The sequence below is a fragment of the Streptomyces sp. NPDC090032 genome (genome assembly GCF_044748025.1).
Classification (GTDB): domain Bacteria; phylum Actinomycetota; class Actinomycetes; order Streptomycetales; family Streptomycetaceae; genus Streptomyces.
This window is the reverse complement of record NZ_JBIVFF010000014.1, coordinates 57,672-113,642: the sequence shown is the minus strand read 5'-3', so window position 1 is coordinate 113,642 and position 55,971 is coordinate 57,672. Positions and strand designations below refer to the sequence as shown.

Genomic DNA, 55,971 nt, shown 5'->3' with positions numbered 1-55,971 from the left:
GAGAAGCACGGTGCCGACATCGAAAAGGCCAAAAAGGAACACAAGAAGAGCGACAAGAAGACCAAGGACGACATCGACAGCTGCAAGGACGTGCGCACATACCTCCTGGACGCGGACGGAACGGTGCGCCGGCTTGAGGCAGACGGCGATCTGAAGGCTCTGGACAGCACCGACAAGACGCGCCTGGACGGCATCCTCGACAACGGCAAGGCGTACCGGCCCTCCACACGAGGGGATCGCGAAGAGTTCAGCGTCGCGGACTCGTACAAGCAGAAGGTGAAGTCGACCAAGGTCGATCCCTACACCGATGAGCTGGGCCAGGCCACGCAGTTGGCCCGGTACGCCCGTAACGACTACAGCGGGAACAACTATGCCGCCGGGCGGTACATCGACCCCGACGAGCGGGGAGAGAGCATTCTGGTCGGCTATTCCCAGAAGAGCCTGCACTCAGAGCGGTCGATCGGCTATCCCCTCTTGCACAACGGCAAACAGGACGGTTTGAAGGAAGTCTTTACGGAACGGGAGCCATGCCAGAAACGGCCCCGTTGTGACGCATGGCTGGACAAGTACTTCAAGAACGCGAATACCGTCCATCACACCAACACATACGATCAAGACGTCGGTCGACACAAACGTGACATCGAGCACCAAAAGTACATGGAGGAGCTGCAGGCTCACCATGGCCGATAGCATCGATCATCAGTTGCCCTCCCAGAATGCAAAGGTCCCAGCATGAACTTCGTCGTGTCCCCGGACGAGGTACGCACTGCGTTCGGGCTGACGGGTGTCGTCTACTTCCCCCGTTACAGCGCCCCGCACAACCAGCTGAACGACCGCGCCGCGCTGTTGCTGAGCAGCATCGGCCTTCCGGACACCGAGTGGTTCATGTCCAAGGCCAGCCTGCGCGCCGACGACTCCATCAACCTCAGCGAGTGGTACGCGGACAAAGGCACGGTGCCCAAGGAGTGCAACGACTGGCTGATTCTCGGCATGTTCGCCGACACCACTCTCGCTCTCGCTCCGAACACAGGCACGGTCTACGCCCTAGGCGACGGTGAGACGGAACTCGTCTACAGGGTGATTCACCGTGACGTCGAGTCGCTCGTCTATGCCCTGACCAAGTTCCAGATCCTCCAGCAGGAGCTGGAAGACGGTGACGACGAAGACACGGAAGAACGCGTTGACGCGCTCCGTGCCGAGATCACCGAGTTCGACCCTCTGCCCTTCGAGGACGAGGACTCGCAGTGGCACCTGACCTTCGAAGAAGTCATCGACGGCATCTGGTAGGGCGAGCAGCCGGTCGGTGAGCTGGGAGATCACCCACATTTCGAAGATTTCGATGGTGTCGGCCTGGTGTCAGGGGCGAGCGCTATGGTGCTTGGCCGTGGATGCTACTGATCTTGACTACCGAGCCCGGACGCGATCCGGCTGCATCCCGCCGGAGCTGGTCTCGCGGCTGCTCGAACGAGGCCATGCCGATGTGGTGGAGCTGCAGGCCGGACGCGGGGAGTGGTTCTGCGCACTGGCGTGGGCGCGGGTGCTGGGTGAGCAGGGTAGAGAGGCCGACGCGTTGGAGGCACTGGCCCCGTACGTGGCGACGGGCTGGTGGACGGCTGTCGTTGCCGCGGCCGAGTTGCTGGAAGGCTGGGGCCACATCGACGAGGCAATCGAGGTCAGCCAGACCCGCATGGAAGCAGGGCACCCAATGGCTTTGGAGGCCTACACGCGGCTGCTCGCCCGGCACGGCCGCGCCGAGGAGCCGTTCGCTCTGCTCGTGCCGCACGTCGACGACTGGCTGCTCGCCACCGCCCTGGTCGACATTGCCCCCGTTGCCGGCCGCGAAGAGGAGGCCGCCGCGCTGCTCGCCGGCCGGATCCGGGCCGACCACTGCTGCGACGGCCCGTGGTGCTGCCGCGGCCTCGATTCCGACATGGCGCTCGGCCTGCTCGCGACGCTCCGCGAGCGCCAGGGCAACATTGATGAGGCCATCGCTCTGCTCCGCCGCCGACAGATCACCTCAATAAACAGCCGAGACCAACTCGCCGACATGTTGGCCCGACACGATCGAATCGAGGAACTGCACGCCTACGCCGCGCTGGACGGGCATGAGGAGGCCGCACAGCAGCTGGCGGAGCTGCTGGAGGAGGAGGGCGACGTGGACGGCGCGATCGCCGTATACGGGCAGGCCGACGGCCCCGCAACCCGGGACCCGAACTCGGCTTACGAGCTCGCGCAGCTCCTGGCCCGACACGGACGGGGCGGAGAGGCGATCGCCGTAATGCGCGCCCAGGCCGACGCGCACCATAGCGACGACTGGCTTCTCCAAGCCTTGTCCGAGCTGTGCCTCGACCAGGGCCGCCCCGCCGATGGCCTGGCCCACCTCGATGCCCTCGACGCCCAGCGCGGGAGTGAGGACGAGTGGGAGCTGTTCTGGATGCGGTTGCCTCTGATCGCCGCCTGCAGTGGGGTCGACGAGGCGGTTGAACGGGCCCGAGCCCACCCCGAAGGCACCACCTGGTACGCGGCGGAGCACATTGCGCACCTCCTCGCCGGTGCCAGGCGCACCGAGGAAGCCGTTACCGTCCTCCAGCAGCACGACCACAGGAACAGCCATGACCTCGCCGGCTACCTCGTCGACCTGGGCCGCGTTGAGGAGGCCCTGGCCATCATCCTGCAAACCAGCCCTCCGCCACCGCTCGTGCCGACGACACACCTGCGGTCCGACGAGCCACCATTCTGAAGCCCCGACCGAGTGCGGGCGATGACGGTCCGTCACTCGATTGTTGATGGGCCGGCCTTGCGGTTGACGGCAGCCAGCACCGTGCGCCACCGTCCCGGGTGGACATACGGGCTTCGACGTAGGCGGTCCAGTCAGCGGCCGCTCGGCGCCGCCAGTGCTCGGCGGTGACTGCGTGGAGTCCGAGCAGGGGTGCGAGGACGGCTGGCCGCAGGTCCTCGGCGAGCTGGACCAGTGCGGTGGCGCGGGCTGGCCGGATGGGGATGTGGTGGGCGGCCAGGCGCCTGGCGAGGGCAGCGGCGGACACGTGCTGGCCGGGGCGGATCATCAAGCTCGCGCAGCAACGCCAGCAGATGCGCTTCGCTCTCGGTCATACGCTCATCTTGCCGAGCCAGCCACAGGTGGAGCGGTTCGGGGTACCACCACTCTCCCCGTCCCCGACATCACCCATTCAAGTTCAGTATCAGCGCAGGGCGGAGCATTTCCTCGCCCTGCGCAGGGTTGCCACCGCCCTGATCTGCGACCGACGACTGGATGGAGCGGCCGATTCACACGGCGCCGAGAAGGCTCGGATCAACTCCATCGAACTGTCGGCATGCGTTCCGGGCGGCGCCAAGCAATTCTCTCATCGGAATGGCACGACGGCTGGTCGCCGAAATGTCCTGGCGCGCCTCGGCAGACCACAATGGCGGGAACATCGACAGGCCCTGACTGCTGTTCAGCGCCCGGACTTCCTCCTTCCAGCCGGGCCAGCGCAGATCGGCGTAGAACGCATCGAGTGCCCCGGACACTAGCCAGGCCAACCACGTCGAGTGACTGACACCCAGAGGCTCCCAGCGAAGGGAATCCGGAGCGAAGTAGACAACCTCGCCAGGGGCGCCGGGACGGTCGGCGTTGGCGGGAGCGGCGCCGTTGAGAGTGAAGACGCCGCCCAGCACGTCGTGTGCCACCGTCAAACCGGTCTCCGGTCGCCATAGTGAGTCGAACGTTTCGGGGAACTGATTCACGCGAGACAGGCCCGGCACCCCGTGCGCAGCCCCACTCATAGGGCTGCCGAAGACTCGCAGCCATCCGTCGTCCACCAGTAGACCGCCGCAGTGCAACACCACCGCACCGAGGTACGAGCTGGCCGTGACCTGCAGCTGAAGAATCGACGCTCTACCCAGATCGCTATCGGGCGGAAGCACCTCGACAGACACCGGACTTGCATCGAGTGTCTCCCTGAGTTCCGGCCAAGCCGGATCCTCGACATCGATCAGCTGACTCAACTCACGCATGCCCGCATCGTCGCACCCGCACCGTACGTCCCAACGAGCAGGGCGCTTCGATGAACCACCCGCCTATCGAGATGACCGAGCAGGCCGGTCTGTGAAGGATCAAAGTGACTCCACGCAGCGCGTGGCGTAGGCAGACAAGGTCTGCCTACGCCACGCGCCTCGAACCGAACGTGTGCGTCACTTCACCTTGACGCACGCCAGGGTGGACGAACCCTTGAACTGCGTGCACAGTCGCGAGCGCGCCGGGATCTTCGGACCGTTGTGACCGATGGCACCCCAGTTCACTCCTCGCCAGGTGTCCCCGCTCCAGCGGGCGCTCGGCTTGCGCCAGCCCGCCCCCACGCGCATCCGCCCGCCAGGCGAGGTGTACACCCACCGCGCAGCTACCGCTGCCTTGTTGCGCGTGTTCTTACCGGCAAAGACCGATTCCACTACCCGCGCAGAGCCGCTCTTGTGGTACCTCAGCACCACGTCATACACGCCCCCACCGGCATGCCCCACCACCCGGATACTCGCCGGCTTCGCTGCCACTGGCGCGGACACAACCGTGTCTGCCGACGCCGTTCCCGACACCAGCACCGCCGCCACCACGCCCGTCATGCTTGTCATACTCAATTTCATTCGCATGCTCGCGATAACCGATGGACCGATCATGCGGGCACGGGCGAGTCGCCCTTGATCACTCCGTCGAGCGATATATGACTCCGGCAGTTTCACTGTGTCACTCGTCCCGGTTCCCGCCCCCACCACGCAAGCTGTCACCCGTCCGGGGCCACCGCCCCGTGCCAGCCTCCGCACGCTCACGCACCGTCGCCTTCGAATGCGAACCAGGGTCTGGCTTCTATCGGCCTGCCAGCGGGTCATCGCGGGGTGTCAGGAGCAGTGGCGGCGGTGTGTGCCAGAGCGTGGTGGGTGAGGGAGCGTTGCCACCGGGCTTCCAGAGCTGCAAGAAGGCGGGCGTCGACGCTGTTTGCTACGTGGGCGTAGACGTCGGCGATGCCTTTGAGGGTGTGTCCCAGACGGCGGGCCTGGGCTACTTCGGGGATGTTGTCCTCGATGAGCCAGGTCTTGTGGGTGTGGCGGAGGTTGTGGAAGGTGAGGCCGGGTTTGAGCGCGGGCCAGGAGGTGCCGTCGGGCAGGGTGGTGCCGCGGGAGGCAGGTGCCCAGATCCGGCGGGCAAAGGTGGAGCGGCGCAGGAGTTTGCCCTTGGTGCTGGTGAAGACGTGGTCGTGGTTGTGGCGGGCAAGGTCTTGCTGGAGGAGGGCGTTGAGGAAGGGCGGAAGGGTGACGGTGCGTACGGAAGCAGCGGTTTTGGGCGGGCCGTAGCCGTGTCGGCCGTCGACTTCGAGGAGGTTGCCGGTGTCGGGGTGGATAGTCAGGGTTGCGGTCTGGGGATTGTGTGCGGGGCGGGTCAGGGCGGCGAGTTCACCCCAGCGCATGCCGGTGTAAGCAGCGGTGATCACGAGAAGGCCCTGCGTGGCGTCGGCGAGGTGGGTGATGCGCCGGGCCAGGGTGATGACCTCGTGTCCGTCGGCCCACAGTTGGTCCTCACCGTGGCGTTCGCGGCCCCGGCGGCGGGGGACGCGTACGGGGTTATCGGGGATGAGGCGTTCGGTGACGGCCGCGGCCATGACCAGGGCGAGGAGCTTGCCGATTGAGGTGGTGGTGGCGCGGGCGTAGCGCGGTTGGAGGGACTTGAGCCACACGGTGACATCGCTGGGCGCGATGAGGTGCAGGGGCATGGCCCCCCAGCGAGGAAGGATGTGGTTCTTGAGGAGACTGCGGTAGTGGGAGGCGGTGTTGGGGCCGATGTCGGTAGTGAGCCACCAGCGGTGCACCCAGTCCGTGAGCAGGGTCTCCCGTACCCCAGAGTATGCGGGAGCAGGCAGCACGGTCGCGGTGAGCTGCGGTGCGGAGGAGACGGACACGACTGGCGCGATTGGCGGTCGAGTCAGAGCCGACGGTGAATGTTCCCGTCGGCCGGGGCGCGTGGCCCGCCCGATCTCCGGGCGGGGCGGCAGGGCGCGTGGCACGAGGGTGACGGCCGCGGCGCTCGGTTCGCTTCCTTGCTCCGGGGTGGGTCGGTTGTCGCCGCTCGTATCGGCTGCGGTGCCGACAGTGTGGGCGGGCAGGCGCTGTGGCGGCCAGGGGGGTGGCACGTACACGCCCTGGGTGTGCTGCGTCGGCTGGAGCACGTACAAAGTAGCGGGAGGGGCCGGCGAAGCGGCGAACTCGACGGGGTGGACCCCCAAGGCCCTTGGAACGGCAGTCTCGACAACTGTCGTCGTGGGAGGGGTAGGTGTGGTGCGGGAGTCGGGGACAAGAGTGGCGGCGTGCTCGGCGGCTTCGTCGCGTGTGGGGAACACTCCGGCGGTTCCGGCACGGCCGTCCGGTGTCCAGTAGCGCACTCGGTAGCGGTTGCCTCGGCGTTCGACCCAGGCCATTAGCTTCTCCTGACTTTTTGCTCATCCCTCAGCGGTGCTTCGCCGCACGAGAGTTGAGGTGGGTGGGGGTGCCGGGGAGCGTCTGCACGTGCACTACGTGAGGACGCTTTCGGCGTTGAGCATCGGGTTATGTGCGCCCACTGGGCGCCGGACCATCAACGCTCCACCGGCAACCGAAGGGGAAGCGGATCACATGTGCGGGCCGTCACCCGCGCCGGGCGTCGGCGGGCCCGCGCTGCCCCGCCGCGACGAGACGCTGCAAGTCACCGGCGCTGAAGCGCAGATGACGGCCGATCCGGGTGTGCGGGATGGCACCCGCCGCGGCCTTCTTGCGCAGCCACGACGGCGGCACCTGAAGTACCTCGGCCGCCTGCTCTGCGGTGAACAGCCGCGCCACCTCCGCGCGATTGGTGCCCACTGCGGCGTTGGCCGGAGTTGACTGGGCGGTGTGCACGAGGTGGGAGCTCCGTGAGTCTCGCGTGGACCTCGTCCTCGCGCTGCGCGCGGCGCGGGGCGCAGTGCTGGTGGATGGCGTGGCTCGGCTCGACGAGGTAGGGGTCTCGCCCAGGGGTAGTGCGAGTAGAGAGGTGATGTCCGCAACTGCACGATCGGTGTTGGCTGGTTCTTCGGCAGGCTCGGAAGTCATGTCGCGCTCCTGGAGTTACGGGCGATGCTCTGCACGCTGACGCGTGTCGACGAGCACGGCGACACGCGTCTGCTTGATGTGGCGGAGGGCTCAGCGCGTTCTGGATAATCGCGCGGCGCCGGGGAAGCGGGGACGAGTTGGCCGGTCCGTCGCGTCGCGGTGCGGACCGGCGATGCTGGTCGGGGCGCCGTGTGTCGGTAGGGATGTCCGGGATCGTCGACGGCGGTTCGTAGTCGCAGTGACGCGGACGCCGCATGGGCCGTCGGCCCTGAGCGTCATCTCGGCCGAGCCGACTAGGCGCTCATTGTGGTCCGGCGTCTTCGGGGTGCAGTGGGCGCGCTGTTGTTCTTCTGCGGCCCAGTCAACGTGTCGCTGCCCAGGGGGCGGGCGGGGTGGGCCTCCGTGAGGAAGGAGTAGTTGATGGCGTGGGGTGGCCTGATGGGGAACGACGCTATTTCCCAGGGCGCGGGAGGGTGCGGTGTCGCTCCGCTCCCCAGGGACGCCGAGATCTACGCCTCCTATTGCGGAGCAGAGGCTGCCGATGCGCAGGCCGGTTCCGTGACGGTCGGCGGCGCAGGGGCCATCGGCCGGGTCACCGTCCTGTCCGCGTGGGAGTCGGACGGTATCTGCAGCGCGCCGATTGGGTGGAATCTGCTGCGGGACGTCCGGCCGATGTTTGCCGAGCGGGGGCGGGGTGTGTGGGGCGTCGTACGACGAGGGTGTCTTCGTGCTGGATGACTGCGACCGGCAGGCCACGGCGGCGGGCGTCGCGGACGTTCTTCATCTGGAAGAAGGAGGGCCGGGCGACGAGTTGGCCGTCGCGGATGCCGGCCAGGAGGGCGACGCAGCGTTCTACGGGGATGAGTCCGGCGCTCTCGGCCGCTGCCAGGACTGCGGAGGGTAGGTCGATGAGTTCGCCGCGTTCGCGCCAGGGGCGGGTGGTGATCACGGCGTGACCGCCGGGGCGCAGAAGGTGGCGGCACTGGGTGAGGATCTCGGTGAAGGCCTCAAGGAGGGTTTCGAGGCCGACGTGGGCGAGGTTCGCGGGGTCGTGGCTGTAGCGGTAGTCCTTCTTGACCACGCCGCGTTCGCCGCTCTCTCTGGTGGAGCGGACCTGGCCGTGGACGCTCGCCCCGTACGGGGGTGAGGTGAGCACGAGGTCGACCAGGCCGTGGAACGCGCCCGGGATCAGCGTGGCGAGCTCGCGGGCGTCGCCTCGGTAGACGGAACCGGCGCCCGGCGCGCCCTGGAGGTCTGCGTGGCGCAGGTTTTGGTCGGCGAGGTCGGCCCACTGCGGTTCGTATTCGGTGCCCAGGGCGTGGCGGCCGAGGTGGACGGCTTCGACGAGGGTGGTGCCGATACCGCACATCGGGTCGAGGACGAGGCCGCCGGGCCGGGTGTAGGTGGTGATGGCATGGGTGGCGATTGCAGGGAGCATCTTGGCCGGGTGGGCCGCGGAGCCGGGTACATAGCGGCCCTTGCGCTGGGCTGGGGCGGAGGTGGGGGCGGTGTTCCACACCGAGAGCGGGTACGGGTTCATGGCCGACTCCCCTGCGCACGCAGGACGAGCAGGTCGCTGTGGATGAGCCCGGGCAGGGCATTGTCGGGTGGGGCGGGGACGATGCGGTCGCCGACCGGGTGCCCGTGGACGATCACGATGTGCTGGAGGTAGCGAAATCCGGCGGTGCGGGCGCCCGCGACGAGATGGCCGAGCGGGTCCGTCAGCCCCTCGGCGTCACGGCGCTGGCGAGTGGCCAGCAGCAGGAGACCGTCTCCGCGCAGCAGGCGGTGGGTGCGGTGGAAGAAGCCAGGCCAGGCGTCATCGATGGCGCCCTGTTCCTCGCTGCCGTAGTGACTGTGCACACCGGCTGTGGGGAGTGTGTCGGGGTGGAGTTCCGCGAGGATCACCGGCGTGATGCGCGATGAGTTGAACGGGAGGCCGGGGGTTGTGTCCTGGGTGCACGGAATGCGGGCGTCCATACCCGTATCGGTGTCGCCGATGGCCAGGCGCAGGAGCGGGGCGGGCGTGCGACCCGGGCGGTGGGTGAACTCCGTGCGGATCTTTTCAATGGCCCATTGAGGCAGGACCTCCGTAGCGATGGGCAGGATCTCGGTGTCATGGGGGCCGGGCAGCCAGACCGTGGCCGGCAGCGGGGACGGGTTCGTCGTCGTACGGATCTGGGTCATGAGTGGGCGCGCTGAGCGGGCCGGGCGCCGAAACGTGCTGACACTCCCTTAAGGAGGATTTCGAGGCCCTATCGTGCCAACCACCGCCTCGATCTTGTCCAGCCGATCACACGCGTGGTGTTCACCGCTCTGTCCAAGCACTCGAACGCGACGTCCGGGCCTGCCTTGCCGACTGGAACGACCACCCCAAACCCTTCGTCTGGACGAAGACGGCCGACGAGATCCTCGACAGATTCGCCGCCTACTGCCACCGAATCTCTGACTCAGGTCACTAGGTGTATTGCCCTGGACCGTCCCCCTCGGCGCCCGCGAACCAGTCGCGGCCCTGGGCCCATTTGGTCGCCCAGCCCGTGAAACCGGGGACACCGGGCATCAGGGCGTTGGCCGACTGAGTACCGAAGGGCATCGCACCCTCGCTGGCGATCTGCCAGACGTGACCACGCTGTGGGCCGGTGACGATCAGGTGCCAGTACATGCCGCAGCCATCGGTGCCCAGCAGCAGCGAGCCGTGGTCGAACACGGAGTCCGTCCGGGCCTCGAACTCCTGCTGGGGCAGCGCCTCCTCGTCGCCCTCCGCCTCCCACAGCCATGCCTCCGTGAGGGGAAAGGGCTCGGCAAGCAGGCGTTCGGGGCGATCTGAGCCCCAGTCCGGAGGCGTTTGCGCCAGGGGCAGCAGACCGTAGTAGGGCGGTCCGGCGCGCAGTCCGTCACAGATCTCCGCCACGAACGTGCGGTACGGCTCCGGAAGCACGATGCCGTGCTCCGCCTCGAAGGACCGCACCTCCTCCCAGCCTGCTGGCGCCGCTGCCTCGGGACGGGACGCGAAGATCTCGCGGAGGGCGGCCAGCTCGACCGGGTCGCATCTTTCTGTGTTCATGCCAGCCATCATGCAAGATCCGAAAGAGACGCCCTAGGCGAGCCCGCCGCACAAGCAGGGCGACGAACCACACCAGCCACAGATTCAGTGTGTGACGGCCCTGGGGCTCAAGACGGCGGTTGAAGCGAAAGGCATCCGCTGAGGCGGACGCCTACTCGAGACCGCGGCCTGACCAAAACGCTCCAGGCGGTCAGACATCAGCGCCGCGTGCAGCGTGTTGAATGCCTCACGAAGTTCCAGCGTGGCGATCGGATCGACCTCCATCTGCAAGTGACACACGTCGTCGTCGCCATTGGGGGTCAGGCGCACGAAAAGGGCGAAACCGTCTCCGCCTGGCTCTGCGTGCAACGTCAGCGGATTGTTGCGACCGGGAGTCACCGCCGCCGAAAAGCGTCCACCCGACGGCGCGCGCAGGTGAGAGAGCATCCGCCCCACGAAGTCCACAGCCTCCGCAGCACTGAGATCCGCGGTGAAGTCAGCTGTCAGCCAGGAGCACCAATCTGCGGTGATCTGCCAGCTGTCTCCACCGGTCCGAGCCAGTTCCAGCCACACATCAGCGTTGCCGAGGCGTATCCGCGGCTGTTCCATCGTCGCCCTCCGACATCCCCGGCCTGGGCTCAAGTTCTTATGGGGCGGATGTCCGTCGTCGACAGTCGTCGCACGTCGTCCCCCTCCCAGCAACCCGGCGAACCTTCCCGGTCAGAGCACCAGAAGCGCACAGGACCAACGCAGTCGAACTTGCAGCACCAGTGCCAGGGAGAGGACAACCTTCGCCTGAACCTTGGCGCGGGGTGTGTGGCTGTATGACGGGCTGACTTATCCCTACTCGCGAGTGAATCGGCCCGTCGTGGCATCGACTCGGCAGGCGGCATCCCGCTACGAAGGACCTCACCCGTTCTTGACCTTCGAGGAGCTTCGTGCGCACCTTCGCCCGCACTACCGCCCTGCTCAGCGCCATCGCCGCGCTCACTATCCCCACCGCCACAACAGCCCAGGCCGCATCCGGACCCTTCGGCAGCCCCGGCAACGTCATTACCACCCCGCTCCGGTACGCGTTGAAGGCCCTGCCCATCGCGGCCGAGGACCGCACCGGCTATCAGCGCACCAGCTTCAAGCACTGGATCGACGCAGACAAGGACGGCTGCAACACCCGCGCCGAAGTCCTCAAGGCCGAAGCGTTCATGACCCCCGAGCAGGGCCCCAAGTGCAAGCTCACCGGCGGACGCTGGTACTCCGAGTACGACGACCAGTACATCGACGGAGCCAGCGGCCTCGACGTAGACCACCGCGTGCCACTCGCTGAAGCCTGGGACTCCGGAGCCTCCGACTGGACCGCGGCCGAACGCCAGGCCTACGCCAACGACCTCGGCGACGAACGCGCACTGATCGCCGTGTCCGCTAAATCGAACCGCAGCAAAGCCGACCAAGACCCGGCTACCTGGATGCCGCCCGCCGAAAGCGACCACTGCGACTACGTGCGGGACTGGATCGTCGTGAAGGTCCGCTGGCAGCTCGCCATCGACCCAGCCGAACAGACCGCACTCTCCGAAGACCTGACCCACTGCCCCAACGCCCCAGTGAAGGTCACCCTCGCCCGATAACGGCAACGCATCGCCCCCGCATTTGGGAGGGAACCACGGGTAGAGCCTGTTTTTCATCCGGAGCCCGGCGACGCCTGAGGTTTGTCAGTGGGGCCCGATAGCTTCGCCCCATGACGACACGTTCCAAGCCGTTGACGGCGCTGTCGACCGACCCCACTGGGAGAAAACTGGGTCTCAGCCTGCCGCCGGGCTCACTGGTGACCGAGACCAACGAGGGTCCTTGGCGTGAGCCATTGCTCTGGGTGGCCGACGGGACCGCAGCGCCCGGTACGTGGGCCCAGTACCTGCCAGCCCGGGATGCCGCCGGACTACAGCCGGTGCTCCTCCAAGACGAGCCCCGCATCGAGGAGTGGTGGGACGGCGAGCTGGATCCCGGCATGATGTCGGACCCCGGCGATCACCGGGCCGAGGAAGTTCTCAAGACGTTCTGGGAGTCAGAGGTATCGGATACGTTTGAAGAAGACGAGGGCGAGACCATCGCCCCGTTCACCGGTAGCTGGCCTGGGCTTGCATCGGCAGAGAGGACAGTGGCAGATCCGGACACGACTGCTGCGGACACTGCCGATGCTCTGATCAAGCACTCGCTCGACAGCCCTCGGCTGGCGCTGGTCCCAGTGGGCCGGGCTGCGGACCTCCCCGCAGCAATCGGCTGGTCAGGTCCGGTCAACTATGAGAGGGATGTCGCCCGTCGGTGTGCCGTTCTTCGTTCCTGGGAAGACCGCTTCGGCGTCCAGGTGGTCGCTCTGTCCTACGCGCGGCTGGACCTGTCCGTGGCCGCACCGCCGCAGACACTCGATGAAGCGCTCGCGGTCGCTGCGGAACACTTCGCGTTCTGCCCCGACAACATCTGGCAGGGATACGAGACCATCCGTCTCTACGCGGAGGAGGCACTGGTGGGTAACACTCACTGGACCTTCTGGTGGGACTGAGGAAGTGCCCGGCGCTTGAGGGCGAGGCGCCTTGCCATGATGTGGCCAGTTCAGGTGCGCTTCGCCGTGCTGCGGGAGGCGTTCGTAGTCGCGGGCGTCTCGACAGGACTTCATAGGCCAGCCGGCGGTCCGCTCGACATTCCAGCGGCGAGCAGGATGACGAAGGCTCTGGCACCGCGGAGGCTTGGGGAGCGGTCTCGGAGCATCACCTGGTCGCCCGGTAGGCCAGCAAGACTGATTGCCGCGCCGCGGGACAGCGCGCACAAATCTCCGTCGTGATCTCTCAACGCCGCCACCACAATCGTCCGGGCTTCGCCACGCGCACTGAGGATCACCACCTTGAACCATGTCATACGTGAGTACCGCCCCGCGGACGAGATTTCCTGGCTGCGCTGCCGAGTGCTCTCGTTCTTGAGCACCCCGTACTTCGACGACGTCTTGACGACCAAACCCCAGGTACGCGCCCCAGGCTTCTCACCGGTCGTAGCCACCGAGCTGGGAGCCATCGCAGGGATCGTTGATGTCGGCGTCGACGACGAACTGGCGACCATCGACACCTAGTCGGAGCGCAATGAGGTCGGGGTCTGAGGAACATCCATCTGGTTCCGCTGATACGACAGCACATCCGTTCCCTCGTTGCCACACTCTCCTGGTGTCCACTGGGGGCGGTGCCCGACGAGAGATTGCCGGTGCGTCCCCACTCGATCACCAGCTCGGCGACATGCCACAGCTTGATGCTCGTATGCATGGAGACCTCCCGCAGGACGTCAAAGGACTCACCCGGGCTCATGTGACCTGTGGCCAGCGCGTCACCGAGCGGCGGCGTACATCGTTCCCGCGCCGAGCATGCCCAGGAACTCAACCGGAAGGAACCCCGGTCCTGATCAGGGCTGCCGGCGAAAATCGGATCCTGGAGGCCTTTCTCGAAACGCTTGCCCGAGCGAGTCCCGTTAGTCGGCCGGACGGCGTGAGGTGGGTCTACCTGTCTGCGGCGTCGAGACTTGCGCGCATGGTGGCCTGGAGGTCCTTGCGGGCTTGGTGAAACTGTTCGAGTCCTTCGAGATACTCCGACGACGACAGGGAGAGTCCTGGGTGTGTGTCGAGCAAGTCGCGCCATTGTCGAAGGAGCCTGTACGCCTGGTCGGATTTCTCTCGAACGGCCGGTGGGGCTTGCAGGGCGACTCTGTATCGCTGCGTCAGCACGGAGGCATCGCGAAAAGCATCCAGGGCCGCCTGGTATCGCGCAGCCGTGTCGTTCTCCCTGAGGATGATCACGCGCAGGACGGACGAGCTGTCGTTCAACGCGGCAAGGTATGTGCTGTAGAGATCCCGCAGGGTGTCGTGCATGCGGTTTGCACGCTCGCGGCGGGATCGTGTGTGGTCAGCGATTAACGTCGAGCCGATCCCCAGCGCAGCGCCAACGACTGTGCCGAGCAGAGTCCCCCAGTTCATGACGGGCACCGTAGTCCGACCAGCTGGCCAAGGAAACGGGGTGCCAGTAAGAAGCGTGCGGGCGGGAGGCCTTGCGCGGTTAACTGCCCGCTCCTCCAGAGTCGATGCGGCTCGCCAACCGGCGGGCGCACCGACCGACCCGGAGGCCTTCCGATGCCGTCCTCGCCTACCCCGCTGCCCACCGACCGGACGGCTCTCGCCGTCGCCGCGGTCGGCTCCGCCCTCGCCGTGGTTGTCGCCGTGCACGCGCTCGCCCTCGTCCCCGCCCTGGGCGTCTGACTCGCCGTGCGGGCTGCGCTGTAGGGCTCTGAGGAACATCCGTGTCAGATCGTGCGCTAAGAGATCGTCTCGATTGGTGATCAACCAACGCTCCGTCACGCTGGAACGGGCTGTCAGTGGACAATCCGCGTGCACCGGTTGATCAGGGTAGGGAACACTGTGCTGATGAGCTCTGCAGCCTCCCAGACAGCGCAGGAACGGGCCCTTCGGCATGTTGCGGAACTGGCGTCGGGCCCTCCGATGGACCCGGCATTGCGGGTGACCCTCAACTTCCACCCGGACCGTCTGCTGCACGGCAAGCCGATCCTGGACGCTATGGCCGAGGGCGCCGTCTACCACTCGCAGTTCGTCACTGGGACCAGCAACGGCGGCCTGACCGCGCATCCGGGCGGCGACCGGTGGCGTTGGGAGAGCCGGATCTTCGACGGTGCGTACGACGAAGCGACCGCTCATGAGCGGCCTGTCTACGGGGCGTTGAACTTCCGCCGCAAGCCGTTCGGCGGGGCGCCGCGGTTCGGCTCGGCCCACTTCCGGCTGACGGCCCAGACGCTGACGCGGAGCACGTTCTGTTACCCAGACAGTTTCCTCGAACCGTCGGATTTCGGTGTCGCGGCCCGCATGGGGCTTATCGAGCTTGCCTGCGCCGATCGTCAGGACGAGCTTGACGACTACATCGAGGCGCAGGTGCACGCGTCGGTCCAGCTGCAATGCGATGTGGAGGCGCTGGTGTTGGACCCCTGCTACCGAGGCACGACGGTCGAGGTAGCGGCTCTGCGTCTTGGCTGCCCGGTGGAGTGGCACCCCGGCTTCCGACTCGGGGTTGAAGAACTACGACGTTACCCCGACTACCGCGGCCAGGAATACGTCGACTTGGGCACGCAGATCGCGGTCGACGGCATGCTCGATCCTCGGATCATCGGAGACTCCGCACGCGCGGGCCTCTATGACCTCCAGGCGGTCAAGAAGGTGTGGCACTACCTGGCGCGATTCGGGGCCCCCTGGAAGGCCATGGACAGATCGGTGGTTCCGGCGCCGATGGAAGGGGCTGTACTCGATGGCCTTCGTTGAGGGGCTGGTGCCAGAGGGGCTGTGGAATTTGTTCCGGGCTGTGAGACCGCAGATCCCCACGAGGCCGCAAGGCGGAGGCCGACGACGGGTCGACGATCGTGCGGTCCTCGCCGCGATCGTCTTCGTCGCCACGTCGGGGTGCACCTGGCGGCAGCTGCCGCCAGTCTTCGGCGCGCCTCATGGCAGACAGTCCACCGCCGGTTCTCCGAATGGACCGCGGCGCGGGTGTGGGCGAAACTCCACCGCCTGGTGCTGGACGAGCTCGGCGCCCGCGGGGAGCTGGACTGGTCGAGGTGCGCGATCGACTCCGTGAACATGCGAGCCCTCAAAGGGGGGATCTGACAGGACCGAATCCTGTCGATCGCGGCAAGAAAGGCTCGAAGATCCACTTGATCACAGAACGGACGGGTCTGCCCCTCTCCATCGGCATCTCCGCCGCCAACACCCACGACAGCCAGGCTCTCGAACCTCTCGTCCGAGGCATACCGCCCATCCGCTCCCGCCGTGGACCGCGTCGCCGCCGTCCGGCCAAACTGCACGGAGACAAGGGCTACGACTACGACCACCTGCGCAAATGGCTCCGTTCTCGGAACATCACGCCGCGCATCGCACGCAGGGGCATCGAATCCTCCCAGCGTCTCGGCCGTCACCGCTGGACCGTGGAGCGGACGGTGGCCTGGTTGTCCGGCTGCCGTCGTCTGCACCGCCGCTACGAACGCAAAGCCGAGCACTTCCTCGCCTTCGCCGGCATCGCCGCCACCCTCATCTGCTACCGAAGATTGACCAACTGAGACGATCTCTAAGGGCGCCGGGCCGGTTGGCCTTTTGACCTGGGGTGATTGAACGTCGGAGCCTTCGCGGGTCGTTGTTGCCGATCTCCGGAGAGCTGTTGTGGCAGTCGAGATCCTGACGGATGAGCAAGCGGCCCGGTACGGGTCGCTTTCACGAGGCGCCTTCGCGGGCAGAGTTGGAGCGGTACTTCTTCCTGGACGACGCTGATCGGGAGGCGGTGCAGGCCAAGCACAGGTCGCACAACCGGCTCGGGTTCGCGGTCCAGCTCACGAGCGCGCGGTTCCTGGGCCGGTTCATGCCGGACCCGCGGCAGCTACCGGCGGAGGTGGCCGACTACCTGGCCGAGCAGGTGGAGATCGCGGACGCCTCGGGCCTGAAGCTGTACGGCAAGCGGGACGGCACTGCGCCTCCCTATACGTCGCGATCCAGTCGCGGGCACTGCGGATGATGTGAAGCTGCCGCTCGGTGAGAGTCACGGTCGCGCTTCCGCACGAGCGAGCTCTGGGAGTGGCGTCCTGCCGTACTCGTCAGGGCATGCGGCGCAGGAGCCAGAGCAGCTGCCTGATCTCCTCGTTCCAGGCCCCAACGAGAGCCTTGGAACCCCCGTTTCTGATCGCGCCATCGCGCGCTTGGATGGCGATGTTCAGCGCAGCTTGAGGCGTGAAGTCCCCCCTCAGTGCGTTAGCCCAATCCCAGGCCAGATCCATGAGTTGGCCGCGGATCGCTTCGTAGGCACCAGTGCCGCCGGACGCTGCCTGCAGTGGCAGGGTCATCGGTTGGAGTGCCAACAGGTCAGCGAAGGTCTGGATCGGCTTGTCATAGACAGGGGCCGTGTCTGTGGCTGGGTCACGCCAGATCGGCACAGCTCGCGGGTGAATGTCGGTGATCGGCACGTGTACTGACGGTGGCCCCGCGGCTGAGTCGTCGAAGATGCGCTTCCACCAAGGAACGCTGGCTGCCTGTTGTCGCTGATGTTTTGCCCAGGGAATCAGGAGAAAGAGGAGTCGCGGCTGCTCAGGGGCGAGACGAGCGTTCATTGCCGCGCTAAGGAGCGCGGAAGTCTCCTCATAGGTGAACGCATCGTAATCGCCGCTCTGCGAGTCATCCAGGCGGCCAAAAACCCAGTATGGCTCCCAGAGTGTGGGAGACGCAGGGATCGGCATACCGTCGTTGCGCTGCCGGTACTCTGCTTCCGCCCACTTGAAAGCTCGTACCTCCGGACGACCAGCACCGATGTCCACTGCAGGAGCGTAACTCGATCTACTTGACCAGCCACGGCGACACCCTCTGCCGTGACGAACTGCCCCTTCGAGACGTGGTGGTAGGCGTGCCGCCGCCCCCGTACCTGACGCTGGTCTCGGCGAGCAGGTTGTCGAGGTAGGTGCCCATGTGGGTGCCGCTGGCCTCGGTGAGTCGAGAGGGCCACACGACCGCCGTGTCCGACAACCGATCGGTTGTTGGACACGACTCCTTGCGGGGGCAACTGTCAGTTTCCGTAGTCGCGTGCACGGATGAGCTGGGGATTCGGCGTCGTGTGCACGGGAGTATGAACTCGCCGGACGTGCCGAAATCGCCTGCGCTACGGTCGAGTTGTCCGTAGTCGTGTGCGCGACGGGGGGCTTCCGGATGGCAGAGGGCCCGGTGGCCGAGCGTGGGGTGCTGACCGCGTCGACCCAGACGTGGGAGACCGCGGTGCGGCAGGCCGAGGTGATCGGTCCGCTCGCCGCGAAGGGCACGATAGGGCTGGCCGAGGCGGACGAGGCTGCCGCGAAGCTGCGGATCTCCCGGCGCCAGGTGTACGTACTGCTAAGGCGGTGGCGCGCGGGTGAGGGCGTGGTGTCGGACCTGCTCCCGGGCCGTTCCAGCGGGGGCCGGGGCGGCGGGCGTCTGTCCGGTGACGTCGAGACGGTCGTCCAGGAGGTGCTGCGCAGGCGGTACTTGACGCGGCAGCGCCGCTCGGTGGCGGCCGTCTGCAAGGAGATCATGAGGCAGTGCCGGGCTCGTGGACTGCGGTCCCCGTCGCGGGGGACGGTGGTCCGCCGGATTGCCGCGCTGGACCCGGTGGCATCGGTCGCGGCGCGCGAGGGAAGCGAGGCGGCGCGTCCTCTCCGGTCGGCTGGGGGTGTGCCGCCCGCGGTCACCGGGCTATTGGAGCAGGTCCAGATCGATCACACGCCGGTGGATGTGATCGTGGTCGACGAGCGGCACCGGCTGCCGATCGGCCGGCCGTACCTGACGGCGGCGATCGACGTGGCCAGCCGGTGCGTAGTGGGCCTGGTGGTGACGTTGGAGGCGCCGTCGGCGACCTCGGTCGGGCTGTGCCTGGCGCATGCGGCGACAGACAAACGGCCGGGGCTGGAGCGCCTCGGCATGGAGGCGGTGTGGCCGATGAGCGGCAAGCCGCACGCGCTGTACGTGGACAACGCCGCGGAGTTCAAGAGCGAGGCCCTGCGCCGCGGCTGTGACCAGCACGGCATCGCCCTGCGCTACCGGCCGCGTGGCCTGCCCCACTTCGGCGGGATCATCGAGCGGCTGATCGGCACCATGATGCATCTGGTGCATGAACTGCCTGGCACCACGTTCTCCAACACTTCTGAGCGCGGCGCCTACGACAGCGACGGCAAGGCCGCGCTGGCCCTGCGCGAGTTGCAGAAGTGGCTGGCGTTGGCGGTGGCCTGCTATCACGGTGAGGTCCACGAGCGGCTCGGCCGCACTCCGGCCGGGGTGTGGGCCGACAAGGTCACCGAGGCGCCGCGGCCGGTGACCGTGACGAACGAGACGGCGTTCCTGGTCGACTTCCTGCCTGTGATCCGCAGGACCTTGTCGCGGTCGGGGTTCGTGATCGACCACGTGCAGTACTTCAGCGACGCGCTCAAGCCGTGGATCGCCCGCCGCGAGCGGCTGGGCCGGTTCGTACTGCGCCGCGACCCGCGCGACATCAGCCGGATCTGGGTCCTGGACCCGGACGGCACCGCGTATGTCGAGGTGCCCTACCGAACACTGTCACGGCCGCCGATCAGCACGTGGGAGCAGAAGGCCGCCGTGGCACGGCTGCGCGAGCTGGGCCGCGCCGAGGTCGACGAGAACGCGCTGTTCGCCATGGTGACGCAGATGCGCGAGATCACCGACGCCGCCGCGGCCACCACCCGCAAGGCCCGCCGCGACCGGCAGCGCCGGGACGTCGCGGCAGCGTCCCGGCCCCGCTCGGTGGCGCCGGCCAAGCCGCCCGCCCCGGTCGCGGGGCAGGACGACAAGCCAGATGCCGCTCCGTTCAAGGAGATCGAGCAGTGGTGAATGAGGACCAGGACGACACGGTTGACCTGGCGCACTTGCGCCCAGCCGCGCAGCAGATCGCGCGGCTGCCAAACGCGGAGCGCCTGCGCTACGTGCGAGCGGACCGGTGGATCGGCTACCCGCGCGCCACCGAGGCCCTGGAGCGCCTGGAGACGCTGCTGGCCTGGCCGGCCAAGCAGCGCATGCCGAACCTGCTGCTGATCGGACCGACCAACAACGGCAAGTCGATGATCGTGGAGAAGTTCCGCCGTTCCCACCCGCCGATCTCGCATCCGGACCGCGAACAGATCCCGGTCCTGGCAGTGCAGATGCCCTCCGAGCCGACGGTCATCCGCTTCTACACCGCGCTGCTGGCCGCACTCGGCGCACCGCTGCGCTCGCGCTACCGGCTGGCCGACCTGGAGCAGACGGTGCTGCGGCTGCTGCGGTCGGCCGAGGTACGGATGCTGGTGATCGATGAGCTCCACAACGTCCTCGGCGGCAGCGGCGACAAGCGCCGGGAGTTCTTGAACCTGCTGCGCTATCTCGGCAACGAGCTGCGCATCCCGCTGGTCGGCGTCGGCACCCGGGACGCCTACCTGGCCATCCGCGCGGACGACCAGCTGGAGAACCGGTTCGCTCCGCTCACCCTGCCGCGCTGGGAGGCGGACGAGGACGCCTGCTCGCTGCTGGCGAGCTTCGCCGCCTCGTTCCCGCTGCGCAGGCCCTCGCCGATCGCGAGTGCCGAGATGGCCGGCTACCTACTCACCCGCAGCGAGGGCACCATCGGCGAACTCGCCCACCTGCTCACCGACGCCGCCGTTGTGGCGATCGAGTCCGGCGAGGAGGCCATCAACCAGCGCACGCTGCTGCTGGCGCCGTACGCCGGGCCGAGCGAACGGCGCCGCCTGTTCGAGCGCGAGCTGACGTGAGCGGGCCGCGGCGCTGGCCGCTGCACCCGCCACCCGGCCCGCTGGAAGCACTCTCCTCATGGCTGGGGCGGCTCGCCGAGCTGTACGAGATGCCGGTGCACGAACTGCTGCGGCACAACCTCGGCCTCGTCGGTCTGACCCTGTCGGCCGATCTCGACATCGACCCGCCGATGACGATGCTCGCCGCGCTCGCGGAGAAGACCGGCGTGGACCTCGCCCGGCTGCGGTCGATGACACTGGCCGGCTGGGTGCCCTGGCTCTTCGACACTGTGCCCGTCGGCGCCCAGGACGCGCAGAAGGTCTTCGACACCTACGTCCGCGACAACTCCGTCCTGTTCGCGCGCAAAGCCGCAACACATCACGTACTGCGCTTCAAGCCGGAATGGGCAGGCCCGTGGCTTCTTCCCCGCCCCGCCCTGCGCGCCTGCCCGGACTGCATCGCCGACCCGGACCGCGGCCTGTCGCTCATGTGGCGGCTGGCGCTGATGACCAGTTGCGTCGAGCACGACTGCCGGCTCCTGGAGGTCTCCGAGGTCCGGGCCGCGCTGGTCCTGGGCCGGGACATCCCCAGGGAGCCGCTGCCCGCGCCCCGCGCCTCCCTGGACCGGCACACCCATCAGGCCCTCACCACCGGCCGGGTCACCCTGCCCGGCCGGAGCGTGCATGCCGGGGTGTGGTTCCGCCTCCTGCGCTCCCTCCTGGACGAGGTCAGCCTCGCCGCGAGCAGCCAAGGCACCTTCGGTAAGGCGGTGTTGCAGCAGATATGGCAAACGACCGGGCACCCGGAACGCGCCGGGCTGAACGTCTGGCGCCCCTTCGAACAGCTGCGAGAAGACCTTCGGGAGGCGATGTGGGACGCCGCCGCCACGGCGTTCCACCTGGCCGCCGACGGGTTGATCACCGCCCGCGGTCGCTTGGGGTCTGCACTACAGTTCCAGTTCCCCTACATCTACGACGGCGACGAGCCCTCCCCGTTCCAACGCGCCTGGCAGGACGCCATGGCCGCGTGGGAGGAGGCGTTCACCCAGGCCCGCACCGACCCGGACACCGCGCGGCAGATTCTCGGCATGCTCACCGGCAGCTGTCGCACCCTGGACGACTTTGAGAAGGAACGCGCCTGCCTGCGGGAGGAGGGCATCCCCGCCGAGTTCCTGCCCGATGCCCGCGAACTGGGCCGCCTCGATCTGATCTGACGGTGTTCCACTTCCATGGAAGTGGAACGGGTCGCCCGACGGGCTGTCAGGAGACGTGCATCCTGGGAGGATCGCCACCCGGTCCGTTCCGGAAGTCGTGCCAGAAAAGGCGTTCCGGAACTCCCTTACGGAGCCGACTTCCGGTACGGTCCGGCCATGCGAACCGACAACCACCACCCCGCGGGCGGGCTCGAACTCGCCTACGCGAGGGTCTCCACCACCAAACAGAGCCTGGAACGCCAACTCGACGCACTGAACGCCGCGGGCATCCCCGAGAGCCGGACCTACGTGGACAAGAAGAGCGGCGCCACCGTGGAGCGTCCCGGTTTGGCTGACCTGCTCGCCTACGCCCGCCCCGGGGACACCGTCGTCGTGTACACCCTCGACCGGCTCGGCCGAAACCTGCGCGAAGTCCTCAACCTCGTCCACGACCTCGGGGAGAAGAACATCGGCGTGCGCTCCCTGGCCGACCCGCTGCCGATCAACACCACCGACGAAGGCATGGGCCGCATCGCCTTCCTCCTGCTGGCCCTCTTCGCCGAAATGGAACGCACCTTCACCGCCGAACGCGCCGCCCACGCCCGCGCCGTCGCCGAAGCCGCCGGCCGGCGCATCGGCCGCCCCGTCGCCCACACCGACGACAAAATTGAATACGCCAAGCTCCTCAAGGAACAGGGCAGCAGCCTCGGCCAGATCGCGGCCAAGACCGGCATCCCCAAGACATCGCTGCACCGCTACTTCAGAGAAGCGACTCCCAGGGCGCCTGGATCCGAGGTCAGTCCCTGAGGGTGACCTTCCTCGCGCCGTTGAATGGGGCGAGGGAGGTCACTGTTCGCGGTGTGCGCAGCCCGTCGTTTCCCGTGAAGAGCTGCCGTGCCGCGGCGAAGGACACCTCACCGGCCGTCACTCGGGCTGCTTCGTCGTACAACTCGCGGATGTCGTCCGTCATTTCATTGTCGCTGCTGGCCCCGACTCCCCAGACGTCCCACAGGAGCGTTTCGACCTTGTTGAGCGCCGCGAGGTCCAGACGGATGCTGCCAGCCACGAACCACTCCCCGACCAGCGGCCCGTCTGGCAGCGGCAGTCCGTAGGACTTCGGGTCGGCCCCGCCGGTGCGGATGTGCTGCCAGGCATCGCCGGCGACCTGGAAGCGGTCGCGCGGGACGTCCACAGGATCAAAGCCCACCTGGTGCCTCTCCACAACCAGCGGGTCCGCCAGCTCCGCATCGGCGAGCAGCCAGCCGCGGACGGGGTCCCAGTACTCGGTGACCACGTGATCGAAGTGAAAGCCGTCCGTACCGAAGTAGTCGGCGAAGCCGGAGCGGATCCGGGCGGGTATACCGGCGTGCCGCAAGAACGAGCAGTGCAGCAGCGCGATGTCGCGGCAGATGCCCACGAAGCGGTCGCCCGGCGCACGGCGCTGGGAGAGCGGTGCGTCATTGCGGACGATGACGATCCGCAGGATGTCGTCCATGTAGCGCGTCTCGGCGTCGTTGTGCAGCCGGTCTTGCGGGATGGTGCACTCGAAGATGTCGCCCTCCAGCCGGTGGACGATCAGATCCCGGGCGATCCGGGCGAGTTCGCGCGGATCGCCCGGCAGGGCCGCGTACAGCGACGCGAGGTCCCCGGGGTCGGAGAACGTGCTCTGGGCGGCGTAGAAGGCGGCAGCATCCGAGGCGAGGCGGGAGATGGGCATGGCCGCCACCGTGTCAAATTTCCCCTGGAAATGTCCATGGATGAATGCCCGGCATGCAGGCCGCTTCGGACATCAGCGCAGACGACTCCGGAAGCTGACAGCAACTCGGGCCGGAGAATCGACTCCCCGTGTTCAAAAAGGGTGTTCATCAAGTCAGGGTGTTCAAGAACTCACTGAGGCCCTTTTCTGTACGCTGCCGTGCATGACGACTACCGCGGAGTGGGCAGACGCCGACAGCCAGATGGAAACCTTCCCGGCCAACGTGTCCGGCGCTCGAGTCGGGTACGGGCGTGTGTCCACGAAAGGCCAGTTGCTCGATCGGCAGATCGCGACGCTGACGGCAGCCGGCTGCGTACGGGTCTTCACCGACAAGAAGTCCGGCAAGAACGCGGAGCGCGAGGAACTGTGGAAGTGCCTGGACTACCTCCGGCCCGGCGACACCCTGGTGGTGCCCTCCCTCGACCGGTTGGGCCGCTCGATCCAAGACCTGATCTCGATCGTCTCCGGCCTGCGGAAGCGCGGGATCGGCTTCCAGTCGCTGCACGAATCCCTCGACACCACCACGCCCGGCGGCCGCCTGGTGTTCCATGTCTTCGCGGCGCTCGCGGAGTTCATCCGTGAACTGATCGTGCAGGGCACCCACGAGGGCCTGTCGGCCGCGCGGGCCCGTGGTGAACGGATCGGCCGGCCGCCCGCCATGACGGAGGAACAGGTGCGCCACGCTCGCGGCTTGCTGACCGATCCGGAGAACACCATCACGTCGATTGCCAAGCTCCTGGGCATCTCGCGGACGACGCTCTATAAGTACGTGCCGGAGTTGGCCGCCGGCCGGGACTCCCTCGTCCCGAACGCTCGCCCGTCCGTGCTGCCGACGCCAAAGTGACGGCGGTACTCGGTGATTGGCCGACCCTGGAGCCGCTGTAGGGCACCGCGGCGGTGAACACCTGGAACACCCGCCGGGCGGCAGTGCTGTCCTAGCTTGTCTGGTGCACCGAGCGCGGCTACGACGGACCGGCGGTGCCGGTCTAGGTGAAGCGGCTGACCACCTCTGCGAGGCCAGGGCGAGCCTGCTGATGCTGATGGCCAAGTCCCGAGGGATGAACCTCTCAGCCGAGCTCGGCGATCCGCTGGGTCCCTTGATTCCTCTGCGACACGATGAACCCACGCATTCGCGATAGAGCAGAACACTCTGTCACTACGGGGAGGAAACCCAAGATGCCTGAAGAGGACCACACCGCCGAACCGAGATTTCTCGACAACATCTTTGGCGGCAGCGCCTGGAGTGGCAGCTCCGGCGCCTCCACCGGCGCCTCCACCGGCATGGACACCTCTGTTTGGGCTCAGCTTTTCGGCAAATCCCCCGGCCCGGCGGTCACAAGGGTCCTGGACGACACTGACGCGTCGGAGCAGGGGCTTCGCGCCGTCGTGTTCACGCAGGCCGAGTTCAAGGGCGAGAGTCAGAGCCTGGCACCGGGCAGATACGACATCGCTGACTTGACCTTGCCCAACGACTCCATCAGCTCGATCATCGTCTCCAAGGGGCTGAAGGTCACCCTCTTCGAGCACGGGGGCTTCACCGGAAAATCGGCCCTTATCAACTCGGACACCGGGAGCGTAGGGGCGGACCTGCGCAGCAAGGTGTCTTGCGTGATCGTAGAGAAGGTCTGAGGCAGCTCCATGGTGGCCCTCGTGAGGGCCACCCCTTTCGGCCTTCAGCATGCAGCGCTACCACCGGCCCCTGATGTCCAGGCAGTAGGAGAACGGTCACTGCTACCGGCATAACTGTGACGCCGAAGGGACTCTATCGGGCCCTCGGCACGGGGCCTGAGGATGCGTCAGGCGGAGAGGTCGGGCGAATCGGCGATCGTGCGGCCGCCGGCTCCAAGAATCCGCCGCGGGCTCGGGGACGTCACCGGGTGGACGCCGAGCACTCCGCGGTCCCGCAGCTCGTCAAGGTCGGGGAGACGGATTCCGGGGAGTGCGTCGAGGAGGTCGGCCTGGGCGGCGCGGATGCTGTGCGCGTCCTGGGGCCCGGTGCCAAGGGTGCGGCGGACTGTCACGTGATCATCGTACGGGCGGCAACTGCCGCTCTACGCAGCATGCAGCTCGGATACGTGAGCTTATCCGGGATCCAGACGGCGTTCGCCGGGCCTCAGCCCCGCCGGCCGTGGTGGCCTGGCGTCTCCAGGGGCTCCGTGTTGTGGGGAGGGCGCCGGGGACGGCAACTGTCGGCCGTGCTTGATCGTCCCTTGGTGTATGACCACACCATCCCCGGAGCCGCCGCTTCCCTGGCCTCGCTGCGGTCACGGAGCTGCCCCAGACGATCCTGTGGGCTGTCGCGGCATTCGCGTGCGTGGCCACACCGCTTGTCTGGCGCATCTTGCTGACACCGAGCGGGATGCTTACCTGGCCAGCCTGCAGCCTGGAGCCGATGTCGACCACCGCGGCACGTTCTTCACTGCCCAGCTTCTCCACAAGCTCCTCCGCGCTCTTCATGACCGTGGCACCGGACAACCTCACCTTGGCGACGCCGGGTTCGGGTCAGCGACCTTCGAGGACAACGCAGGGTTCGGGTCGGCGACCTTCGAGGGCCACGCCGGGTTCGAGTCGGCAACCTTCAAGGGCGACGCAGGGTTCGGGTCGGCGACCTTCGAGGGCCACGCAGGGTTCGAGTCGGCAACCTTCAAGGGCGACGCAGGGTTCGGGTCGGCGACCTTCGAGGGCCACGCAGGGTTCGAGTCGGCAACCTTCGAGGACAACGCCTGGTTCGGGTCGGCAACCTTCAGGGGTCGCGCCGGGTTCGAGTCGGCAACCTTCGAGGACAACGCCAGGTTCGAGGCAGCGACCTTCAAGGGCAACGCCTGGTTCAGGTCGGCAACCTTCAGGGGTCGCGCCAGGTTCGAGTCGGCGACCTTCAAGGGCAACGCCTGGTTCGGATCGGCAACCTTCAAGGGCATGGCCGATTTCGGGATGGCGACCTTCGAGGGCCACGCCGGGTTCGAGTCAGCGACCTTCGAGGGCGGCCCATGGTTCCGCTCGGCGACCTTCGAGAACGACGCCGGGTTCGAGTTAGCGACCTTCAAGGGCCGCGCCAGGTTCGAGTCAGCGACCTTCAAGGGCATGGCCGATTTCGGGATGGCGACCTTCGAGGGCCACGCCGGGTTCGAGTCAGCGACCTTCAGAGGCAGCTCCTGGTTCCGCTCGGCGACCTTCGAGGGCAGCGCCCGTTTCGAGTCAGCGACCTTCGAGGACAACGCCTGGTTCGGGTCGGCAACCTTCAAGAGTCCGGTTGACCTTGGACCGTTTGTGTGTGCCGGAAGGGTGTCGTTGGCTGGTGCGGTGTTCGGCGGTCCGATGACCTTGTCGTGCGTGGCACGCCGGGTGGAGTGCCGACGAACCCGTTGGATGTCGACGGCCGAATTGCGGCTGCGCTACGCCACGGTGGACTTCTCCCATGCCGTCTTCGAGTACCCCCTCACGATCGCCGCGGAGGCCGCCCCCTTCATGCTCTCCGACGGGCGGCCAGTGACAGAACAGGCTTTTGCCGGCGCGCCTGACGCCACGGTGCGAATGGCCTCGATGCGTGGGGTGGACGCGGCCCATCTGGTTCTCGCCGACGTCGATCTGTCGCAATGCCTGTTCACCGGGACCGTGCACCTGGACCAGATACGGCTGGAGGGCGCATGCACCTTCGGCACGGTCCCGCCCGCAATGCATTGGCGGGGCTGGCGTCCGATCCGGTTCACCCAACGCCGCACCCTCGCCGAAGAACACCACTGGCGCGCGAGCCAACCAGGGGCCGTCCCGGGCTGGAACGTGGCCGTGTTCGGCGCCGGGCGCGTCGGGCCGTTGCAACTGGCGCCGGTATACCGCGCGCTTCGCAAAGCGTTCGAGGATGGCAAGCACGAGCCTGGGGCCGCCGACTTCTATTACGGGGAGATGGAGATGCGCCGCCACGCCGACGACATACCCCGAAGCGAGCGGGGTCTTCTGACTGCCTACTGGGCGCTGTCTGGCTACGGCATGCGCGCTTCCCGGGCGCTGGCGTGGCTCGGCGCCGCCATGCTCGTCACCATCGTGCTGCTGATGGGCCTCGGTCTCCCGAAGGACGCCCCGAAACAGGCAGCGACCGGCACCGTCCCGGCCGGCGGCGGCACCGTCACCTTCGAGATCGACAAGGCAGATCCCCAGAACCCCACCGGGGAAAGGTTCACCGGCAAGCGCTTCGAACAGGCCCTGAACGTCACCCTCAACTCAGTGGTGTTCCGCTCTGCCGACCAAGACCTGACCACTTCCGGCACATACATCGAGATGGCGTCCCGTGTGACCGAGCCCGTCCTTCTGGGCCTGGCGCTCCTGGCCGTCCGCAACCGTGTCAAACGCTGACTCGACGGAACAGTAGAACCCCTACCCGCGTGCTCGGGCACTGGCGAGTCGCGCCACAGGCGCCGCCCGCGCAGCGTAGGCCAGCGCGCACCCGTGGCTCGGCCGCCACAGGCTGGCCAGGTGGAGTACCCCGTCGCTGTCGCACTCGCCGAGGCCGTGCCGACGCTGCCCCGCGGCAAGGGCTGGTGGTACGAGATCAAGTTCGACGGGCACCGCACCGTCCTGTGGCGTGATGCCGAGACCGTCCGGCTGCAGGCCCGGTCTGGGCGGACGGTGACCTCTGCGTGGATGGATCTGGCCGTGGCCGGCATGAACTCGCTACGCCCCGGCACCGTCCTCGACGGGGAGGCCGTGATCTACAACGAAGGGCGGGTCGACTTCGCGGCCGCGCAGTCCCGCGCGGCCTCCGGCCCGGCCCGCGCCCGCGAGCTCGCCGCTGTGCTCCCCGCCTCATACGCCGTCTGGGATCTCCTCGCCCACCCCGAACTCGGCGACGTCCGCAGCCGCGCGTACACCGAGCGGCGCGCCCTCCTCCTCGACCTGCTCCACGACGTGCCGCCCCCGATCCAAGCCGTCCCCGCCACAGATGATCCGGACGTCGCGCAGCTCTGGTACGACACGCTTCAGGGCCAGGGCATCGAGGGCGTCGTCTGCAAGCGCGCCACGTCCCCGTACCGGGCCGGGCGGATCTGGAAGAAGGTGCGGCACTCGGACACCGTCGACGCCGACGTCGTCGGGTACGTCGGCCCGGCATCCAGGCCTCATCGTGTGGCGGTGCGGCTGCCGGACGGAAGCCGCGTGCTGTCGCAGGCGCTGACGGCTCCCGTCGCTGCGGATATCGCCCGGCACGTCCTCGCCGCGGGCCCGGGGCGCCGGGCTCGGACGTCGGCCGGCGAGGCTTACGTGACGACCAGCCAGGGTCTCGTAGTGGAAGTCCTCGCAGGGACGACCAGGCACGCCGTGGTGACGGTGACGCGGGTCAGGTAGCGCAGCCGACAGGGGACGCTACTTTTCGCTAGCGGAAAAGCGAGCACTCAGGCTGACCTTCAAGGCCTTCTCGCCGCTACGCAGGACCATCGGCGCAGCCGCAATCCGAGACGCGAAATACACTCTGTCTCTTTGGCTTCAAATTCGAACATGCGATCTAATCGAAGGCATGGACCCCAACACCTTCCCCCGCGACCTCGTGGAGGCCCAGACGGCCTGGTACGACGCGTACTGGCAGCTCGCCAGCGCCTCACCCGCCAACGGCACCGCTGCTTACCGCTGGCGCCTGCAGGAGCTGTCCAGGATCATCGCCGGGCACCCGTACTGACAGACGCCCGCCGGCACGCCTGCGGCCCGCATGGCCCTCAAGGAGCTCTCCCGCATCCAGGTGCGGCCGTGACGCTCACCGACCGCCAGATACGCATCATCCGCAGTGCCCGGGAGTGGATCACCCAGTACGGAGAGGCTCCCTCCGTGCGCGACCTCGCCGCGGCGGTCGGGGTCTCCTCCTCGTCGTCGATCGCCTACCAGCTGCGGCGACTACGGGAACAGGGCATCACGGTCGAGACCCGCGGCCGCCGCAGCGGACGGTGCCCGTACTGCGGGCATTGAGCCCTTGAGAGCTCTCCTGTGCGGGCGCTTCTACCGCTGGAAGCGCCCAGCCTCTTGTGCGACATCCCGTGGGTTGCCCTGAGTCTCCCCGAGTCCTGAACCCCGTGGCCTGGAGGTTCGTCCCCTTTCGCGCGGGACTTCGCAGCCTGAAGACACTTCGGGATTCCCGAAGCGCTCTCGCTCCGTCCGTTCGGTCAACGATCAGGGTGAAGGTGAGGGGTTGCTGAGAGATCTTCCAACAGTCGTCTCCGCCGCCTGTGCCAGCGTGCGACCGCTCTCAAGACTGGGGCCCGGCCCGCGCGAGCCCTTCGGCGGCTGATGCGCTGACAGGAGTTGCGACGCACCCGTGGCGGCCGGGGTGGCGCCCGTGTCCGGGTGCGCGCGAACGTTCGTTGCGGGCATCAGTGCGCAGGCGCACCCGGTGCACTGCCCACCGTTCGAAAGCGACCCGCAGCATCAGCAGTTTCGCTTCCCGGTTGATACCCGTGCGCTGCGCGTCCTGGGCGAGCCACGTACCGCCGATCTCGACCGCGTCCGGGATCTCTGCCGCACGCCGCCGATGCTTCTCCTGCCACCGCCAGTGCTCGAAGTTGCAGAACCTAGTCGATCCCACGACTCGCTTCGTGCGACGGTCGAAGGTCGCGAACGCCACGACAGAATTGGTCTCGCGCCCGGCGATGGTCCGCGCGACGTATTCACGCGCCTCCGTCTCGTCCGCAGGAACCCCGGTCAGGGCATAGCGATCCCGGCCTCCTTGAGCGGCTGCTACCAGGCCAGGGACATGCTCCATGCCCAAGGGTTCCAGCACTACGAGCTGGCCCATGAGGGGGCCCACATCATAGAAACCGTCCACAAAGCCCCCTCTTCTGCTGTCGATCAGCCCCGGCAACGGCGTCATGATCAGCTCTCCGACACGGGAACAGCAAGGCATATCCATCAGGTGGACGGGAGCGGCAGCCGGAAGCAAGTCAGGGCCGTCCCCTCATCGCACGCCATGACCCTGATACGCCGAGATCAGTAACGCCGCCCTACTGTCATCCTTGAAGGCCGGACAGCCCCGCGTGCCGGTCCGCCGGGGCGGAGTAGGGCCCGAGGACACGGGAGGCCATCATGCTGATCACCCACAGCGTCGACGGCGAAACCCTGCACGTGACCCTGTTGAGGCTCACGGTGACGGCGCTCCCTAGGACTGCCCTGCGATCAGTGCAGCAGGAAGCTCTCCGTGCAGCACCAACTCCTTGGGCAAGTTGAGATCAAACCTGCTTTCAATGATCTTGAGGGACTCAAGGTGGGCAACGTTCCGGTCCGTCTCCGTGGAGATACCCGCGTTCTCAACTTCACTGCGGATGAGATCTGGGCGAGTTCCGGTGATCTCATGCGACCACGTGTGCATGAACATGTCGAAGCCGCACATGTACTGTCCGTCGTGGTAGTAGGTGAAGAGGGGTGGGGGCAGCTTGGGGTTCTCCTGCTCCCAGTACAACTGGAATACGTCGGCGCCGTCGCCGGAGAGGCCGTCGGTGTATCCGGGGCCCATTCGGCCAGGCCAGTTGTCGCCGTGCGCTACCGCGAAGGCCAGCCCGTCGACCTCGCCGTATCGCACTGCGATGCTGTCACTCGTGCCTCGCTCCCGGTCCTGCCGCGCCAGGTGTGCCTCCAACTCCGCTGCGGTGTGGCCCCCTAGGGGGGCGGGCTCCTGATCGCTGGCGAGGCGGGTGACCAACTCCTCCGGGGTCAGTCCGTGGGCGAGGGTAACGCAGTACCCGAGCCAGGAGAGGTCAGCGCGTGCGATCCACGCGATGCCGTCGTCGTTCATCTTCGTCCTCCAACGGATGCTGGGGGCAGCACGCTTGGCGCCGCCCCCAGCCGGTGCTACCGGACTACTTACCTGATGTCGCACTTCACGACGGCCTGGGAGGCGTCGCAGTTCTCGAAGCCCGGGGTCCTCACAAAGTACAGATCCTCATCCAGCAGCCGAAGCTGCTTGGCGAAGGTCGGGAAGCGGCTCATCGAGGTGGAGTTCACCCAACCCGACATTGTGGAGCGGCCGCACACCTCCTTGAAGGTCGGCGCGGCCCGACGGTCGTCGTCGAACAGATGCCAGTAGCCGCTGGACGTCAGCTTCCTGGAGAAGGTCTGCAGGCACTGGTCCCCCGAGGTCACCGGGTTGGTGCCTTCCATGTCCGTCGGCATGCCACCGCTGTTGTACGTGGCGGCGAAGGTGAACTCGTCGCAGGTCAGTATGTCCGACGCAGAGATGTCCGTGACCGTCGTGGAGGCCGGGTGGCCGGACTCCGCGGCCCACTTGTCGGGACAGATGACCCTGCGGTTGGCGTCGGGGTCACGGCCGTACTTGTTGCGCTCGCCATGCAGGCCAGTGCTGCCGCGCCGGTCCGGCAGATAGTTCAGCGGCGCACCCTTACGGATCGACGCCCCAGCACGGTAAACAGCATTGGGCCTCTCCCCCACTCAACTCGGCACGCCTCAACCGGCGGCGCTGCTATGCATCACCGCCCGTCACGGCGCAGACAGTTCCTCCCCTGAACTGCAGTAATTCCTCGCTCAGAGGCGAAGCGTTATGCCCAGCTCCCGCATCGCCCTGGAAGGTGGACCACCTTCGGAGCGCTCCGTCTTGTAGCCCTTGGTGCCAGCAGCCAGGGTGCGCGGGTCGACGGCCTCTGCGGGGGCGCCGGTTTCGTACAGTCCCTTGGGCTGAGTGTCGCGGTCGTGGGGCAGCAGCCAGAACACCCGGCGACGGAAACTATGCCCCGCAACGCAGCCCGATCATCCACCCGCAGTCGCCCGGGATACCGATGCCGTCGAGGCGCACGGGCCGGCAACAGCGGCGCGACACGTTCCCACAGATCATCAGGCACAAGGTCAGCAGACACCTACCAAATCCTGCCGATACAACACCCAACCACCAAGCCCCACATTGAACTTCATTCTGAAACCATCAGTTAGGGGCGGCTCGCCGCGTCGACGTACACCTCGGTGACGTCGGTGATGAAGTCGCAGCTGTTGTCGGGGCTGAGCGCTTGGGCCTGGAGGTGGTCGTACATCGCGCTGTAGTGCTGCACGTCGGATGGTTTGTCCAGGTAGAGATCGCTGCTGCCCCCCCGTTCCACGTGCACCACTGCCTCGGGGCTGTCGGCGAACCTCAGGATGCAGAATCGTCCTGCGAAGCCCGGGTGGGCGCCCACCGTGAAGGGGAGGACCTGCACGGTGATGTGGGGCTCCGCGCCGAGTGTGCTCAGATGCTCCAGCTGTTCGCGCATGATGTCCGGGCTGCCGACGACGCGGCGTAGTGCCGATTCGTCCACGATGACCGACAGGCGCAGCGGGCCGGCCGGGTCGTAGATCCGGTGCTGCTTGCGTAGGCGCACCTTGAGGCGGGCGGCGGCCTGTTCGGCAGTGAGGAGGGGGATGGTTTCCTCGATGACGGCCTGGGCATAGGCGGGGGTCTGCAGCAGGTCGGGGATCATCACGAGTTGGTAGGCGTGGACGGTGGCGGCGCCTGACACCAGGCTGACGTAGAGGCTATGGGGAATGTCGCCGTAGACGTTGCACCAGTCCTGCCGTCCGGATTCCTTGGCCATCCGCATGAGGGAGTCGATGACCTGCTGGTCCGTTAGCCCGTAGATCGCGCACAGATCGCGTACGTCGCGGGGGTGGATGGCGCGGCGGCCGTTCTCCATGTGGCTGATCTTGGGCTGGGAGACCAAGAGCCGCTTAGCTGCTTCTGTGCTCGTCAGCCCGCTGGCCTGACGGAGCCGGCGGAGCTCGGCTCCCAGGCGGCGCTTTCTGAGGGTGGGATTGCTGTTCGCCGCCACGGCGGTCTACCTCCGAGTCCAAGTCGTCGTGCGGGCCCGCAGGTTGTCATGGAGTGGGGATTGTTGATCACGCGCCACGCCGTCGTGTTAGGCGGGCAGTCAAAGCGGACTGTGACCTCGTCATGTGCCCCGTAACGACAACCGCCGGGCGTCAGCCGGGAGGGATCAAAAAAACAGGCACGGGCGCTTGGTTCACATGTCGGCGAAGGCTTTTGCACCCCCTGAGCTCTGGCAAATGCCAGTGTAAGAGTCCTTTTCTCCTGGCCGACGAACACGCCGCTATGGCCCTTGATCAGCAACCCCTGCCCCATGGCAACCTGCGGTCCCGAACAGCGACTTGGAACCGGAGGTACACCGCGCGTGGCGGCGAAATCTGATCCCGCAGGGCCAGGACACGGACCTGCCGCCGTGACGATGCCCAAAACGGAGGTGTTGCGGGCGTACCGGTTCACCTTGGACCCCTCCGATGCCGAGTGCGCCGCCCTGTCGCGCTATGCCGGCGCTTGCCGGTGGGCCTACAACTACGCCTTGGCCAAGAAGACCCAAGCCCACCAGGCATGGGCCGACCGCCGTACCGCCTACCTCGAGGCGGGGCTGAGTGAAGCCGAGGCGAAGGAGCGGATCAAGGCCGACGGCGCCGAGCTCACCGACCGGATCAAGGTGTGGGACCACCACCGCAAGAGCCTCAGCCTCACTGTCGTCGGCAAGCCGCCGCTGCCCGCGATGCAGCCCCCGGCCGGGCAGGAGGCTCTCGTCCGACGGCTGGCCGCCGCCCGCGCGGACGCCGCCGGTATCAGCGCGGTACGCGAGCTGCTGGCCGAAGGCCGTGCCACGGTGAACGCGCTCAAGGTCCAGGCGTTCAGTGCTGGTTTCCGCACGCCAACCGCCACCGACACCAGCGCCCTGTGGCGGATGGAACGGGATCTGCCCAGGGAGGAGGGCGGCAGTCCCTGGTGGGGGGAGGTCAACGTCTACTGCTTCACCTCCGGCTTCGACCGCGCCCAGGCCGCCTGGAAGTGCTGGCAGGAGTCGATCGCCGGCCGCCGCGCCGGCCGGCGCCAGGGATACCCCCGCTTCAAGAAGAAGGGCCACTCAGAATCGTTCGCTCTCTTCCACGACGTGAAGAGGCCGATCATCCGCCTGGAGGGCTACCGGCGCCTGATGATGCCAGGCCTGGGCAGCATCCGCATCCACGACTCCGGCAAGCGCCTCGCGCGGCTCGTGGACCGCGGGCAGGCTGTCATCCAGTCCGTGACCGTCACCCGCGGCGGCCACCGCTGGTACGCGTCTGTGCTGGCCAAGGTGCAGCAGGAGGTGCCCGTGCTGTGGGAGCACGTCCGCGACGACGGCACCCGCACCCGGTGCCTGAGCCGCACCCAGGCCGGGGAGGCCGCCGAGAACGGCGGACACGTCGAACAGATCGGCCGTCCCACCGCCCGCCAGCGCACCGGCGGGCTCGTCGGCGTCGACCTCGGCTCCCACTACCTGGCCGCCTTGTCCAGTCCCCTCGACCCGACCGACCCCGCCAGCGCCCTCGTCCAGCACCCCCGTCTACTGACCGACGGCCTGGCCAAGCTCGCGAAGGCCCAGCGCGCGATGTCCCGTTGCCAACAGGGATCGGGGCGGTGGAGGAAGGCCACCGCTCGGGTCTCCCGCGTCCACCAGCAGATCACGGTGCGACGCGCCTCGTTCCTGCACGGCCTGTCCAAGAAGCTGGCCACCGCCTTCACGCACGTCGCGATCGAAGACCTGGACATCACCGCTCTCACCACCTCGGCCAAAGGCACCCGGGACAAGCCGGGCAAGAACGTTGAGGCCAAGGCCCGGTCCAACCGGCATCTCCTGGACGCCGGCCTGGGCAGCCTGCGCAACAAGCTCGCATACAAGACCGCCTGGTACGGCTCACAGCTCGTCGTCCTCGACCAAGGCGAGCCCATCACCGGCACCTGCGCGAAGTGCAAGGAGCCAAACCCAAGCTTCGACCCCTTGTGCAGTATGTTCCACTGCCTCTCGTGTGGTGCGGTCGTGCACCGACACGAGAACAGCACCGCGAACATCGTTGACGCGGCGCACAGGCAGCTCAAGACGGTCGCCTCCGATAGGGGGGAGACCCAAAACGCTCACCGAGCCGCTGGAAGTCCCAGAGCCCGCAAGGGTCCGGGGCAAGGGGCGTTGAAGTGAGAAGACACCGGCTGACGCCGGTGCCACCCCCGGGGAGTGATTCCCGGGCGTCCCAGCACAGCACCACACCAACGCGGCAGGGCAGCTACCGCCGAAGGCCCCCCAGGCCATTCAGCCGCCGCCCTCTGCGCGCCTGGGACGATCCGTGTTCTGGCAGATCGACAGCTGCACCACGACGCTTCGGACGAGTGAGCGCCTCCCACTCGCCCCCCGTCAGAAACCGTCCGCAAGCACACCGCGCGCCTCGGCGTCGGTCTTCACCCCTCCATGTCTCCTGCATGGCCAGGCTCCGGCGCCTCGTTCTGACAGGCCAAGGTTCAAACGCCGGGCGCCGAGGCGGCCGGTGAGTATCTCGCCGAAGTCGCGGATAGGCCCGGCGGCCGTGTCCAGTTCGGGGCAGCGGGCCAGGACGTCATTGAGATCGGCGCGGTCTTCCTCGCCCATGGCCGTTGACCAGACGACCAGAGACCTGATGGAGCGTCATTCTCGGTCGCCAGACGGCAAGGCGTGCGCGGTCTCACATGAACCTGCCCCCTCGCAGTCCAACACCGACGTGGCGCTCTGCGACGGCTTCCCAAGATCTGTGCCAGAGCCCAAAACTCATCGACACCGACTCGGCGCGATTCCAGCTCCTGTCGCAGTCACCGACAAACGCTGTCGCTTGCTTCTTTCCGACAAGCCAGGTGGGCAACCGCGGGCCGTCAGACGGTGCGGAGTACGGCAACGACCTTGTCGAGGATGGCTGCGTCGTCGCCGGGATCGGCTCATAGGCCGAGTTGTGAGGCACTAGCCATACCGCGATGCAGGCGCTTGATGGTTGCCTCGCCGTCCAGCAGCGGCGCGACCATCTATGGGGGTCTGAAGCTGTGGCGTGACGTGGTGCGAGTCGTCTTCGTTGGTGTTGAGACGCTCGTACTCGGGGGGTGTGGCTCTGTGGCGGATTGTTGCATGAGCCGTCAGAGCATCGGCGCGACACATGCGGGCGTTCCCCGTGACCCTGCCCTCGCCCACGCGCTACTGGACCGTCATCGACGACGAGCTCCAAGTCATCCCTGTCGCCGATCAGTGGGCGCGGCACCCATCATGAGCGGCGCGTGGGGTTCGCTCCCCACCCCGCCGCAGTCACGGCTGGCCTCGACTCGAACAGGCGCCCGTGGTGAAGGGGTTGAGCTCGTGTCGGTTCACCATGGTGTCGTTTCGTCTGTCCGATACCAGTAGGCGGGCGTACGCGGCATGCCGGTTGCGCCGAGGATGTCGGGGCGTACCGCGAGGATCTGGTCCACTCCCATGCGCCGTGCCTCGAAGGCGAGTCCCCCGCCGACCAGATACAGCCGCCAGACCCGGGCGGTCTGCTCGCCGGCCAGGGCGACGAAGTCGTCCCAGCGGTCCTCCAGCGTGTGATGCCAGGCGGTGATGGTTCGCACGTAGTGCTCACGCATCGACTCCACTGAGGACACCTCGAGTCCTGCGCCCTCCAGCAGGGCGACGGTCTCGCCGAGGGGGCGCATGTGCATGTCGGGGGCAATGTAGGTCTCGATGAAGGCGCCTCCGCCCGGGGCCCGCGTGCCTCGCGACATCTGCTGCACCAGCAGCCGGCCCTGGGGCCTGAGGGCGCGGTGCAGTAGTGCGGCGAAGTCGCCGTACTCCTCGTCTCCGACGTGCTCCCCCATCTCGATGGAGGTCACCGCCTCGTACTGGCCGCCCTTGATGTCGCGGTAGTGCCGCAACTGGACATCGACCAGGTCGCCGAGGCCTCGCTCGCGCACCCGGGCAAGGACGGCGTCGCGTTGTTCGCGGGCGAGGGTCACCGCGGTGACCTGCACCTTGTGATGTTCGGCCGCGTACAGAGCGAGTGCACCCCAGCCGCAACCAATGTCCAGCAGGCGTGCTCCAGGCCGCAAATTCAGCTTCCGGCAAATGAGCTCCAGCTTGTCGCGCTGAGCCTCGGCCAGGCCGTACTCGGGGTACTCCCTGGTCCAGTAGGCGCAGGAGTACGCCATCGAGGGGTCGAGCAGGAGCTCGTAGAAGTCGTTGGACAGGTCGTAGTGGTGACTGATGGCGGCGCGGTCTCGGGTGGTGCTATGGCGGGCGCCGCGCAGATGGGCCCGGCGCGCGGGGGCGGGTGGCCGGGGGCCGAGGGCTCCCAGCCGTGCGGCGGTCAGTACGGCGGAGGCGAGTTGTGCGGCTCCGGGCCTGGGGGCGGCTTGGGGGCTCTGCCACAGGGCGCGCAGACCGTCGGCGAGGTCGCCCTCGATGTCGAGATCGCCACTGATATAGGCCTCGGCCAGACCGAGTTCACCGGGCTGCCAGAGCAGTCGGCGCAGGGTCCGGCGGGAGCGGAGTATCACGACGGGGGCTCCCTCGGGACCGCTCTCGGTGCCGTCCCAGGCGCGCAGCCGTACGGGAAGCGGGCCTCCGAGAACGTTCTCCAGGAGCGTGGCGAGCCGCTGGGCCGGCGAGATCATTGGGGTGCTCCGTTCTCCGCCGTTCCTATGGCGGGTTCGTGTGCATCTTCAGAGGGCTTTACGAAAAAAAGCGCCGTCTCGGACCAATCCGTCGCTACGGTGGCCCCGCATTGCCTCTGGGCCGGGCCCGCCGACGCATGCGGGAGTGAGGGTCCCTGTGCGAGGCGATCCGGCTCCGCACTGGCTCTGTCAGTCCCGGGCCGAGAAGGCCACACCCGTGGCGTCGAATCAACGAGTTCCCAAGCTGTCGCCGGACGCCGGGCGTGGGGGGGGGCGCGGGGGGGGGGGGCCCCCCCCCCCCCGGGGGGGGGGGGGGGGCCCCCCCCCCCCGCCCCCCCCACGCCACCGACCAGGGGGGACTCACCCATGGCCATGGCCGCCACGCAGCGCGCCCAGTTCGCCGACGCCCGGCTGTACCTGTGCACGGACGCCCGCAAGCGCCAGGGCGACCTCCCCGAGTTCCTCGACGCCGTCCTGGCGAACGGCGTGGACATCGTGCAGCTGCGTGACAAGGGCATGGAGGCGGGCGAGGAGCTGGAGCACCTCGCCGTCATGGCCGACGCCGCCGCCCGCCACGGCAAGCTCTTCGCGGTCAACGACCGGGCGGACGTCGCCCACGCCGCCGGCGCCGACGTGCTGCACCTGGGCCAGGGTGACCTGCCGGTCGCGGCCGCCCGCGCCATCCTCGGCGAGGACGTCCTGATCGGCCGCTCCACGCACGCCGACACGGAGGCCGCCGCGGCCGCCGTCCAGGACGGCGTGGACTACTTCTGCACCGGCCCCTGCTGGCCGACCCCCACCAAGCCCGGCCGGTACGCACCCGGTCTCGACCTGGTGCGCCACACGGCCTCGCTCGGCACGGACCGCCCCTGGTTCGCGATCGGCGGCATCGACGCGGGGAATCTGGACGAGGTGCTCGAAGCGGGCGCCCGCCGCGTCGTCGTCGTCCGCGCCATCACCGAGGCCGACGACCCGGGTGCAGCGGCGGCCGACTTCGCGAAGCGGCTGCGTACGGCCTGATCCGCCGTACGGCCTGATGCGTCGTACGGCCCGATTCGTCCGGTCGCGCCCCGTCAGCCGGTCGCGCCCCGTCAAGACGCGTGTCCGCAGGGTGGACGAAGATTATGGAGAGGGCGCTCCCGTGGCTAACCTGCCCATATGGCCCTAGGCACCGCTTCCACCAGGACTGATCGCGCACGCACCGTGCGCGACATGCTCGCGACCGGCAAGACGACCTTCTCGTTCGAGTTCTCGGCGCCGAAGACCCCGAAGGGTGAGCGGAACCTCTGGAACGCGCTGCGCCGGGTCGAGGCCGTCGCGCCCGACTTCGTCTCCGTGACGTACGGGGCAGGCGGCTCCACCCGCGCCGGCACCGTCCGCGAGACGGAGCAGATCGTCGCCGACACGACCCTGACCCCGGTCGCCCACCTCACGGCCGTCGACCACTCCGTGGCCGAGCTGCGCAACATCATCGGCCAGTACGCGGACGCGGGCATCAGGAACATCCTCGCCGTGCGCGGCGACCCGCCCGGCGACCCCATGGCCGACTGGGTCGCGCACCCCGAGGGTCTGACCTACGCCGCCGAACTGGTCCAGCTCATCAAGGAGTCGGGCGACTTCTGCGTCGGCGTCGCGGCCTTCCCCGCGATGCACCCGCGCTCCGAGGACTGGGACTCCGACGTGCGGCACTTCGTGGACAAGTGCCGGGCAGGCGCCGACTACGCGATCACTCAGATGTTCTTCTACCCGGAGGAGTATCTGCGGCTGCGCGACCGGGTCGCGGCAGCGGGCTGCGACACCCCCGTCATCCCCGAGATCATGCCGGTGACGAGCGTGCGCATGCTGGAACGGCTGCCGCAGCTCAGCAACGCCTCGTTCCCGCCCGCCCTGAAAGAGCGCATCCTCACAGCCAAAGACGATCCGGCGGCTGTACGCTCCATTGGCATCGAGTTCGCGACGGAGTTCTGCGCGAAGCTGCTGGACGAGGGCGTTCCGGGTCTGCACTTCATCACGCTCAACAACTCCACGGCGACACTCGAGATCTACGAGAATCTGGGCCTGCACGACCAGCGGGCCTGACCCGGCCGTATTCCACCAGGGGCGGCGGCCGTACGAGAGGGGCGTACATGGGCTGGACGGTCCTCTACATCGCGTTCGGAATCGTCGCGTTGTGGCTGCTCGGTGAGGTACTGCTCCAGTACAAGGCGCGGCTGCGCTTCCGGCTGCTCGCCTTCGTCGGCTTCCTGGGCGTCGTCCTCGGGGTGCTGATCCCGTCGGTGATCGTCATCGGGGTCGGCGCCATCACGTTCGCCGTCGGCCAGACGTACGTGACGCTGTCGTTCCGCAGGGGCTTCTCCACGGGCTGGGCGCTCGGCGGGAACCCGGGCGCGAGCAAGCGGCGCAAGATCAAGGAGCCGGTCCACCAGGACCCGACCCTCGAGGTCTCCGACCTGGAGTACGAGGGATACGAGGAGCACGCGTCCGCTGCCCCGGACGCTCCCCATGCCCCGGATCTCGAGTCCGCGGCCGAGGTGACGTCGGTCTACGCGCCGCAGCCGATGCCCGACGACACCGGCCAGTACGGCGTCTACACCCCGGCCGCGGCCCAGACGGACCCCGCCGCGCAGGGCTACGCCTACGACGCGTACGCGGGCTACGACCAGCAGCAGTACGGCTACGACAACGGCCAGCAGCAGTACGCCGCCTACTCCGACCCGTACATCGGCACGCAGACCTACCCGGCGCAGCCGCAGTACGACGACGCGTACGGCACGGGACAGCAGTACGGCGACCCGTACGCGAACGGCGGCTACGGCATGGAGACGCCGCCCGGCGGGGTCTGGGTGCCCCAGCAGCGCACCGGCGACGACCAGCACCAGCAGTACGGCGGTGAACTGCCCCCGGAGCAGCCCTACCCGTACGAGCAGAACGGCCAGGGCGGCTACGACGGCGGCTCCGGCTACAACGAGCAGCAGCAGTACCGCTACTGAGCCCGGCGGGCGCGGGCCGTCACTGCGAGCCGCGGAAGTCCGCACCCTCCACGATCAGCCCGGCCGCCAGCGCGCCCGACATACCCGCGTGCGGCAGACCGCCGCCCGGGTGTGACCAGCCTCCGACGGCGAACAGGCCCGGGACGAGCGTGCTGTTCGACGGGTGCAGAAGCCGGCCGGAGGCCGCGGCCAGGGCCGGCGCGGGCACCGAACCGCCGTCCGCGCCCGTCGCTTCGGCGACATCGGACGGCGTGCGGACCTCGTGCCACAGCAGGCGGTCGCGCAGCCCGGGGACCGCCTGCCCGGCGGCGTCGACGACCCGCTCCACGTCCGCGTCCGTCACGCGCGCGCCGCGCGCCACCGTGACCACCACAGTGACCGCCTCATGGTCCGGGTCCGGCGCCACGGAGGCGTCGTCGGGACGCAGGACCGTGACCGTCGGCCGCTCCGTCACCGCTGTGCCCCCGCCGCCGAACAGCAAGGCCAGCTCGGCGTCCCGGTCCGCCGTGTGCACGACCGTCCGGTGCGGGGCGTCGCCGGGGCGTCCGCCGCGCAGCGCCAGGAACACCGTCAGCCGGCTCGGCAGCGCCGACTGCGGCGGCACGTCGTCCTCGCCCCTGAGCGCCCGCCCGGGCAGCAGTGCTTCGAGGACACCGGGCGCCACACCGGCGACCACGAAGTCGGCCTCCTCGACCCTGCCTCCGGCCAGCTCCACGCCCGCCGCCCGGCCGTCCTTCTCCACGATCCGCGTCACCGGCGCGTCGAACTCGAACGCGACCTTCCGCTGAAGGCACCGCTCGTACACGGCCCGCGCCAGCTCCCGCATCCCGCCGGTCACCGCCCAGGCGCCGAAGGTCTGCTCCATGTACGGCAGCACGGCCGCGCTCGCCGGCGCCGTACGCGGATCGAGGCCGGACGCGAGCGCGTACTGCTCGAGGAGCGCCACGAGCCGCGGATCCCCGCCCAGCTCAAGAGTGGCGACCTCGGACAGCGTCGTCGCCGTCACGTCCTTGCGCAGCATCCGGCGGCGGACCACCGCGGGATACGGCTCGCGGTCCGCGAGGATCCGCCAGTTCGGCCACAGGGGCTCTTCGAGGAGCGGGCGCCGGGTGCGGTCCCAGGCCTCACGCGCCCGGTTCATGAACGCCGACCAGCGCGCACCCGAGCCCTCGCCGAGCGCCGCGTCCAGGGCGTCGGCGATGCCCCCGCGCCGCGCGTTCGGCAGGTCCATCGCCGTGCCGTCCGCGAAGACATGCCGCACGGCGGGCTCCACCTGCGTCAGCCCGACCGCGTCCTCCAGGGGCTGCTTGCCGGTCTTGATGAACAAGTCCCGGTACACCGCGGGCAGTTGGAGCAGTCCCGGGCCCGTGTCGAACGAGAAGCCGTCCCGCGTGAAGCCGCCGAGCGCCCCGCCGTACGTCGACGAGCGCTCGTACACCGCCACCCGGTGGCCTGCCACGGCCAGCCGGGCAGCGGCCGCCATCGCGCCCATCCCGGCGCCGATCACCGCAATCCGTGCCATGTCAGCGACTTTATCGGCCGCCACCGACACCCTCGCCGACAGCCCGGCCGGGGGCCGGATCAGCCCGGTGGCGCCCCGGTCCGGTGGGCGATGCGCCGCTCCTCGCGCCGCTGCGCCCGGCGCCGCAGGAAGCGCCGGATCCGCGAGATCAGGAAGTACAGCATGAAGAGACCGAGGAAGAGGAGGACGGCGGCGATGATCGCGGCCGCCTCGGGATGGAACATGGCGAACGTGATGATCCCGGCGACGCCGAGGTCCTCGGCCGTGCTCATCGCGACGTTGGTGAACGGCTCGGGCGAGGTGTTGATCGCCATCCGGGTCCCGGCCTTCACGGCATGGCTGGCCAGCGCCGTCGACCCGCCGACCGCGCCCGCCGCGAGGTCGGAGAGCGACCCGCTCTGGCCCGCGAGCAGAGCGCCGACGACGGCCCCCGACACCGGCCTGATCACCGTGTGCGCGGTGTCCCAGAGCGAGTCCACGTAAGGGATCTTGTCGGCGACGGCCTCGCACAGGAACAGCACCCCGGCGGCGATGAGCACGTCGGTGCGCTGGAGCGACTCGGGGACTTCGTCGGTCAGCCCGGTCGCGCCGAAGACGCCGAGCAGCAGGACCACCGCGTACGCGTTGATCCCGCTCGCCCAGCCGCTGGTGAAGACCAGGGGGAGTACGGACACGGACGTGATCGTAACCAGTCGCGGACTCCGCGTCCTGGGCCTGAGCACCCAGGCCTGAGTATCCGTACCTAGTACGTGAGATGAGTAGCTGCGCGGATGGGGCCGGACCTGCGGGAACGGGAGAGTGGAGGCACGGAAGGGGGCGCGGTGCCGGTACCGCCGACACGGGGCGGCGGAACAGCGCTTCGCCCCCTTGGCCGCTCCTCCCGCCACGGCGGGGGCGAGGGACGGGGGCTCGCCCGACCGACGGGCCCACGGGGGAACACGGGGACAACGGGGGACGCGCCGGTCCGGTGAGGCCTGAGAATTCGGGCCACGCCGGACCGGCGCTCTGTTGTCACCGCTCTGTTGTCTCCCCTTCGCGTTTCGGGGGCGGTCAACGGCCGCCCGTCACGCGTCCCTGGAGCAGCCGCGACAGCGCCGCGTGGACGTCGTCCAGGGAGCGCTCCGGCTGGAAGGCCTGCCAGTCGAGCGCGGCCACCAGGACCATGCCGACCAGTGCGGCCGCCGTCAGCGGGATGTCGATCTCCTCGCTCAGCTCACCGCCCTCGACCGCGCCCCGCAGCACGTCCTCCACCACGGCGACGGCCTCCTGCCTGACCACCGCGAGAGTGGACTGCCAGGCGCGGTTGGTGCGCCACAGCTCGGCCACGTACAGCTGGGTGAAGGCCGGATAGCGGTCGATGAAGACGAGACCGGCGCGGATCATCGCGTCCAGGGCGTCGATCTTGCTGCCGCCGCTCGCGGCCGTCTTCTCCGACGCCTCCCGCAACGAGGCCGTGAGGAGCCCGACGCCGTGCCGGAGCAGCTCTTCGAAGAGGACCGACTTGCTGGCGAAGTTGTAGTAGACCGTGCCCTTCGCGACCCCGGCGCGCTCGGCGATCTCGTCGACCGTGGTGGCCGAGAACCCCTGCTCCGCGATGAGCGTGACCGCGGCCTCGTACAGCTTCTGCCGAGTGGCCTGGCGCCGTGCACTGCTTTCCATGCCCCTGATTCTCACAGGCGGCGATGTGGGTCCGCTCACAGGCTGAGCTCGGGGTGCAGCCGGTCGAGTGTCCACACCTGCTTGCTGCGTGCGCTCAGCGCGGTCAGGGCCAGCGCGCCGGCCGTGAACGCGGCGAGCACGGCACACGCCTGCCACACGGGGCCGAGGCCGCCGCCCGAGATCAGTCTCCGCAGCGCCTCGACGACGTAGGTCATCGGCAGGAAGGGGTGGATCGCGTTGAAGAAGCCGGGGCTGGTCTGTACGGGATAGGTGCCGCCCGCCGACGTCAACTGGAGCATCAGGACGGCCAGTACGAGGATCCGGCCCGCCGCTCCGAAGCGGGCGTTCAGCCACTGCACGATCGCGGCGAAGCACGCCGTGACGAGGAACAGGAAGCCGACCGTTCCCGCCGCCCTGACCATCTGGAGGCCCAGCGCCCAGTGCAGCACCGACATCAGGGCAGACACCTGGAGCACCCCGAGCACGGCCACGGGAAGCCAGCCGGCCAGCGCGATCCGCCAGGCGGAGGCGCCCGCGGCGAGTGCGCGCCGGTTGAGCGGCTGGATCAGCATGTAGGCCACCATCGCGCCGACCCACAGGGACAGCGGGATGAAGTACGGGGCGAACCCGGTGCCGTAGTTGGGCGCGTTGTGCAGGGACTGCGAGGCGAGCCGGACCGGGTCGGACATGACGCCGGTGCGCTGGTCGCGGTCCTTCTTGTCGTAGTCGGGGATCTGCTTCACCCCGTCGTGGAGCCCGCCGGCCAGCTCTCCGGAGCCGTCGGCCAGCTTGAACATGCCGCCGTTGAGATCGCTCGCGCCCGTCTTCAGCTTGCCGACGCCCGTGTCGAGGTCCGCCGAACCCGTCTTCGCCGTGCCCAGCCCGGTGTGCAGCTGCTTGGCGCCCTTGGCGACCTGACCCGCGCCCTTGTTGAGCGCGTTGATCTTGGAGACGGCGGTGGCGACGTCCTGGTCGAGCGTCGGGGCGTGCTCGGCCAGTGCCTCGGACTGCCGCTGGAGCGTGGCGAGATGGCCGTCGAGGGTGTCCAGGTCGCCGTGGTCGTCCTCGATCAGGACGTTCAGGTCGTCGGCGACCTTCGCCACGTCGGCCGCCGCGACCTTGGCCTTCTTGAGGTCGGGGCAGGCCGGGTCGGACAGGGGCAGCGTCTCGCAGCGCGCCTTGTAGACCCCGTCCAGGACGTCGGATCCCGCGTGCGCGCCCTTGGCGGCCGTCGGCGCCGTCTTCACCAGGACGTCGAGGTTGTGGCGAATGCCCTTCGCGGAGTCGGCGACGAGCCGGGCGGTGTCGCCGATCGCCTTCTTGTTGTCCTTCAGAAACGGCCGTACCTGCCCGGCGACGCCGTTGACCTTGTCGGCGAGGAGCTGGGTGCCTTCGGAGACCTGCTTCGACCCGGACTCCAGATCCCCCGCGCCCTTGTTCAGCTTCTTGATCCCGCCGGCCAGCTCACCGCTGCCCTTCTTGGCGTCCTTCAGACCGTCCGCCAGGTCCTTGGACCCCTTCTTCGCCTTGCCGATACCGCCCTTGAGCTGGTCGGCCCCCTTCGCGGCCTTCTTCGTCGCGTCGTGGATGTCGGAGAACGAGATGAAGATCCGGTCGAGGAAGGAGCGCGACGCGTTGGTGGACGCCGCCGAACGCACCTCGGAGAACACCGTCCGCGAGATCTGCCCGACGATGTAGTTGTTCGCGTCGTTCGTCCGCACCTGAAGCGCGCCGGTCTCCGGGGTGTCCCCGGAACTGGACGCGATGCGCTCGCTGAAGTCCGAGGGCATCGTCAGCGACAGGTAGTACGTCCCGTCCTCGACGCCCTCGCGGGCCTGCGCGGCGCTCACCTCGTGCCACTCGAAGGTCTTGCTGTCGCGCAGCCCCTCGGTGATGTCGTCGCCGGCCACGATCTTCTGCCCCGCGGCCCGCGCCCCCTTGTCGTCGTTGACGAGCGCGACGGGAATCTTGTCGAGACGCCCGTACGGGTCCCAGAACGACCACAGGTACAGGGCGCCGTACAGCAGGGGCAGCAACAGGAGCGCGGCGAGCGCGGCGCGCGGCAGCTTCCCCCTGCCGAAGCGCCTGAGCTCAAGCGCGGCCAGCTTCGGCGAGCGCATCCGCCGTCTCCTTCTTGTCGGTCCCGGGATTCTCGTTCTCGTCGGTCCCGGGATTCCCGGGGCTCTGCTCGTCCGCTTCGTCGCGGGGCGCCGTCGATACGACGACCGCGTCCTTCGGCGCCTCGCTGCCCACCGCCACGACCGTCGTGCCGGACTCGGCGACGGACCTCAACAGGTCCCAGACCTGCGTCCGTTCGGCGTCCGAGAGCTTCAGGTCGGTGTCGTCGACGCCGAGCAGGCGCGGCCGGCCGATCAGCGCGAGGGCCACGGACAGCCGGAGCGCCTCGATCCGCTCCAGGTCGCGCACGGCGGTGCGGGTGCCCTTCGGCAGCGCCTCCCGGTCGAGGCCCGCGGCGGCCAGCGCGGTGTCGATCCGCGCCCGTGACGCGGCCGCCCGCTCGGCCCTGGGCCGCAGCAGTGCGCGCAGGGAACCGTCGAACCGCCGCTGCAGCAGCGCCCGTTCACGCAGATGCTCCTCCACCGTCAGCGCCGGATCGAGGTCGGTGACCCCGGGCACATGGGCGAGGGCGCTGATCCGGCGGACGGCGGACAGCTGCTTCGGCAGCCGGAAGGGGCCGACGGACGCGCTGCCTTCGGTGGGCCGCATGCGTCCGGTGAGGGCGAGGAGCAGGCAGGTGCGGCCCGACCCGGACGGTCCTTCGACGACGACGAGCGCCCCGGGCTCCGCGTCGATGTCCACCCCGCGGAACGCCCAGCCGCGCGGGCCCTTGAGCCCGAACCCCTCGGCGCTGACGGCGACCGCGTTCGGACCGTCCATGGCCAGGCCCCCCTCTTTTGAACTGACTGGTCAGTGCAAAAACTAGCCCGAACTGTCGCTCGAAGCAAAAGTGCAGGTCAGGGCCGATTGTCAGTGGCGTACTCCACGATGGGCACATACGGCCACCGAGCCGTCACGCAGACGACAGGAGGTTCGTCATGGCTGGACATTCAGCAGCAGCCGCACGCCGGCCCCGCGCCACAGGCCCTGCACCCTCGCTGACCGGACCCGCCGCCGACGTCCACCCCGTACTCCGCCGGGCGACAGCCCCTCCCGCCGCACTCGACCTGCTCGCCCAGGCGCGCACGGGCCTCGACGAGGCGGCCCACCTCGAAACGCCCAACGAGCGGTACGCCACGGCCCACCTCGCCGCCCTGCGCACCGCGGCCGCCGTGCTCGCCGCCCGCGGCCGACCCGAATCCACCCCTCGACGCCGTGCCCGGATACGGAGCGCCTGGGAAGTGCTCCCCGAGATCGCACCCGAACTGACCGAGTGGAGCGCCCTGTTCGCCTCCGGCGCCACCCGCAGGGCGCGCGCCGAAGCGGGCATCCAGGGAGCGGCGAGCATCCGCGACGCGGACGACCTGCTCCGGGACGTCGCGATGTTCCTGCGCCTCGTCGAGCGGATGCTGGTGCTCCAGCCCCTGCTGCCCCAGCCGAGGGCGCGGGACGAGGGCCCGGCGGCAGGCAGGGAGGCACCCGACGTGGGGTGATCCGGAGAGCTCTCACGAGGCAATAGGGTGGAGGCGCCCGAACCCCTCCACCCATCGCCGCGGAGCGATGGGAAGGGATCCCCATCGCTCCGCAGCCCATGAGCCGGAGCCGCGCCGAGGAGTCACCTGTCGTGTCGGACCCGATGCGCCCCCGCGCTTCTCTCCGTACCGCCGTGGTCTGGGACGTTCTCAAAGACGCCCTCGACCGTCGCGTCAAGGCCACGGGGCGCGAGTCGCTCGACGTGCTCGACACCGGAGGCGGCAGCGGTAACTTCGCGGTGCCCGTGGCCGGCCTCGGCCACCGCGTCACCGTCGTCGACCCCAGCCCCAACGCGTTGTTCGCGCTGGAGCGCCGCGCGGCCGAGGCCGGCGTGGCCGACCGCGTGCGCGGGGTGCAGGGCGACGTCTCGGGCCTCTTCGACGTCGTCGAGCGCGACGGCTACGACGTGGTCCTGTGCCATGGCGTCCTGGAGTACGTCGACGACCCGGCCGAGGGCGTCCGCAACGCGGTGGGCGCCCTGCGCTCCTCCGGCGTCCTCAGCCTGCTCGCCGCGGGACTCGGCGGCGCCGTGCTCGCCCGGGCGCTCGCCGGGCACTTCAAGGAGGCCAGGCAGGCCCTGTCCGACCCGGCGGGACGCTGGGGCGACGGCGACCCCGTGCCGCGCCGCTTCAGCGCCGAGCAGCTCACCCAGCTCGTCGGATCCGCGGGCGTCGAGGTGGGCGCGGTGCACGGTGTGCGGGTCTTCGCCGACCTCGTGCCGGGCGTCCTCGTGGACACCGAACCGAGCGCCCTGCAGGAACTCCTCAAGCTGGAGGCGGCCGCCGCCGAGTTGCCCGCTTTCCACTCCGTCGCCACGCAGCTGCACGTCCTCGGCGAGAAGCAGGAGCCCTCCGCGGGTCCAGCGGCCTGAGTGTCCCCGCCGCTGCGCCGCTGATCAGCGGCGCAGCGGCGGATGGAGTACGCCACAGGCCCCCCGCTTCGGCGCCGGGCGCCGTATGATCGAGGGAGACGGTCCGGCATGACGGGACGGCCGCCGGGGCATTAACGCCTCAGCGAGCCGGAGCGGCGTGGTGGTCCTGGTTGGCGAAGTTGGCGTAGAGGGGCGGGTTTCACGGGGGCGATTCCCTGCCTATCCTGAAGGGGACCCCCGGTCGCCCCGGCGACTGCACGATGAGGAGGACTCCGTGCCGCTCTCGGAGCACGAGCAGCGAATGCTCGAGCAGATGGAGCGAGCGCTGTACGCCGAAGATCCCAAGTTCGCGACAGCGCTTGAGGGAAGCGGGCTGCGTACGTACACCCGACGTCGGGTCTACCAGGCAGTCGCCGGATTCCTGGTGGGTATCGCGCTCCTCATGGCCGGAATGGTCGCACAGCAGATCTGGATCAGCGTGGTGGGGTTCCTCGTCATGCTGGGCTGCGCGGTCCTTGCCGTGACCGGATGGCGGAAAGCGCCCAAGCCCGGTGAACAGCCGGCCGCAGGAGCAGCGCCAGGAGCGCCGCCGGCCGCGCGGCGACAGGGCAAACAGCGCCGGTCGATGATGGAGCGGATCGAGCAGCGCTGGCAGCGGCGCCGAGACGAACAGGGCGGCCGCTGAGCCCCCGCCGTACGAGGTCCTCACGGGAGCAGATGTAGCTGAGGGGTGACCACTCACGGGTGGTCACCCCTCAGGCGTGTCCGATGTGCCGGTGTTCCGCGGGACGGCGCATCCGCGCGCTCGCCGGCCGGCGCGTGAGCGGCGCCGGCCCTCAACTCTCCTGGCCGGAAGGCCGCCGCGGACGCCGTGCGAGTGCCGACTTCCGGGCCGTCCAGGCGGCGCCCAGCGCCGCCCGACGCTGGGCCAAGCTCCACGCCACTCGAACGGTCGAGCGGGGGGCGAGCGTCGCCCGCAGCCGGGCCGAGCGGCTCGCCTTGGCATACAGATCCTGCTCAAGCCGGCGCACATCGTCTCCGAGACCCGCCGTCGGCTGCGGCCTCGGCGCGTAGAGGACCTGCTCCACCGCGGCCGCCACCCGGTGCACGGAGTCCGCCGCCACCTGGTCGAGTTGCCCGACGCGGACGATCCGCGCCGCCGCCTTCCGTGGTGTCTGCGACTCGTCCGGAGCGATGCCGTGGTCCCACGCCGTATCGGTCACTTCCAGCCACGCCGCGAGGGTGCGCGCCGTCGCGTCCCCTTCCGTGCGGCCGGACGAGCCGAGCCGCACGGCCCGGACCCGCCGCCGCCACAGCAACGGGAGCAACGGCACGAGCACCACCAGCAGTACGCCGAGCGCGACGAGCGCGATCGTGCCGAAGGGCGGGCCGTCGTCGCCGGACGCGCCGATCACGGCGGGCGCCGTGTTCGAGCAGCCGCCCAGCTTCCGCTCGGCCGCCGGGCAGTTGTCCGACGCGGAGGGCTGTCCAGCCGAGGGCTCGGAGGAAGCGGCCTCGCTGGGCGCCGCCGGGTTGCTCGGGTTGCCCGCCGGGGTGTCGGCACGCGTGTAGTCGGGCGCCGTGCCGCGGTTCGGCGTCGGCTCGAAGCGGGTCCAGCCCACGCCCTCGAAGTACAGCTCCGGCCACGCGTGCGCGTCCCGCAGGCCGACCGACATCCGGCCGTCCGCCTGCGGAGAGCCCGGCGTGAAGCCCACTGCCACCCGCGCCGGAATCCCCAGCGTCCTGGCCATCGCCGCCATCGAGAAGGAGAAGTGGACGCAGAAGCCCTCCTTGTCCTTCAGGAAACGGGCTATGGCCGAGGAACCGCTGCCCGCCTGGACCTCCGTGTTGTACGTGAAGCCGCCGCTGACGGCGAAGTAGTCCTGGAGCTTCACGGCTTGCTCGTAATGGCTCGCCGAGCCCCGTGTGACGCGCAGCGCCGTCTGTCCGACGACCGCCGGCAGCGAGGACGGCACCTTGGTGAACTCACGCCGCAGCTCGCTCGGCGGTTCGGGAGCGTTCGCCAGCTGCTCGGCCGTCGGCTGCACGATCAGGCTCTCGACGCCGTACTTCTTGCCGCGCGTGGTCTGGTCGTGGTCGCCGACGAGGGTCCGGCCCACCGGCTCGTACCGCCAGCGTCCCGAGATGTCGACCTTCGTCGCCGGGTAGGGGAGCGGCAGCCAGTCCTGGGCGTACCAGCCGGCCGCCGCGATGTTCGTGCGGATCTCCGTCCTGCGGACGTCCGCGCCGAGGCCGCGGGGGCTCGGGAACGGTGAGGGCACGTCGATGATGCTGCGTTTGGCGGGCCGCCAGGTCGTCCCGTCGAACTCGTCGAGGGAGACGATCCGCAGATAGAGGTCCTGGGTGTCCTTCGAGGTCGTGCGGTACGACATCACCTCCCGGTCCTCGGGTTGGTTCAGGCTGTTCTGGAGGGAGACCAGGGGGTTCACGGCGGAGATGGTGCCGCCGCCTCCGGAGCCCACGCCCGCCCCCGTACCCGACGGGCCGAGCAGGCCGCCGTCGAGCGCGGGCAGCGCGAGCGGCACCACCAGGGCGATGCCGAGCGCGAGCGCGCCGATGCGGCGGCCCGTGCGGACCGGGGCCACTGCGTCGGCCGTGCTCTGCGCCGCGCCGCCCGCGCGGCCCGGTGAGCGGGCCGTACCGCCGAAGACCCGCCCCCACTGGGAGAGCCGGTCCCGGCTCTCGGCGAGGAGCAGCAGCAGATAGCCGCCGGCGGCGAGGAGGAACCACAGCCAGTCGGTGGAGCCGTGGGAGAGGCCCGCGGCGACCGAGTACAGGGCGAGCAGCGGCAGCCCGGCGGGCGCGGCGCTGCGGAACGTCACCGCGAGCGCGTCCACCGCGAGGCCGATCACCACGACGCCGCCCACCAGCATCAGCCGGATCCCGTCGGACAGCGGCGCGGGGATCGCGAACCGCCCCACGTCGTCACCGCCTGCCTGGAGCAGCTCCCCGAAGTGACGGAACGCCTCCGGCCCCGGCAGCACCCCGCCGATCGCCTGCGCGTTCGCGAACAGCAGGGTCAGCAGCAGCAGCGTCACGAGCGCCTGCACGGTCACCGTGAGCGGCCGCGCGAGAGGCACCCGCCGGGTCAGCGCCCCCACCCCGGCCTGGACGACCAGCAGGAACGCGGCCTGGAAGATCCAGGTCGCCAGATCGACCAGCGGCAGCAGGGCGCACGCCGCCATGAACGTGGCCGCCGTCGCACACAGCGTCAGCCGAGCGCCTCCACTCATGACCGCGCCTTTCCCCCTGTGACATCACGCATGATCAAGAACCCCACCCCGCCACAGCCGGCCCGCTCTCCGCGCCGGTGGCCGACCGGTGCCGGTCGGCGTCCCGCCACAGCTCGGTCAGGGACGTGCCGGGCGGGACCGCGAGCGCGGACCAGCCCGCCTCGCGCAGCATCCGCAGCCGCTCCTCGCTGCGCTCCGAAGGGGCACCGCGCGTCCAGGCCCCGCTGTCCAGGACGAAGGCCACGGCGCCGCCGCTGCGCTGCCGCATCTTGGCGGCGACCGCCGTCTGCTCCTCGTCGAGATCGCCGAAGAAGGCGACCAGCAGTCCCTCGTTCCCTCCGCGCAGCACGTCGTACGCGCGCGTGAGGCCCGAGCCGTCCGAGTGGTCGACGACGGCGAGCGTGTCCATCATCAGCCCGGCCGCGTCCGCCGACTCCTGGCTCGCGCCCGCGAACCCGTCGGACCCCTCGCCCGGCACCGAATTGCCCGTATCGGTCAACAGCCGTACGGAGAAGCCCCGTTCGAGCATGTGGAACAGCGTCGACGCCGTACCGGACACGGCCCACTCGAAGGCCGAGTCGGGGCCCGCGCCCTGGAAGGCGAGACGCCGGGTGTCGAGGAGCACCGTGCAGCGGGCCCGCTGCGGCTGCTCCTCACGGCGCACCATCAACTCGCCGTAGCGCGCGGTCGAGCGCCAGTGGACGCGGCGCAGGTCGTCCCCGTAGCGGTATCCGCGCGGGATCACGTCGTCCTCGCCGGCCAGGGCCAGCGAGCGGTTGCGCCCGTCGCCGTACCCCTTGGCCTCACCGGACAGCCGCACCGCGGGCAGCGGCTCCACACGCGGGATGACGGTGAGGGTGTCGTACGTGGAGAAGGAGCGGGACAGCTCGCACAGGCCGAACGGGTCCGTCAGGCGCAGCTGGAGCGGGCCGAGCGGATAGCGGCCCCGCAGGTCCGAGCGCACGCGGTACGACACCTCGCGACGGCCGCCCGCCTCCACCCGGTCCAGGACGAAGCGGGGGCGCGGCCCGAGCACGTACGGCACCCGGTCCTGGAGCATCAGCAGGCCCGTGGGCAGGCGCGAGACGTTGTCCATGCGCAGATGGACGCGGGCCTCGCTGCCCGCGGGCACGCGCGCGGGGGACAGCCGGCGACTGCTCGCCACGCGGTAGCGCGTGCGGTAGAGGACGAACGCGCAGACCAGCGGCAGCACGGCGAGCAGCAGCCCGACGCGGAGCAGATCGCTCTGCCCCAGGACGTACGCGCAGATCATCGCCGCGATCCCGGCGGCCAGGAACGAACGTCCCCTGGTGGTCAGCCCCGAGAGCGCGACCCGGAGGCCGCCCTTGTCGTCGTCCCCGAAGCCTCCCCCGTCGGACATCACAGCCTCCGGGCGCCGGGCGGCTGCTGGCCGTATATCGGGGATCCGTGGCCCGAGGCGGCCGGGACCGCCGTGTGCTGGAGGATCTCCAGGACGACCTGCTCGGACGTGCGCCGGTTCAGCTGGGCCTGCGCCGTGGGCAGCAGGCGGTGCGCGAGGACCTGCACGGCGAGCGCCTGCACGTCGTCGGGCAGCGCGTACTCACGCCCGCTCAGCGCCGCGGATGCCTTCGCCGCCCGCAGCAGGTGCAGCGTGGCGCGCGGCGAGGCGCCGAGTCTGAGGTCGGGGTGGCTGCGCGTGGCGGCGACCAGGTCGACCGCGTACCGCCGCACCGAGTCGGCCACGTGGACCGAGCGGACGGCGTCGACGAGCTTCACGATGTCGTGCGCGTGCGCCACCGGCTGGAGGTCCTCCAGCGGAGAGGCGCCGCCGTGGATGTCGAGCATCTGCAGCTCGGCCTCCGGGCTCGGGTAGCCGATCGACACCCGGGCCATGAAGCGGTCGCGCTGTGCCTCGGGCAGCGGGTAGGTGCCCTCCATCTCGACCGGGTTCTGCGTGGCCACCACCATGAAGGGGCTGGGCAGCTCGTACGTCTGCCCGTCGATGGTGACCTGGCGCTCCTCCATGGACTCCAGGAGCGCGGACTGCGTCTTCGGGGACGCGCGGTTGATCTCGTCACCGATCACGATCTGCGCGAAGATCGCGCCGGGCTTGAACTCGAAGTCGCGGCGCTGCTGGTCCCAGATGGACACACCGGTGATGTCAGACGGCAGCAGGTCGGGCGTGAACTGAATACGACGCACCGAGCAGTCGATGGACTTGGCGAGTGCCTTCGCCAGCATCGTCTTGCCGACGCCCGGTACATCCTCGATGAGCAGGTGCCCCTCGGCCAGGAGCACCGTCAGCGAGAGCCGTACGACCTCCGGCTTGCCCTCGATCACACCCTCCACCGACCTGCGGACCCGCTCCACAGTGGCGGTCAGATCAGTAAGGCTCGCTCGATCGTCATAGGTCGTCACCCGGCCCTCCTCGGCCCCGTACTTTCCGGGCCGACGCCCTTGGCTGCGGACCGGCCCACCCCGAAACACGGACACCACGCGCGACGAGTTCCATCTCCTCGCACGCGGTGCCATTCCGCATTCTTGTTGCCGTTACCGGTTCGTGTCATCCGCCTGTGGACAACTGCCAGCGATATGTCGGGTCTTACGGCCTTTTGTTACGCGGGATCGATCTCCCGGAGGAGGCCGGTCGTCACATCGAAGACGAATCCGCGCACATTCTCGGTGTCCACCAGGAACGGGGAGGTCCGCACGCGCTGCATCGACTGGCGCACGTCCTGGTCGACGTCGCGGAACGCCTCGACGGCCCAGGCCGGGCGCTGGCCGACCTCCATCTCCAGATCGTGGCGGAACTCCTCGGTGAGGCTCTCCAGACCGCAGCCGGTGTGGTGGATCAGGACCACGCTGCGGGTGCCGAGCGCCCGCTGGCTGATGGTGAGCGAGCGGATGACGTCGTCGGTGACGACGCCGCCCGCGTTGCGGATGGTGTGGCAGTCGCCCAGTTCGAGGCCCAGGGCGGCGTGCAGGTCGAGCCGGGCGTCCATGCAGGCCACCACGGCCACCTTCAGGACGGGCCGGGCGTCCATGCCGGGGTCGGTGAAGGCCGCTGCGTAGCGCTGGTTCGCCTCGACGAGGCGGTCCGTCACGGTGCCGTCGACGGGTATGGCGCTTTCGGACTCGGCGGGGAGCGATGCGGAAGTCGTCATAGCTATGACGGTAATGGTCACTGTTGGGACGAGCCCGCTGTGAGAGGGGACAAAGAACGCCATCGCGGCTTGTTGTGAGGTAACCCACAGGGGCGGTACCGGCTCGCCCGTACGGGTGATTTCGCTTCCTCCGCGGCATCGCGAGGAGGCGGCGCGCGGCGCGCAGGCCGGTTGATTGACCGGGCGACACCGTGGACTAAAGTGACGCGGAAACCCCAGGAAACACCGAAGATCCCGGCACTTCACCGGACTCTTCCCACGTGCGCGACGGGCATCCCTGCGGTGCGTGGCGCCGCGCCGGAACTGAGAGGGCCCCTTGAGCCAGACCCGACATGTCCCGGTGATGCTCCAGCGCTGCCTGGACCTGTTGGCCCCGGCCCTCGCCGAGCCGGGCGCGGTCGTCGTCGACTGCACGCTCGGCCTCGGCGGACACAGCGAGGCCCTCCTCTCCACCTTCCCCTCCTGCCGCCTCGTCGGTCTCGACCGCGACAAGGAGGCCCTGCGCCTCTCCGGCGAGCGCCTCGCCCCGTTCGGCGACCGCGCCACCCTCGTACACGCCGTCTACGACGAGCTGCCCGAGGTCCTCGACCGGCTCGGCATCCCGCGCGTGCAGGGCGTCCTCTTCGACCTGGGCGTCTCCTCCATGCAGCTCGACGAGGCCGACCGCGGCTTCGCCTACGCGCAGGACGCGCCGCTCGACATGCGCATGGACCAGACGACCGGGATGAGCGCCGCCGAGGTCCTCAACACGTACCCCCCGGGCGAGCTGGTCCGGATTCTGCGGGCGTACGGCGAGGAGAAGCAGGCCAAGCGGATCGTCTCGGCGGTCGTGCGCGAGCGCGACAAGGAGCCGTTCAGCAACAGCGCCCGGCTCGTGGAGCTGATCCGCGACGCGCTGCCGCAGGCCGCCAAGCGCACCGGCGGCAACCCCGCCAAGCGCACCTTCCAGGCCCTGCGCATCGAGGTGAACGGCGAGCTCAGCGTCCTGGAGCGGGCGATCCCGGCCGCCGTGCAGGCGCTCGCCGTCGGCG

General features: G+C 68.9%; 53 protein-coding genes and 5 pseudogenes (2 of these 58 running past the window's edge). 29 read left to right on the top strand and 29 right to left on the bottom strand.

Annotated elements, in window-relative coordinates; all coding sequences use genetic code 11:
• The 3 genes in view from ACIPWY_RS31210 to ACIPWY_RS31200 are tightly spaced (at most 42 nt apart) and all read left to right on the top strand, a layout consistent with a single transcriptional unit that may run on beyond the window.
• Positions 1–690 carry the end of a nucleic acid/nucleotide deaminase domain-containing protein gene (locus ACIPWY_RS31210; RefSeq protein ID WP_401535996.1) on the top strand. Its footprint begins 828 nt before the window's first position, so 690 of the gene's 1,518 nt are visible here — the last part of the coding sequence; its start codon lies beyond the left edge, outside the window; its stop codon occupies positions 688–690.
• Between the two features lie 42 nt (positions 691–732).
• On the top strand, positions 733–1,287 hold the full coding sequence (locus ACIPWY_RS31205; RefSeq protein ID WP_401535994.1) for an SUKH-4 family immunity protein: 555 nt from the start codon (positions 733–735) through the stop codon (positions 1,285–1,287).
• Between the two features lie 16 nt (positions 1,288–1,303).
• Positions 1,304–2,740, top strand: coding sequence for a tetratricopeptide repeat protein (locus ACIPWY_RS31200; protein WP_401535992.1), 1,437 nt, complete (start codon positions 1,304–1,306; stop codon positions 2,738–2,740).
• 545 nt (positions 2,741–3,285) lie between these two features.
• Here the strand turns inward: ACIPWY_RS31200 and ACIPWY_RS31195 are convergent.
• The 6 genes from ACIPWY_RS31195 to ACIPWY_RS31170 form a co-directional block, all read right to left on the bottom strand.
• A complete protein-coding gene (locus ACIPWY_RS31195) occupies positions 3,286–4,014 on the bottom strand; it encodes a DUF2625 domain-containing protein (RefSeq protein WP_393705244.1) in 729 nt (242 codons plus the stop codon).
• 177 nt (positions 4,015–4,191) lie between these two features.
• Entirely contained in the window at positions 4,192–4,614 is a 423-nt protein-coding gene (locus tag ACIPWY_RS31190) for a hypothetical protein (RefSeq protein WP_393705245.1), read from the bottom strand.
• A gap of 260 nt (positions 4,615–4,874) precedes the next feature.
• On the bottom strand, positions 4,875–5,942 hold the full coding sequence (locus ACIPWY_RS31185; RefSeq protein ID WP_401535988.1) for a tyrosine-type recombinase/integrase: 1,068 nt from the start codon (positions 5,940–5,942) through the stop codon (positions 4,875–4,877).
• Between the two features lie 721 nt (positions 5,943–6,663).
• On the bottom strand, positions 6,664–6,912 hold the full coding sequence (locus ACIPWY_RS31180; RefSeq protein ID WP_401535985.1) for a helix-turn-helix domain-containing protein: 249 nt from the start codon (positions 6,910–6,912) through the stop codon (positions 6,664–6,666).
• Between the two features lie 784 nt (positions 6,913–7,696).
• Positions 7,697–8,644: a TRM11 family SAM-dependent methyltransferase gene (locus ACIPWY_RS31175; protein WP_401535983.1), complete on the bottom strand. Its 948-nt coding sequence runs from the start codon at positions 8,642–8,644 to the stop codon at positions 7,697–7,699.
• Positions 8,641–9,291 (bottom strand): hypothetical protein, encoded by a 651-nt coding sequence (locus tag ACIPWY_RS31170; RefSeq protein WP_401535981.1) that lies wholly within the window; start codon positions 9,289–9,291, stop codon positions 8,641–8,643. Before ACIPWY_RS31170 ends, ACIPWY_RS31175 begins: the two co-directional genes overlap by 4 nt.
• Before the next feature lie 113 nt (positions 9,292–9,404).
• Between ACIPWY_RS31170 and ACIPWY_RS31165 the strand changes: the two are divergent.
• A pseudogene (locus tag ACIPWY_RS31165) lies at positions 9,405–9,566 on the top strand (IS630 family transposase); the annotation flags it as partial.
• Here ACIPWY_RS31165 and ACIPWY_RS31160 read toward each other — a convergent pair.
• Both ACIPWY_RS31160 and ACIPWY_RS31155 read right to left on the bottom strand, forming a co-directional pair.
• On the bottom strand, positions 9,563–10,180 hold the full coding sequence (locus ACIPWY_RS31160) for an SMI1/KNR4 family protein (RefSeq protein WP_401535978.1): 618 nt from the start codon (positions 10,178–10,180) through the stop codon (positions 9,563–9,565). The pseudogene ACIPWY_RS31165 and the gene ACIPWY_RS31160 sit on opposite strands and share 4 nt — an antisense overlap.
• A gap of 72 nt (positions 10,181–10,252) precedes the next feature.
• Complete coding sequence (locus ACIPWY_RS31155; RefSeq protein WP_401535976.1) at positions 10,253–10,756, bottom strand: hypothetical protein; 504 nt, start codon at positions 10,754–10,756, stop codon at positions 10,253–10,255.
• A 329-nt stretch (positions 10,757–11,085) separates the two neighbouring features.
• Between ACIPWY_RS31155 and ACIPWY_RS31150 the strand changes: the two genes are divergently transcribed.
• From ACIPWY_RS31150 to ACIPWY_RS31140, 3 genes are all read left to right on the top strand, one after another.
• Positions 11,086–11,769 (top strand): HNH endonuclease family protein, encoded by a 684-nt coding sequence (locus ACIPWY_RS31150; protein WP_401535974.1) that lies wholly within the window; start codon positions 11,086–11,088, stop codon positions 11,767–11,769.
• Positions 11,770–11,879: 110 nt separating this feature from the next.
• The gene (locus ACIPWY_RS31145) at positions 11,880–12,698 is read left to right on the top strand and encodes a DUF4253 domain-containing protein (protein ID WP_401535972.1); all 819 of its coding nucleotides are present in this window, start codon (positions 11,880–11,882) and stop codon (positions 12,696–12,698) included.
• Between the two features lie 339 nt (positions 12,699–13,037).
• Complete coding sequence (locus tag ACIPWY_RS31140) at positions 13,038–13,259, top strand: hypothetical protein (RefSeq protein WP_401535970.1); 222 nt, start codon at positions 13,038–13,040, stop codon at positions 13,257–13,259.
• Between the two features lie 417 nt (positions 13,260–13,676).
• Here ACIPWY_RS31140 and ACIPWY_RS31135 read toward each other — a convergent pair whose 3' ends face one another.
• On the bottom strand, positions 13,677–14,150 hold the full coding sequence (locus tag ACIPWY_RS31135) for a hypothetical protein (protein WP_401535968.1): 474 nt from the start codon (positions 14,148–14,150) through the stop codon (positions 13,677–13,679).
• A 153-nt stretch (positions 14,151–14,303) separates the two neighbouring features.
• Here ACIPWY_RS31135 and ACIPWY_RS31130 point away from each other — a divergent pair, with 153 nt between their 5' ends.
• The 4 genes and pseudogenes from ACIPWY_RS31130 to ACIPWY_RS31115 all read left to right on the top strand — a co-directional run.
• Entirely contained in the window at positions 14,304–14,429 is a 126-nt protein-coding gene (locus ACIPWY_RS31130) for a hypothetical protein (protein WP_401535966.1), read from the top strand.
• 165 nt (positions 14,430–14,594) lie between these two features.
• A complete protein-coding gene (locus ACIPWY_RS31125; protein WP_401535964.1) occupies positions 14,595–15,497 on the top strand; it encodes a DUF3626 domain-containing protein in 903 nt (300 codons plus the stop codon).
• A pseudogene (locus ACIPWY_RS31120) lies at positions 15,484–16,288 on the top strand (IS5 family transposase). Before ACIPWY_RS31125 ends, ACIPWY_RS31120 begins: the two are co-directional and overlap by 14 nt.
• Before the next feature lie 100 nt (positions 16,289–16,388).
• Positions 16,389–16,695, top strand: a pseudogene (locus ACIPWY_RS31115) (DUF4158 domain-containing protein); the annotation flags it as partial.
• Between the two features lie 121 nt (positions 16,696–16,816).
• Here the strand turns inward: ACIPWY_RS31115 and ACIPWY_RS31110 are convergent.
• Positions 16,817–17,530 carry a hypothetical protein gene (locus ACIPWY_RS31110; protein WP_401535962.1) on the bottom strand — a complete coding sequence of 238 codons (714 nt, stop codon included), beginning with the start codon at positions 17,528–17,530 and terminating at the stop codon, positions 16,817–16,819.
• Between the two features lie 385 nt (positions 17,531–17,915).
• On the opposite strand from ACIPWY_RS31110, the gene ACIPWY_RS31105 reads away from it, so the two are divergent.
• From ACIPWY_RS31105 to ACIPWY_RS31090, 4 genes are all read left to right on the top strand, one after another.
• Positions 17,916–19,583, top strand: coding sequence for a Mu transposase C-terminal domain-containing protein (locus tag ACIPWY_RS31105; RefSeq protein ID WP_401535960.1), 1,668 nt, complete (start codon positions 17,916–17,918; stop codon positions 19,581–19,583).
• Entirely contained in the window at positions 19,580–20,494 is a 915-nt protein-coding gene (locus ACIPWY_RS31100; RefSeq protein WP_401535958.1) for a TniB family NTP-binding protein, read from the top strand. Before ACIPWY_RS31105 ends, ACIPWY_RS31100 begins: the two co-directional genes overlap by 4 nt.
• A complete protein-coding gene (locus ACIPWY_RS31095) occupies positions 20,491–21,687 on the top strand; it encodes a TniQ family protein (RefSeq protein WP_401535956.1) in 1,197 nt (398 codons plus the stop codon). The genes ACIPWY_RS31100 and ACIPWY_RS31095 overlap by 4 nt, the downstream gene beginning before the upstream one ends.
• A 156-nt stretch (positions 21,688–21,843) precedes the next feature.
• Positions 21,844–22,473, top strand: coding sequence for a recombinase family protein (locus ACIPWY_RS31090; RefSeq protein WP_401535954.1), 630 nt, complete (start codon positions 21,844–21,846; stop codon positions 22,471–22,473).
• Here ACIPWY_RS31090 and ACIPWY_RS31085 read toward each other — a convergent pair.
• Complete coding sequence (locus tag ACIPWY_RS31085; protein WP_401535952.1) at positions 22,463–23,383, bottom strand: transglutaminase-like domain-containing protein; 921 nt, start codon at positions 23,381–23,383, stop codon at positions 22,463–22,465. The two genes, ACIPWY_RS31090 and ACIPWY_RS31085, sit on opposite strands and share 11 nt — an antisense overlap.
• Between ACIPWY_RS31085 and ACIPWY_RS31080 the strand changes: the two genes are divergently transcribed.
• Together ACIPWY_RS31080 and ACIPWY_RS31075 are read left to right on the top strand one after the other, a co-directional pair.
• Entirely contained in the window at positions 23,382–24,266 is an 885-nt protein-coding gene (locus ACIPWY_RS31080) for a recombinase family protein (protein ID WP_401535950.1), read from the top strand. The genes ACIPWY_RS31085 and ACIPWY_RS31080 overlap by 2 nt on opposite strands.
• Positions 24,267–24,598: 332 nt before the next feature.
• Positions 24,599–25,051: a hypothetical protein gene (locus tag ACIPWY_RS31075; RefSeq protein ID WP_401535948.1), complete on the top strand. Its 453-nt coding sequence runs from the start codon at positions 24,599–24,601 to the stop codon at positions 25,049–25,051.
• 167 nt (positions 25,052–25,218) lie between these two features.
• Here ACIPWY_RS31075 and ACIPWY_RS31070 read toward each other — a convergent pair whose 3' ends face one another.
• Positions 25,219–25,443 (bottom strand): hypothetical protein, encoded by a 225-nt coding sequence (locus tag ACIPWY_RS31070; RefSeq protein ID WP_401535946.1) that lies wholly within the window; start codon positions 25,441–25,443, stop codon positions 25,219–25,221.
• Between the two features lie 289 nt (positions 25,444–25,732).
• Between ACIPWY_RS31070 and ACIPWY_RS31065 the strand changes: the two genes are divergently transcribed.
• The 4 genes from ACIPWY_RS31065 to ACIPWY_RS31050 all read left to right on the top strand — a co-directional run bounded on the left by ACIPWY_RS31065 (position 25,733) and on the right by ACIPWY_RS31050 (position 29,368).
• On the top strand, positions 25,733–27,769 hold the full coding sequence (locus ACIPWY_RS31065) for a pentapeptide repeat-containing protein (RefSeq protein ID WP_401535944.1): 2,037 nt from the start codon (positions 25,733–25,735) through the stop codon (positions 27,767–27,769).
• A 120-nt stretch (positions 27,770–27,889) separates the two neighbouring features.
• Positions 27,890–28,756, top strand: coding sequence for a DNA ligase (locus tag ACIPWY_RS31060; protein WP_393705271.1), 867 nt, complete (start codon positions 27,890–27,892; stop codon positions 28,754–28,756).
• 169 nt (positions 28,757–28,925) lie between these two features.
• Positions 28,926–29,084, top strand: coding sequence for a hypothetical protein (locus ACIPWY_RS31055; protein ID WP_393705272.1), 159 nt, complete (start codon positions 28,926–28,928; stop codon positions 29,082–29,084).
• Positions 29,085–29,152: 68 nt separating this feature from the next.
• Complete coding sequence (locus ACIPWY_RS31050; protein WP_393705273.1) at positions 29,153–29,368, top strand: hypothetical protein; 216 nt, start codon at positions 29,153–29,155, stop codon at positions 29,366–29,368.
• Positions 29,369–29,645: 277 nt separating this feature from the next.
• Here the strand turns inward: ACIPWY_RS31050 and ACIPWY_RS31045 are convergent, their stop codons facing one another.
• The 6 genes and pseudogenes from ACIPWY_RS31045 to ACIPWY_RS31020 form a co-directional block, all read right to left on the bottom strand.
• On the bottom strand, positions 29,646–30,266 hold the full coding sequence (locus ACIPWY_RS31045) for a GNAT family N-acetyltransferase (protein WP_393705274.1): 621 nt from the start codon (positions 30,264–30,266) through the stop codon (positions 29,646–29,648).
• A gap of 285 nt (positions 30,267–30,551) precedes the next feature.
• Complete coding sequence (locus ACIPWY_RS31040; RefSeq protein ID WP_393705275.1) at positions 30,552–31,184, bottom strand: DUF6461 domain-containing protein; 633 nt, start codon at positions 31,182–31,184, stop codon at positions 30,552–30,554.
• 68 nt (positions 31,185–31,252) lie between these two features.
• Complete coding sequence (locus ACIPWY_RS31035) at positions 31,253–31,837, bottom strand: hypothetical protein (RefSeq protein WP_401535940.1); 585 nt, start codon at positions 31,835–31,837, stop codon at positions 31,253–31,255.
• A 93-nt stretch (positions 31,838–31,930) separates the two neighbouring features.
• Positions 31,931–32,131 (bottom strand): annotated as a pseudogene (locus ACIPWY_RS31030) (DUF6009 family protein); the annotation flags it as partial.
• Positions 32,107–32,259 (bottom strand): annotated as a pseudogene (locus tag ACIPWY_RS31025) (IS5/IS1182 family transposase); the annotation flags it as partial. The pseudogenes ACIPWY_RS31030 and ACIPWY_RS31025, both read right to left, overlap by 25 nt.
• Before the next feature lie 69 nt (positions 32,260–32,328).
• Positions 32,329–33,201, bottom strand: coding sequence for a helix-turn-helix domain-containing protein (locus tag ACIPWY_RS31020; RefSeq protein ID WP_393705277.1), 873 nt, complete (start codon positions 33,199–33,201; stop codon positions 32,329–32,331).
• 414 nt (positions 33,202–33,615) lie between these two features.
• Here ACIPWY_RS31020 and ACIPWY_RS31015 point away from each other — a divergent pair, with 414 nt between their 5' ends.
• The gene (locus ACIPWY_RS31015; protein WP_393705285.1) at positions 33,616–35,382 is read left to right on the top strand and encodes an RNA-guided endonuclease TnpB family protein; all 1,767 of its coding nucleotides are present in this window, start codon (positions 33,616–33,618) and stop codon (positions 35,380–35,382) included.
• A 213-nt stretch (positions 35,383–35,595) separates the two neighbouring features.
• On the opposite strand, the gene ACIPWY_RS31010 is transcribed toward ACIPWY_RS31015, so the two are convergent.
• Positions 35,596–35,826: a hypothetical protein gene (locus ACIPWY_RS31010; RefSeq protein WP_401535937.1), complete on the bottom strand. Its 231-nt coding sequence runs from the start codon at positions 35,824–35,826 to the stop codon at positions 35,596–35,598.
• A gap of 737 nt (positions 35,827–36,563) precedes the next feature.
• A complete protein-coding gene (locus ACIPWY_RS31005; RefSeq protein ID WP_401535935.1) occupies positions 36,564–37,847 on the bottom strand; it encodes a class I SAM-dependent methyltransferase in 1,284 nt (427 codons plus the stop codon).
• Between the two features lie 372 nt (positions 37,848–38,219).
• Between ACIPWY_RS31005 and thiE the strand changes: the two genes are divergently transcribed.
• The 3 genes from thiE (at position 38,220) to ACIPWY_RS30990 (ending at position 40,837) form a co-directional block, all read left to right on the top strand.
• Positions 38,220–38,867 carry a thiamine phosphate synthase gene (thiE, locus tag ACIPWY_RS31000; protein WP_362900107.1) on the top strand — a complete coding sequence of 216 codons (648 nt, stop codon included), beginning with the start codon at positions 38,220–38,222 and terminating at the stop codon, positions 38,865–38,867.
• 138 nt (positions 38,868–39,005) lie between these two features.
• Positions 39,006–39,926 carry a methylenetetrahydrofolate reductase [NAD(P)H] gene (gene metF / locus ACIPWY_RS30995; protein ID WP_362900032.1) on the top strand — a complete coding sequence of 307 codons (921 nt, stop codon included), beginning with the start codon at positions 39,006–39,008 and terminating at the stop codon, positions 39,924–39,926.
• Positions 39,927–39,973: 47 nt separating this feature from the next.
• Positions 39,974–40,837, top strand: coding sequence for a hypothetical protein (locus ACIPWY_RS30990; protein ID WP_393698463.1), 864 nt, complete (start codon positions 39,974–39,976; stop codon positions 40,835–40,837).
• Between the two features lie 19 nt (positions 40,838–40,856).
• Here ACIPWY_RS30990 and ACIPWY_RS30985 read toward each other — a convergent pair whose 3' ends face one another.
• From ACIPWY_RS30985 to ACIPWY_RS30965, 5 genes are all read right to left on the bottom strand, one after another.
• A complete protein-coding gene (locus ACIPWY_RS30985; protein ID WP_393698465.1) occupies positions 40,857–42,359 on the bottom strand; it encodes a phytoene desaturase family protein in 1,503 nt (500 codons plus the stop codon).
• 59 nt (positions 42,360–42,418) lie between these two features.
• Positions 42,419–43,033, bottom strand: a complete 615-nt coding sequence (locus ACIPWY_RS30980) for a DUF4126 domain-containing protein (protein ID WP_393698467.1) — start codon at positions 43,031–43,033, stop codon at positions 42,419–42,421.
• A gap of 376 nt (positions 43,034–43,409) precedes the next feature.
• A complete protein-coding gene (locus tag ACIPWY_RS30975; protein ID WP_362900040.1) occupies positions 43,410–44,018 on the bottom strand; it encodes a TetR/AcrR family transcriptional regulator in 609 nt (202 codons plus the stop codon).
• 35 nt (positions 44,019–44,053) lie between these two features.
• A complete protein-coding gene (locus ACIPWY_RS30970) occupies positions 44,054–46,138 on the bottom strand; it encodes a YhgE/Pip family protein (protein ID WP_393698469.1) in 2,085 nt (694 codons plus the stop codon).
• A complete protein-coding gene (locus tag ACIPWY_RS30965; protein ID WP_393698471.1) occupies positions 46,110–46,916 on the bottom strand; it encodes an ATP-binding cassette domain-containing protein in 807 nt (268 codons plus the stop codon). Before ACIPWY_RS30965 ends, ACIPWY_RS30970 begins: the two co-directional genes overlap by 29 nt.
• Positions 46,917–47,074: 158 nt before the next feature.
• On the opposite strand from ACIPWY_RS30965, the gene ACIPWY_RS30960 reads away from it, so the two are divergent.
• The 3 genes from ACIPWY_RS30960 (at position 47,075) to ACIPWY_RS30950 (ending at position 49,225) form a co-directional block, all read left to right on the top strand.
• A complete protein-coding gene (locus ACIPWY_RS30960; RefSeq protein ID WP_362900045.1) occupies positions 47,075–47,629 on the top strand; it encodes an SAV_6107 family HEPN domain-containing protein in 555 nt (184 codons plus the stop codon).
• A 131-nt stretch (positions 47,630–47,760) separates the two neighbouring features.
• Positions 47,761–48,540 (top strand): methyltransferase, encoded by a 780-nt coding sequence (locus ACIPWY_RS30955; protein ID WP_362900047.1) that lies wholly within the window; start codon positions 47,761–47,763, stop codon positions 48,538–48,540.
• Between the two features lie 274 nt (positions 48,541–48,814).
• Positions 48,815–49,225 (top strand): DUF3040 domain-containing protein, encoded by a 411-nt coding sequence (locus tag ACIPWY_RS30950; protein WP_362905365.1) that lies wholly within the window; start codon positions 48,815–48,817, stop codon positions 49,223–49,225.
• Positions 49,226–49,376: 151 nt separating this feature from the next.
• Here ACIPWY_RS30950 and ACIPWY_RS30945 read toward each other — a convergent pair whose 3' ends face one another.
• The 4 genes from ACIPWY_RS30945 to ACIPWY_RS30930 all read right to left on the bottom strand — a co-directional run bounded on the left by ACIPWY_RS30945 (position 49,377) and on the right by ACIPWY_RS30930 (position 54,940).
• A complete protein-coding gene (locus ACIPWY_RS30945) occupies positions 49,377–51,794 on the bottom strand; it encodes a DUF3488 and transglutaminase-like domain-containing protein (protein WP_362905366.1) in 2,418 nt (805 codons plus the stop codon).
• Between the two features lie 34 nt (positions 51,795–51,828).
• Positions 51,829–53,175: a DUF58 domain-containing protein gene (locus tag ACIPWY_RS30940; protein WP_393698475.1), complete on the bottom strand. Its 1,347-nt coding sequence runs from the start codon at positions 53,173–53,175 to the stop codon at positions 51,829–51,831.
• Positions 53,175–54,194, bottom strand: a complete 1,020-nt coding sequence (locus tag ACIPWY_RS30935) for an AAA family ATPase (RefSeq protein WP_393698477.1) — start codon at positions 54,192–54,194, stop codon at positions 53,175–53,177. Before ACIPWY_RS30935 ends, ACIPWY_RS30940 begins: the two co-directional genes overlap by 1 nt.
• 197 nt (positions 54,195–54,391) lie before the next feature.
• A complete protein-coding gene (locus ACIPWY_RS30930) occupies positions 54,392–54,940 on the bottom strand; it encodes a carbonic anhydrase (RefSeq protein WP_362905374.1) in 549 nt (182 codons plus the stop codon).
• Positions 54,941–55,256: 316 nt separating this feature from the next.
• Between ACIPWY_RS30930 and rsmH the strand changes: the two genes are divergently transcribed.
• Positions 55,257–55,971: the 5' portion of a 16S rRNA (cytosine(1402)-N(4))-methyltransferase RsmH gene (rsmH, locus tag ACIPWY_RS30925; protein ID WP_362905376.1), read on the top strand. Its footprint extends 245 nt past the window's final position; 715 of the gene's 960 nt are visible here — the first part of the coding sequence; its start codon is at positions 55,257–55,259; the stop codon falls past the right edge of the window.

Bases quoted from the DNA above. Each gene is read 5' to 3' on its own strand.
- ACIPWY_RS31205 (WP_401535994.1), top strand. From the start codon at position 733: ATGAACTTCGTCGTGTCCCCGGACGAGGTACGCACTGCGTTCGGGCTG.
- ACIPWY_RS31195 (WP_393705244.1), bottom strand. From the start codon at position 4,014: ATGCGTGAGTTGAGTCAGCTGATCGATGTCGAGGATCCGGCTTGGCCG.
- ACIPWY_RS31190 (WP_393705245.1), bottom strand. From the start codon at position 4,614: ATGACGGGCGTGGTGGCGGCGGTGCTGGTGTCGGGAACGGCGTCGGCA.
- ACIPWY_RS31175 (WP_401535983.1), bottom strand. From the start codon at position 8,644: ATGAACCCGTACCCGCTCTCGGTGTGGAACACCGCCCCCACCTCCGCC.
- ACIPWY_RS31170 (WP_401535981.1), bottom strand. From the start codon at position 9,291: ATGACCCAGATCCGTACGACGACGAACCCGTCCCCGCTGCCGGCCACG.
- ACIPWY_RS31160 (WP_401535978.1), bottom strand. From the start codon at position 10,180: ATGATGGCTGGCATGAACACAGAAAGATGCGACCCGGTCGAGCTGGCC.
- ACIPWY_RS31155 (WP_401535976.1), bottom strand. From the start codon at position 10,756: ATGGAACAGCCGCGGATACGCCTCGGCAACGCTGATGTGTGGCTGGAA.
- ACIPWY_RS31145 (WP_401535972.1), top strand. From the start codon at position 11,880: ATGACGACACGTTCCAAGCCGTTGACGGCGCTGTCGACCGACCCCACT.
- ACIPWY_RS31135 (WP_401535968.1), bottom strand. From the start codon at position 14,150: ATGAACTGGGGGACTCTGCTCGGCACAGTCGTTGGCGCTGCGCTGGGG.
- ACIPWY_RS31130 (WP_401535966.1), top strand. From the start codon at position 14,304: ATGCCGTCCTCGCCTACCCCGCTGCCCACCGACCGGACGGCTCTCGCC.
- ACIPWY_RS31125 (WP_401535964.1), top strand. From the start codon at position 14,595: ATGAGCTCTGCAGCCTCCCAGACAGCGCAGGAACGGGCCCTTCGGCAT.
- ACIPWY_RS31105 (WP_401535960.1), top strand. From the start codon at position 17,916: ATGGCAGAGGGCCCGGTGGCCGAGCGTGGGGTGCTGACCGCGTCGACC.
- ACIPWY_RS31090 (WP_401535954.1), top strand. From the start codon at position 21,844: ATGCGAACCGACAACCACCACCCCGCGGGCGGGCTCGAACTCGCCTAC.
- ACIPWY_RS31080 (WP_401535950.1), top strand. From the start codon at position 23,382: ATGGCCGCCACCGTGTCAAATTTCCCCTGGAAATGTCCATGGATGAAT.
- ACIPWY_RS31085 (WP_401535952.1), bottom strand. From the start codon at position 23,383: ATGCCCATCTCCCGCCTCGCCTCGGATGCTGCCGCCTTCTACGCCGCC.
- ACIPWY_RS31075 (WP_401535948.1), top strand. From the start codon at position 24,599: ATGCCTGAAGAGGACCACACCGCCGAACCGAGATTTCTCGACAACATC.
- ACIPWY_RS31055 (WP_393705272.1), top strand. From the start codon at position 28,926: ATGGACCCCAACACCTTCCCCCGCGACCTCGTGGAGGCCCAGACGGCC.
- ACIPWY_RS31045 (WP_393705274.1), bottom strand. From the start codon at position 30,266: ATGACGCCGTTGCCGGGGCTGATCGACAGCAGAAGAGGGGGCTTTGTG.
- ACIPWY_RS31040 (WP_393705275.1), bottom strand. From the start codon at position 31,184: ATGAACGACGACGGCATCGCGTGGATCGCACGCGCTGACCTCTCCTGG.
- ACIPWY_RS31015 (WP_393705285.1), top strand. From the start codon at position 33,616: ATGCCCAAAACGGAGGTGTTGCGGGCGTACCGGTTCACCTTGGACCCC.
- ACIPWY_RS31010 (WP_401535937.1), bottom strand. From the start codon at position 35,826: ATGGGCGAGGAAGACCGCGCCGATCTCAATGACGTCCTGGCCCGCTGC.
- ACIPWY_RS31005 (WP_401535935.1), bottom strand. From the start codon at position 37,847: ATGATCTCGCCGGCCCAGCGGCTCGCCACGCTCCTGGAGAACGTTCTC.
- thiE (WP_362900107.1), top strand. From the start codon at position 38,220: ATGGCCGCCACGCAGCGCGCCCAGTTCGCCGACGCCCGGCTGTACCTG.
- metF (WP_362900032.1), top strand. From the start codon at position 39,006: ATGGCCCTAGGCACCGCTTCCACCAGGACTGATCGCGCACGCACCGTG.
- ACIPWY_RS30990 (WP_393698463.1), top strand. From the start codon at position 39,974: ATGGGCTGGACGGTCCTCTACATCGCGTTCGGAATCGTCGCGTTGTGG.
- ACIPWY_RS30985 (WP_393698465.1), bottom strand. From the start codon at position 42,359: ATGGCACGGATTGCGGTGATCGGCGCCGGGATGGGCGCGATGGCGGCC.
- ACIPWY_RS30975 (WP_362900040.1), bottom strand. From the start codon at position 44,018: ATGGAAAGCAGTGCACGGCGCCAGGCCACTCGGCAGAAGCTGTACGAG.
- ACIPWY_RS30970 (WP_393698469.1), bottom strand. From the start codon at position 46,138: ATGCGCTCGCCGAAGCTGGCCGCGCTTGAGCTCAGGCGCTTCGGCAGG.
- ACIPWY_RS30965 (WP_393698471.1), bottom strand. From the start codon at position 46,916: ATGGACGGTCCGAACGCGGTCGCCGTCAGCGCCGAGGGGTTCGGGCTC.
- ACIPWY_RS30960 (WP_362900045.1), top strand. From the start codon at position 47,075: ATGGCTGGACATTCAGCAGCAGCCGCACGCCGGCCCCGCGCCACAGGC.
- ACIPWY_RS30945 (WP_362905366.1), bottom strand. From the start codon at position 51,794: ATGAGTGGAGGCGCTCGGCTGACGCTGTGTGCGACGGCGGCCACGTTC.
- ACIPWY_RS30940 (WP_393698475.1), bottom strand. From the start codon at position 53,175: ATGTCCGACGGGGGAGGCTTCGGGGACGACGACAAGGGCGGCCTCCGG.
- ACIPWY_RS30930 (WP_362905374.1), bottom strand. From the start codon at position 54,940: ATGACGACTTCCGCATCGCTCCCCGCCGAGTCCGAAAGCGCCATACCC.